Origin of the sequence: Bradyrhizobium denitrificans (genome assembly GCF_013179005.1) — a bacterium.
Lineage (GTDB): Bacteria > Pseudomonadota > Alphaproteobacteria > Rhizobiales > Xanthobacteraceae > Bradyrhizobium > Bradyrhizobium denitrificans.
Genome location: NZ_JABFDP010000026.1, coordinates 1 through 57163, shown reverse-complemented (window position 1 = coordinate 57163; position 57163 = coordinate 1). Strand labels below are relative to the sequence as shown.

Genomic DNA, 57163 nt, shown 5'->3' with positions numbered 1-57163 from the left:
GCTGCGCGTTGCCGACGTGTTCAAGGAGCTGGAAGCGAAGATCGTTCGCTGGAACATCCTGGACACCGGCCGCCGCATCGACGGCCGCGACGTCAAGACCGTCCGCAACATCGTGTGCGAGGTCGGCGTGCTGCCGCGCGCGCACGGCTCGGCGCTGTTCACCCGCGGCGAGACCCAGGCGCTGGTCGTGACCACGCTCGGCACCGGCGAGGACGAGCAGTATATCGACGCGCTGTCGGGAACGTACAAAGAGACGTTCCTGCTGCACTACAACTTCCCTCCCTATTCGGTCGGTGAGACCGGTCGTCTCGGTGGCACCAAGCGCCGCGAGATCGGCCATGGCAAGCTGGCCTGGCGCGCGATCCACCCGGTGCTGCCGCCGCATCACGAGTTCCCCTACACCACCCGCGTGGTGTCGGAGGTGACCGAGTCCAACGGCTCGTCGTCGATGGCCACCGTTTGCGGCTCGTCGCTGGCGCTGATGGATGCCGGCGTGCCGCTGAAGCGGCCGACCGCCGGCATCGCGATGGGTCTGATCCTGGAAGGCAGCCGCTACGCGGTTCTGTCGGACATCCTAGGCGACGAGGATCATCTCGGCGACATGGACTTCAAGGTCGCGGGCACCGAGAGCGGCATCACCTCGCTGCAGATGGACATCAAGATCGAGGGCATCACCGAGGAGATCATGCGGGTTGCGCTGGGCCAGGCCCGCGAAGGCCGCATCCATATCCTGGGTGAAATGTCCAAGGCGCTGACCGCTGCGCGCGCCGAGCTCGGCGAATACGCGCCGCGCATCGAAACCTTCAAGATCCCGACCGACAAGATCCGCGAAGTGATCGGCACCGGCGGCAAGGTGATCCGCGAGATCGTCGAGAAGACCGGCGCCAAGGTCAACATCGAGGACGACGGCACCGTCAAGGTCGCCTCGAGCGATGGCGAGGCGATGAAGGCCGCCATCAAGTGGATCAAGTCGATCGCCTCCGATCCGGAGATCGGCCAGATCTATGACGGCACCGTCGTCAAGGTGATGGAGTTCGGCGCCTTCGTGAACTTCTTCGGCACCCGCGACGGCCTCGTCCATATCTCGCAGCTCGCCGACAAGCGCGTGCAGAAGACCACCGACGTCGTCAAGGAAGGCGACAAGGTCAAGGTCAAGCTGCTCGGCTTCGACGATCGCGGCAAGACCCGCCTGTCGATGAAGGCGGTCGACCAGACCACCGGCGAAGACCTTGAAGCCAAGCAGAAGGCCGAAGGCGGCGCCGAGGCACCGCGTGAGGCCGCTGGCGAGTAAAGCCGGCAGGGCATCGCAGGAGATACGAAGGGCGGCTTTCGGGCCGCCCTTTTTTGTGATCGATTGCCGGCTGGTCCGCGTCATTGCGCGCGTCAGCGCAGCAATCCAGGGCTGCGCGAGGATCCTGGATTGCATCGTCGGTTCGCTCCTCGCAATGACGGGTGAGAGGGCTTACGTCAGCTTCAGAGCTCATCAGAGGTTACAGCCATGGACCACCAGCCGGTCATCCGCCCTGCCCGCGCTGACGAATACAACGCCGTCGCCAGGCTCTGGATGGCGAGCTGGTGCTCGACCGGGCTGGATGTCCCGAGCGAGAAGCTGCTCGCTGCTCTCCAGGAACGGGTGCCACGCGAAGTCCACAATGGCTGGAGTCTCTACGTGGCCGATGACGGCGGCCAGCTTGTGGCGATGCTCGCGATCAACATCCCGCAGCTCTATCTCGACCAGCTGATGATCGCGCCGTCGCATCAGGGCCGCTCGCTCGGCCGCCGCCTGCTCGCCTTCACGCGTGAGCTGCTGCCCGACGAAGTCTGGCTGCGCTGCGCCGAAGGCAATGCGAAAGCCTGGCGCTGGTACGAGCGCGAAGGCTTCGTGCTGGAGAAGGCGGAAGCCGATCCAGTCCATGGCCGCATCATGAAATATTATCGTTGGAAGCGGGGCCGTCAGGCGGCGGCGCCCTGATCACAGAGCGTGCAGGCATCGAATATTGCGCGCGCCGATGGGAAAGCATTGCGTCCGCGTTCGCAAGCGATCAAAGTTCGGGTTCCCGACATCTGCGCCATTCCCGAAATACACCATGCCCGTGCCGCTCTTGCTGATCCGCCGCCTTGCGCCCATCGCCTTCGCCGCCGCTTTCACGACCGCGGCTTGGGCCCAGGCTCCCTCGACGCCGGCATCGCCGGCGAAGGCCCCGCCCGCAGCCAAGAAGGCGGCCAAAGCCAAGTCGGCCGCGAAACCGAGCGCCGTCGAGAGCGGTCCGTGCCGGCTCGGCGTCATTTCGGCGCTCGGCGACCAGCTCGCGGTCAGCAAGTTTGGTCTGACAGTGTTCGAAACCGAAGAGGACGACGTCACCTTGCCGGGCTGGGGACTGGACGACCTCGCAGTGGCGCGCGTGCGTGCAGCCACGGGCGGCGACCCGACTGTCCACAGGATCAGCTATCCGACGGGCGCGTTCGAACCCTACTACCACCCGACATCGCGCTTCCTGCCCGATCCGAAGGAGGGCCTGAGCTCGATCGTGCGCAATGTCACCACGAATGCGAACTGCGCCCGCTATCTCGTGGTCACGAAGTTCGAGACGACCATTCCCAACACCACCCTGAGGCTCAGAGGCATCGGCGCCTATAATCAGGGTCTCGGATCACTCCTCCGGCACTCGCATCTGTTTGCGAATGTCAACATCACGCTGATCGACGGCCAGTCCTACGAGAAAATCGGCTCGTTCTCAGCCGACACAGGCGCCAGGCTTGCCGAGACCATGAGGCTCACCGAAGATCCTCTCAACAAGCTCGACAATGCAGACTTTCCCGAGCCGCTGGCGGCCGCGGCCAAGAGCGCTATCCTGCGTGAGCGACTGCGCACCTTGGTCGCCGCGAAGCTCGATCGCGACCTGCCGAGCTACCTGAAGATCGAGTGATGCAGGCGCCCATGTCTGACGGCGCGCCCCACCCGTTTGCCCTCTCCCGCTGCAACGAGCTCTCCCTGTGACCTTCTTTCGCCGATCAGTGCCGCTGCTCATCGCCATGCTCTGGTCCTGCACCAATGCCCTGGCACAATCGTCGCCGGCACCACCGAATGCCAGACCTACGCCAAAGGCCGCGGCCAGCCCTGCCAAGGGCGGCAAGTCAGCAACGAACTTCCGCGACAGCGGCCCGTGCGATACCGGCGTGATCGCCGCCCTCGGCGACAGCTTCACGGTGCAGAAGAACGGCCTGACGCGGCTGGGCGACGACTATGCCGAAGTGCCGGTGTCCTGGGGCTTCGACGATCTCGTCTTCGCGCGGGTGAAGGCCGCCGCGGGGGACGCCGGGGTCCACCGCATTGCCGTTCCGAAGGGCACGTTCGATTCGTACTATCAATCCCCGCCGATCAGAGCCGAGAACGGCACGCTCACGGCCATCGTCAGGAAGCTGGCCGGAACGGCGCGCTGCGCGAGCTATCTGGTTGTCACGCGCCGCACCGACAGCGAGCCGTCCACCAATGACGAGGTCACGGGAATCGGCGTCATCAACCGCGGCGAGGGCCTCGGACGATACACGCATGTTTTCACCATGATGGATATCCGGCTCTACGACGGCACGACGTTCGAGACGCGCGAGCCTGCGACGAGCTCGAAATCGTTCCTCTCCCGCCTGACGTCCGGCGTCGGACCGCCGTCACGCGCAGGCGATGTCGACAACGCCAATTTTCCGGCGTCCCCGCCCGACGCGGCCAACAACACCGTGCTGCGCGACATGGCACGCTCGATGCTCAAATTCCGGCTCGATCAGCGACTGCCGGCCTATTTCGGACACGAGTGAGACGGGGACGCGCTGCGCGCCGTGATATCGACTGGGCATCGCCAGCGCCAGACACGACTGCTGAACGAGGCCGAAATGGCGGCGCGCAGCCGACGATCCGCCTATGCCGCCAGAGCGAGGCGACTACTCGCCCTTGAGATCCTCCGGGCGCGGCATCGAGATCACGTTGTAGCCGGAATCCACGTAGTGGATCTCGCCGGTGACGCCACCCGAGAGCTCGGAGAGCAGATAAAGCGCGGAGCCGCCGAGCTCCTCCAGGGTCACGCCGCGGCCGAGCGGCGAATGCTTCTGCTGGAACGCGAACATGAAACGGGCGTCGCCGATGCCGGAGCCAGCCAGCGTGCGCACAGGTCCTGCCGAGATCGCGTTGACGCGGATGCTGCGGCGACCGTAATCGGCGGCGAGATAGCGCACCGAAGCTTCGAGCGCGGCCTTGGCCACGCCCATGACGTTGTAGTTCGGCATCACGCGGTTGGAGCCGTCGAAGGTCAGCGTGATCATGCTGCCGCCGCTCTCCGGCATCAGGTCGGCGGCGCGCTTGGCGATCTCGGTGAAGGAGAAACAGGAGATCAGCATCGTGCGCGAGAAGTTCTCTCGCGATGTGTCGGCATAGCGGCCCTTCAGCTCGTTCTTGTCGGAGAAGGCCACGGCGTGGACGATGAAGTCGAGCCCGCCCCAGGCCTCGCGCAGCGCCGCGAAGACGCCGTCGACGCTGGCAATGTCTTCCACGTCACAGGACAGCACATGCTTGACGCCGAGCTCCGCGGCCAGTGGCCGCACGCGCTTGCCGAGGGCGTCGCCCTGATAGGTAAAGGCCATTTCGGCGCCATGCGCGGCCAGCGTCTTGGCAATGCCCCAGGCGATCGAATGGTCGTTGGCGATGCCCATGACCAGACCGCGCTTGCCCGCCATTAGACCCTGCATGATGTCTCTCCTTCGTCATGCCGGGACCGGCCCAGCCAAGATGATCGTCAGGCTTCAAATACACCGATAGCCGGACATCGGTGCGAAATCGTTCGCGCTGTTGTCCGGCTTCACGCCGAGGAACACAGGACTATCGGAATTTTAGGCGTCGACGTGCTTGAAGACCAGCGTCGCGTTGGTGCCGCCGAAGCCGAACGAGTTCGACAACACGGTGCCGAGCTTGGCGTTGTCGATGCGCTTGCGCACGATCGGCATGTCGGCGAACATGGGATCGAGCTCGGTGATGTGCGCGCTCTCGCAGATGAAGCCGTTCTTCATCATCAAGAGCGAATAGATCGCCTCATGCACGCCGGTGGCGCCGAGCGAGTGACCGGTCAGCGCCTTGGTCGCCGCGATCGGCGGGCACTTCTCGCCGGATCCGAACACCTTGCGGATCGCCTCGATCTCCGGCGGGTCACCGGCCGGCGTCGAGGTCGCGTGCGGATTGATGTAGTCGACCTTGGTGCGCACCGTGGACAGCGCCATCTGCATGCAGCGCTCGGCGCCCTCGCCCGACGGCGCGACCATGTCGTAGCCGTCGGAGGTCGCGCCATAGCCGACGATCTCGCCATAGATCTTGGCGCCGCGCGCCTTGGCGTGCTCGAGCTCCTCGAGCACGAGGACACCGGCTCCTCCGGCGATCACGAAACCGTCGCGCGTTACGTCATAGGGACGCGATGCGGTCGCGGGCGTGTCATTGTGCTTCGACGACATCGCACCCATCGCATCGAACAGCACCGACAGCGTCCAGTCGAGTTCCTCGCAGCCGCCGGCGAACATCATGTCCTGCTTGCCGTACTGGATCATCTCGTAGGCGTTGCCGATGCAATGATTGGAGGTCGCGCAGGCCGACGAGATCGAGTAGTTGACGCCCTTGATCTTGAACCAGGTCGCAAGCGTCGCGGAGGCCGTCGACGACATGCATTTCGGCACGGCAAAGGGGCCGACCCGCTTCGGTCCCTTGGTGCGGGTGATGTCGGCGGCTTCGACCTGCGTGCGCGTCGACGGGCCGCCGGAGCCCATGATGATGCCGGTGCGCACGTTGGAGACGTCGCTGGGCTCCAGCCCGGCATCCAGGATCGCCTGCTCCATCGCGACGTGATTCCACGCCGCCCCCTCGCCGAGGAAGCGCATCGCGCGACGGTCGACGACATCGGCCGGATTCAGCGTCGGTGCACCTTGCACCTGCGAACGGAAACCGAGTTCGGCATATTTCTCAGCACGGGAGATGCCCGACTTCGCCTCATACAGGCTCGCCAGCACCTCCTGGGTGTTGTTGCCGATCGATGAGACGATGCCCATGCCCGTGATGACAACCCGCCTCATGATGTCCGCCTCGCCTTGCTCATGTGTCTCGTTGCAGTCGCGCCTGCTGCACTGTCGGTGATCGCAGCCCGCGGGTTCAAGATGGCGTGGCGCCCTGCTTGAACAGGCCGACCTTCAGGTCCTTGGCGCGATAGATAATCTCGCCATCCATCGAAAGCCACCCGTCGGCGATGCCGAGCACCAGCTTTGAGCGCATCACGCGCTTGATGTCGACATTGTACACGACCTTGCGGGCGGTCGGCAGGACCTGGCCGGAGAACTTCAGATCGCCGAGCCCAAGTGCCCGGCCACGGCCTTCGCCGCCGCTCCAGCCGAGGAAGAAGCCGACCATCTGCCACATGGCATCGAGGCCCAGACAGCCAGGCATCACCGGATCATTCTTGAAGTGGCAGGCAAAGAACCAGAGATCCGGTTTGACATCGAGTTCGGCGCGCACGACGCCCTTACCGAACTCGCCGCCGGTCTCGGTGATCTCGACAATGCGATCGAACATCAGCATCGGCGGCAGCGGCAGCTGCGCATTGCCAGGGCCGAACAATTCCCCTCGGCCGCAGGCGAGCAGATCCTCATATTCGTAAACGCTGCGCCGATCCGGCATGCTTGATGGCCCTTCTCAACGATCCCTGGGTGGAAATTTTGCCGCGCGACATGGATCCCTCCCGCGCGTCGCCCCGTTCGCGCCACCCTGGCTGCTCAGCCATCGCATCGGGACGAGGGCTGGGCCATCGCGCCAGACGAAGATGACCGCTGTCAGCGGGCCGGCGGACCGACATATGTATCCGCGAATGCGGCCACCAGAGCCCGCCACGCTCGCCAGCGCAGGCAAATCGGGTCCGGGCGCTCTCTAACATAGGGGTTTGCGGCGTCAATGCGGGTGTCCCGCTAAATCGCTGCAGAATCCCGGTCCGCAACCGGGCCGGGCGCCAGACGCAGTTTAGGGGCGTTCTAGATCGGTCAGTTGCGATAAGCTTGCATCTGACCGACTTCGTCCCTATATCAGTTGTGGATGAGAGCGAATTCTGTGGTGCTTGAAGTGGATGCGAGCAACAACGCCTCGATGAGTGGCCATGACCGGGGTACCCCGGAAGGTCTTGGGAGCGGACGTCAGCCGGCTCTTAACGGCTGTCCGTGGCACGACGTCAACGAGATGCTGCAGGCGGCCGGGCTACGCCCGACGCGCCAGCGCATGGCGCTGGGCTGGCTGCTGTTCGGCAAGGGTGCGCGGCACCTGACGGCCGAAATGCTCTACGAGGAAGCGACCCTGGCGAAGGTGCCGGTCTCGCTCGCCACGGTCTATAATACGCTGAACCAGCTGACGGACGCAGGACTGCTGCGCCAGGTCAGCGTTGACGGCACCAAGACCTATTTCGATACCAACGTCACCGCCCATCACCATTTCTACCTCGAGAACAACCACGAGCTGGTCGATATTCCGGATCAGCATCTCGCGCTGTCGAAGCTGCCCGAGGCTCCGGACGGCTACGAGATCGCCCGGATCGACATGGTGGTCCGGCTGCGCAAAAAGCGCTGAGCAGACCGGTCCGGAGCGCAGCGTTTCGCTATGCCCGCCTTGATGGCGGGCATTTTGTTGTCTGCACAGCAGCGGAATTGCGTCACGCGGCATGCAACACGCCGGACCGGCCTGTGGCGGGCGTCAGTTCACCTGCTCGTCGGCGTAGACGCCCCATAGCCGCTGCTGCTCGATCCAGCCGTCGAAGCCGTTGCCGAGCACGCGGCACCAGCCATTGCTGCACTTCTTGACCTGGGCGATGACGCCGGCCTGCAGTCGTGCCGTCACCGCGCCGGACGCGCTCGGGCTGTCATAGACCGCGGCCAGATCATCCTTGTTCTTCATGGTCACGACGGCCGTGCGGCGGCCGGACAGCAGGGAATGATACACCCAGCCTTCCGAGCCTTCTGAATCGCGCACGCGCCGCCAGTTCTCATATTCGGCGGTGATTTCGACCGGCAGGCCGGACCGCGTGTAGACCCAGGCCACGTCATTGTCCTTGGTCGGACCCGCGCGGACATTCACATGATCCGATTTCAGACTGACATAACGCGGCACAGGCAGGCCGCTGGTGGAGAGAGTCACATCCTTTGCCGCAGCGCCGCTGCCGACTGCCCCGTCAAACAGACAGAGCATGAGCACCGCGACCATCCCGAAACGCCCCAACGCCATCGAACTCAACTCACTCTCCCTCGCAAGGATCGCCGCGCGCCGATCTGGTCGCCTGCAATCCCTCGCCCGATCCCCATCGAACCGCTCGGCTGCCCCCCTTCGTGCACAGAGAGGGCTTGCCGCAGCGCAGGTCCCGGCCTGCCGTTGGCTTCTTGTCTTGGCCCGGCCTTCTGCTAGACAGGACCGAACACAAGCGGCCAGGAAGCGCCTGAGAATCGCTCGCGAAACCCTGTCAGGGACGGATCGGCCCACCTGCGAGATCCGACACGACCAGTCCAGGGAAACGCCGTTCTCAGACGACGACGGTAGTTTCGGCGAACCCGGTTAATGAGGTCTGAAGGATCTCATGAGAGCAGCACATGTCAGCTAGGAAAAAGCCCCTCGTCGTCGTGACACGCAAGCTGCCGGACTCGGTCGAGACGCGCATGCGCGAACTGTTCGACGCGCGGCTCAATCTCGACGACGAGCCGATGAGCCAGGACCAGCTCGCCGACGCGGTGCGCACGGCCGAGGTGCTGGTTCCGACCGTCACCGACCACATCAGCGCTGACATTCTGAATCAGCCCGATTGCAAGCTGCGGATGATCGCCAATTTCGGCAATGGCGTCGACAATATCGACGTCGCGGCGGCCGTCGCGCGCGGCATCACCGTCACCAATACGCCGAAGGTCCTGACCGAGGACACCGCCGACATGACGATGGCGCTGATCCTCGCCGTGCCGCGCCGGCTGATCGAGGGCGCCTCGATCCTCACCGAAGGCAAGAACTGGGCAGGCTGGTCGCCGACCTGGATGCTCGGCCATCGCATCGGCGGAAAAAGGCTCGGCATCATCGGCATGGGCCGCATCGGCCAAGCGGTGGCCCGGCGCGCCCGCGCCTTCGGCCTGCAGATCCACTATCACAACCGCCGCCCTGTCGCGCCCGTCATCGCCGACGAGCTCGGCGCCACCTATTGGGAAAGCCTCGACCAGATGCTGGCCCGGATGGACATCATCTCGGTGAACTGCCCGCACACGCCGGCGACGTTCCACCTGCTGTCGGCGCGCCGGCTGAAGCTGATCCGCAAGGATGCTTACATCGTCAACACCGCGCGCGGCGAGGTGATCGACGAGGAGACGATGACGCGGCTGATCGAGGCCGGCGATATCGCGGGTGCAGGCCTCGACGTGTTCGAGCACGAGCCGGCGGTCAATCCGCGGCTCGTGCGGCTCGCCAAATCCGGCAAGGTGACCTTGCTGCCGCATATGGGCTCGGCCACCATCGAAGGCCGCGTCGAAATGGGCGAGAAGGTCATCATCAACATCAAGACCTTCCTCGACAACCACCGCCCGCCGGACCGCGTGCTGCCGAGCATGCTGTAGGCCCGTTGGCCGGCCACACAATCGGTGTCGTTCCTGCGAACGCAGGAACCCATGCCGCGTGATCTCTGAACAGGCACGCGCGGCGCGTTCCGAGCACCTGATTGAAAGCACGGAGTGGGTCCCCCAGATCAGCGCCCGGCGACGCATTGCGTCGGCGGGCTTGTCCAGGACGACAGCGGAGTGTGAGGTGCGCGCCTGTCGGCTCGGCAGGCACTTACTTCCGATGCGCACTCAGATCCGCGATGACAGGTCCATCGCCATTCAGCGGATTGGCCGGATCTCGCTTATAACGCAGCGTCTCGAACCGCATGGTGCGCGCATCGAGCATCAAGAGACGGCCGACGAGACCCTCACCGAACCCGACGATCTCGCGGATCGCCTCCAGCGCCATCATTGAGCCCAGCATGCCGGCGAGCGCGCCCATGACGCCGGCCTCGGCGCAGGCCGGCACCGTGCCGGGCGGCGGCGGCTCCGGAAACAGGCAGCGATAGGTCGGATTGAACTCGCCGTTCTCGTTGCGCTCATGCGCGCGGATCGTCGTCAGCGAGGCATCGAAGGTGCCGAGCGCGCCTGATATCAGCGGCCTTTCGGCCAGGAAGCAGGCATCGGAGGCGAGATAGCGGGTGTCGAAATTGTCGGAGCCGTCGAGCACGAGATCATAGCCGCCGATCAGCGCGAGCGCATTGTCGGCGTTGAGCCAGGTCCGGTGCGCGATGACCGAGACATGCGGGTTCAGCGCGGTGATGCGTTCCGCGGCACTCTCGACCTTGGGCCGACCGATATCGGGCGTCGTGTGAATCACCTGCCGCTGCAGGTTCGACAGTGACACCACGTCGTCATCGACGATACCGATGGTGCCGACACCGGCAGCTGCGAGATACATCAGGGCCGGCGCGCCGAGTCCGCCCGCGCCGATCACCAGCACCGACGCGCGCTTCAGTGCCGCCTGTCCGGGCCCCCCGACATCGCGCAGCACGATATGACGGGCGTAGCGCTCCAATTCCTCGTCGCTCAGCATCTCTGCACAACGTCCTTTCGCTGCCGCATCGCCGTCGGCCGTGATGGAGATCGCGGATCCCCACACTGAACCCTCGCCGGATTGTGACCGACCAAGCAGATGTGCTTATTTATGTCAGCGGCAAGAGCAGCGGGATTTGTCATGAGACGGCTGGCCACGGCAACCTTCATCTGCGCGGGCGCGATCAGCGCATGCGGACCGGCCCTGGCACAGGCGACACCCGCGCCGGCGGCGCAGGGCGTGCTGCCGGGCGCCAAGCCCAAGCCCGTCGCGACCCAGCCGGTCCGGCCCGGCGTACAGGCGCCGGCCGACACCGCCAATGCAATGGGACAGGCCGAACGGCTTGCGCTGCAATCCGATCTCGCCTGGGTCGGCCAGTACAACGGCGCCATCACCGGCGACGTCAGCGAGCGCATGGTCAACGCGATCAAGGAGTATCAGAAGCTCAAGGGCGGCAAGCCGACCGGCGTGCTCAATCCGCAGGAGCGCGCCGTGCTTGCCGACACCGCCCGCCGCAAGCAGGAGAGCGTCGGCTGGAAGCTCGTGACCGAACCGGTCAGCGGCGCGCGCCTGGGCATTCCCACCAGGCTGGTGCCGCAGCAGAGCAGCGACGGCACCGGCTCGAAATGGAGTTCGCCCACCGGCACCGTGCAGGTCGTGCTGTCACGCCGCAAGGAGGCCAGCCCGACCAGTGCGGCGCTGGCCGACCGCGAGAAGAAGGAGCCCGGCCGCACCGTCGACTACAGCGTCGTCAAGCCTGACTTCTTCGTGCTCTCCGGCCTGCAGAACCTGAAGAAATTTTACATCCGCGGCACCTTCAAGGGCGACGAGGTCCGCATCCTGACCATCCTCTACGACCAGGCCACCGAGAACACCGTCGAGCCGGTCGTGATCGCGATGTCGAGCGCCTTCACCCCGTTCCCGGCGACGCAAGCCGCTGCGCCGGCACCGCGGCGGAGCGTCGACTACGGCACCGGAATCATCGCGACCCAGGACGGCGCCATCATCACCGATCGCGAGGTCAGCGATGGCTGCGTGGCGCTCACCATCCCGGGGTTCGGCCATGCCGAGCGCGTGGCCGAGGACAAGGAACGCGGGCTGGCGCTGCTGCGGATCTACGGCGCGCGCGGCCTGAAACCGCTGGCGCTGTCGGGCGGCAGCGCCAGATCATCCATCGACATCGTCGGCATCGCCGATCCGCAGAGCCAGGGCGGCGGCGCTGCGATCAGCACCGTGAAGGCGCAACTCGCCGGCGTTGGCAGCGGCGATGCCGCGCTCGCGCCGGCGCCGGGCCTCGGCTTCTCCGGCGGCGCCGCATTGGATGGCGACGGCCGTTTCGCCGGCATCACGCTGCTGAAGCCCGGCCTGCTCGCCGGCACGGCCATGATCCCGGCGACGCAGGCCGTAATGGTCAGCGCGGAGGCGACGCGCGCCTTTCTGAAGGCGCACGGGGTCACGCCTGACGGCACGTCGCTCGACGCCAAGGCCGCCACTGTGCGGGTCATCTGCGTGCGCAAATAGCGCCATCGTCCAAGCGCGGAGCGGCGACGATGTCAGAGCACGACCACGACGCCCTGCGCCGCGCCTTGCAGCGCAACGCCAGCCTGACGGCCACGAACCTCTCGGAGTTCAGCTTCGATGACGACACGCCCGACTCGGCGCAATTCATGAACTGCAGCGCCGATTCCACCCGCTTTGTCGGCGGTGGACTCGCACTGTCACGATGGACGACGACCCGGTTCAGCCGCTGCGAATTCGCGAACGTGAATTTCTCGGGCGCCCGGTTCGAGGAATGCCGCTTCTTCGACGCCGAACGCGCCCAGGGCTGCACGTTCCGCTTCTGCGACCTTCGCGGCGCGGTCTTTCGCAACTGTGACCTGATGCTCACGACCTTCAATGCCTGCGAGCTATGGGACGTCACGTTTTCCGATTGCCGGATGTCCGGCGTGATGTTCGAGAAGCCGGCCTTTGCCTTTTCGTCGGCGCGCACCAGGTCGAAGAAGCCGGTGCGGCTGGCGGGCACGTTCGAGCGCTGCCGGATGGACAATGCGGTGCTGCGCGAAACCGACCTGTCCTCGCTCCGGATTCTCGACTGCGATCTCTCCGGCGCGGAGCTGCAGGGCACCTCGCTGGTCAACGCCTCGCTGCGCGGCAGCGATCTCAGCCATGCGGCCTTGCGTCTGGCCGACCTCTCGGGAGCCGACCTGCGCGGCGCCGACCTCACGGGTTTCGACCTGCAGGACATCAAGAGCGTCTCGGGCCTGCAGATCTCGGCGAGCCAGCAGCATCATCTGCTGCGCAGTCTCGACATCGACGTTTTCGCCGATGAGGCGTGACGCGTCGCCGCTGCGCTGCGGTGCGTTGACCGCGGCGTTTACGCAAAATTAAGCATGACATTTTAGAAAAAATTAAGGGCCCGACGGCGGCCGGCGAGGATCTGACGTGCAGGATCGCGACTGCACGGGAGGATACTCGACGATGCCGAACCCTTGCCCGCGGCACGCAGCCGCTGACTTCCTAGCACCTTGCTATCAACTCGGAACGGCTCCCGCCGTAGTCAACCGGTCTGTGCAAGCCCAGGCCGCGCGTGAAATAGTTCGAACAGTTTTGTCGGCGTGCTGATTCGGACCACCGCGATCCCTCGTTCTCCGTCGGATCGGGCCGGGACTGTCCTGAGCGAGAATAGCTCTGCACCGCGTTTCCGCGATGCGCTCAGCTTTGGCGTTCTCATTGGTTCCGTCAACATCCGAAGGACTGTCTCCCGATGTACACGATCGTTTTGGCCACGCAGAAGGGCGGCAGCGGCAAGAGCACGCTGGCTATTGGTCTGGCCGTGGCTGCGCAGCAGGCTGGCCATAGAGTGCGCGTGATCGAGACCGATCGCCAGGGCACGCTGTCGAAATGGCAGGCGCGCCGCACGACGGGCGAGCCGATCGTCGAAGCCGTTTATGACGCGAAGATGATCGAGACTCGCCTCGATGCGCTCGCCCGCGACGGCGTGACTGTCTGCGTGATCGATACCGGAGCGGGCATCACTGCGTCGACCACTGCGGCGATCCGTTATTGCGATCTCTGCCTGATCCCTGCGCGCCCGAGCGTCGCTGACATCGAGGCCACCGCGCCGACGCTCAGCGTCGTCAGAGCCTGGCGCAAGCCGTTCGCCTTCGTGCTCAACCAGGCCCCGATCCGCGGCGGCCACCGCATCACCGATGCGACCACGGCGCTCGATGCCGACGCGCCGCGCGACATTGCCGAGGTGCTGGCGCAACCCTTCATCATGATGCGCAACGACCACCAGGATGCGCTCGCCGCCGGCCTCGGCGTCAGCGAGTTCGATCCGAGCGGCAAGTCCGCGCAGGAGATCAAGAGCCTGTGGCGCTGGACCGCCGGCAAGCTCGCCGGCGACCACGTCATGCATGAGGCAGGCGAGTTGAAGGAGGCGAGCGAGCACGCCGAGGTCGAATTCCCGATCCTGCTGACGCCGCCGGCCGAAGAACCCAAGCTGCCGGTGACCCGGGTCTATCCCACCTGGGCCGACAATGGCATCAACTGGAAAGCCGGACTGTAGGCAGCGCTCCCGGCGCTACGCCGCGCTACGCACACGCAAATCATTCGCCGCTTATCCGGCCGCTCGCCAAACGAGCGGCCGGATATTTTGCGCGTCCTCATCCGCAAACGCGATCGGATGATACGACCCACGTCACACAACTATCAACTTTGCGTGGCGCGGCCTGCCGCCGTCTGACATTTACATCCGTCACACAAGTGTCATAGTTGCTGCGGGACGTAAAAGCTTGCGATTCGAGCCATCCCATTCGAGTCGATCCGCTCACAGGCGAGCGATCAGCGGCAATCCTGCCGACGGTTCGAATGGTGCTTCCGTTGCGGGGGTCTGCAACCGGCTTTTGCGGACCAGCGGGGGATCGCATGATGCGCACGATCGTATTGGCCACGCAGAAGGGCGGCAGCGGCAAGAGTACGCTCGCAATGGGATTGGCCGTGGCCGCACAACAGGCCGGCGAAATTGTTCGCCTGATCGAGACCGATCCGCAGGGCACCTTGTCGTATTGGCAGAGCTGCCGCGGACTGGCCGAACCCCTCGTCGAACCCATTCAACAGCCTGCTGATATCGCTCGCCGCCTCGATGCGTTCGCGCGCGGCGGCGTCACGCTCGCCGTCATCGACACGTCGAGCGGCATCAATGAACTGACCCGCGCCGCGATCGAGCAGGCCGATCTGTGCCTGGTGCCGGCGCGCCCCTGTGTCGCGGACATCATTGCATCGGCGCCGACCGTGAAGATCATCCGGGCCAGCCACCGGCGATTCGCCTTTGTGCTCAACCAGGCGCCGCATCGTGGCCCGCGCGCCAGCGAAGCGGCGAACGCGCTGTGTCACAACGATCGCGATCTCGCCGATGTCGTCGCCAAACCACTGGTCACCTTGCGCAACGATCACCAGGATGCGCTGGCTGCCGGATTGGGAGTCACCGAATTCCATGCCAGTGGAAAATCGGCCAGCGAGATCCGGCTGCTGTGGCAGTGGGTCGAGACGCGACTGATCGAAGGTGACGAGTCGCGTATGCGGCTCTCGCCACGGACCGAGCGGCATTCCCTGCGGACCAACGCCGTCGCGACCTCGGCGAACGAGGCGAGTTCATCCTGGGACGCCGGTCTATAGCAGTCCGGCGTCACCGCGGACCGACGGCGATCCCGCCTCCCGCATCTCCAGCGCCTTGATGCGCGCGTCCGCACGACGCAGCCGGCGGCATAGCTCGCGATTGATATTCTGCATCACGATCACATAAGCGTGGATGTCGGCCTTGTAGAATGCATAGAGCTCTCGCGCTGTGAGCTCGTACAGCACGGTCGGCGTTTCCGCGACCACCGTGGCCGACCTGTTCTGCATTTCCAGCAAGGTCATCTCACCGAAGAAGTCGCCGGGCGTGAGGCTCGACATCCTGATGACGCCGCCGGTGTCCAGGCGCTCGCTGACGCCCAGCGTCCCGCTGTGCACGACGAACATCGCGCGTCCCGGCTCGCCCTCAGCGACGATAGTATCTCCGCTCGCAAACCGGCGCTCGACCAGCCGCGCGACCAGCAGATCGAGGCTCGAATCCGACAGGCCGCCGAAGAACGGCGTGGCAAGCAGGAATGCCTTCAATTCGGGCGCGCTGACAGCCATGGCAGCAGTATACGCCGGCCCCCTGCCCCTACAAGCGCACCGCGGTCCGTTCAGGCACGCCAGCCGTCACCTCATCGCTGGCACTTCGGGCACCAGAAGGTCGAGCGGCCGTTCTGCACGAAGCGCTTCACCACGCCGCCGCAGCCGTCGGTCCGGCACGGTTCGCCCTCGCGGTCATAGACCTGGAACGAGTGCTGGAAATAGCCGAGCTCGCCGCTCGTCTGCCGGTGATCACGCAGCGATGAGCCGCCGGCGCGGATCGCCTCGTTGAGCACGGCGTGGATCGCCTCGACCAGCCGCCTGGCGTGATCGGTCGGCTCGCCCTTCCTGGTGGCGAGCGTCGCCGCCAGCCGCCGCGGCGACAGATGCGCGCGGAACAGCGCCTCGCAGACATAGATGTTGCCGAGCCCGGCGACGACGCGCTGGTCGAGCAGCGCCGCCTTCAGGCTCGTCTTCTTGCCGGCGCAAGCCGTTGCCAGCATCGCGGCGTCGAATTCATTGCCGAGCGGCTCCGGCCCGAGATCCTTCAGATGCGGCTCGCGCTCGATCTCGCCGCGGCCGATGATCTTCATGAAGCCGAACCGGCGCGGATCGTTGAACACGATGTCGGCCCCCGAGGACATGTGAAACACGACGTGGTCATGCACGCTGTCCTTGCCGCGCGGATAATGAAACTCGCCCGGCGTCTCCTCGTCGTCCTGCTTGATGACCCGGAACGATCCGGACATGCCGAGATGCATCAGCAGCACGTCGCCTGAGCTGAGGTCCGCCAGCAGATATTTGGCGCGGCGGCCGAGCCCCCTGACGGTCTGGCCCTGCAGGCGCTTCGCAAAATCGGGCTGGAACGGAAACCTCAGATCGCCGCGCCGCGCCTCGGCGGCGACGATCTTGGCCCCCTCCATGACCGGCTGCAGCCCGCGCCGGACGGTCTCGACTTCGGGCAGCTCAGGCATGCCGGTTCATTTCACCTTTTGCGTCCACGACCATTCACCTTGTCCAGCTGACGTGATAGCGCCTTGGCCGCAGCGGCGCTATGGTGCCGTATCGGAGTAAGGGTGATGGATCAGACGGACCAGACCACTCATTTCGGCTTCAGGGACGTGCCGCTGGGCGAGAAGCAGACGCTGGTGAACGATGTGTTTCACAGCGTAGCACAGCGCTATGACCTGATGAACGACCTGATGTCTGCAGGACTGCACCGCGTCTGGAAGGACATCATGATCAACACGCTGAACCCGCCGAAGAGCGCTGCGCCGTTCGCGCTGCTCGACGTCGCGGGCGGCACCGGCGACATCTCCTTCCGTGCCGCCAGGAAGGCTGGCGCAGGCTTCCATGCCACCGTCTGCGACATCAATGGCGACATGCTCGAGGTCGGCCGCCAGCGCGCGCTGAAGCAATATCTCGAGGACAAGGTCTCGTTCGTCGAGGGCAATGCCGAGAAGCTCGCCTTTCCCGACCGGTCCTTCGACGCCTATACGATCGCCTTCGGCATTCGCAACGTGCCGCAGATCGAGCTGGCGCTCGCCGAGGCCTATCGCGTGCTCAAGCATGGCGGCCGCTTTCTGTGCCTGGAATTCTCCACCGTCGAAGTGCCCGGGCTCGACAAGCTCTACGACCTGTTCTCCTTCAACGTGATCCCGCAGCTCGGCCGCGCCGTCACCGGCGATGCCGAGTCCTACCGCTATCTCGTCGAATCGATCCGCCAGTTTCCGCGTCCCAATGCCTTCGCCGAGATGATCTCGGCGGCGGGCTTCTCGCGCGTCTCCTGGCAGACCCTCTCCGGCGGCATCGTCGCGCTTCATTCCGGCTGGCGTTTGTGATCTCCGCACTGACCCATATCACGCGGCTCGCCCGGGCCGCCTTCGTGTTCGCGCGCGAGGGTGTGTTCGGTGCCGTCGACCCGAGCCTGGCGCCGCCGCCCGGCCAACTTGCGCTCAAGCTGGCGCGTCTTGTCGAACGTCCCGGCGCCAAGTCCGGGCCACGGCTGTCGCGCGCGCTGGAGCGGATGGGGCCGGCCTATCTCAAGCTCGGCCAGTTCCTGGCGACCCGGCCCGACGTCGTCGGCGTCGTCATGGCGCGCGATCTCGAATCCTTGCAGGACCGGCTGCCGCCGTTTCCGCAGGCCGAGGCCGAAGCCGTCATCGCGACCGCGCTGGAGCGGCCGATCAGCCAGGTGTTCGTCTCGCTCAGCGCCCCCGTAGCCGCCGCCTCGATCGCCCAGGTGCATCGCGGCGAGGTCGAGCGCGACGGCATCCGCCACGCCGTCGCCGTCAAGGTGCTTCGGCCGAACGTGGCCGCGCGGTTTCGCCGCGACCTCTCGGACTTCTTCTTCGTCGCCGAGAAGGCCGAGGCGCATTCGTCGGAAGCGCGCCGGCTGCGCCTCGTCGAGGTCATCAACACGATGTCGCGCTCGGTCGCGATGGAGATGGATCTGCGGCTCGAGGCCGCCGCGCTGTCGGAGATGGCCGAGAACACGCGCGACGATCCGGACTTCCGCGTGCCGACCGTCGACTGGGACCGCACCGCCAACAACGTCCTGACCATGGAGTGGATCGACGGCATCGCGCTGAACGACCACGCCCGCCTCGCCCAGGCCGACGTCGACCTGCCCGATATCGGCCGCAAGGTGATCCAGAGCTTCCTGCGCCACGCGCTGCGCGACGGCTTCTTCCATGCCGACATGCATCCGGGCAATCTGTTCCTCGACAAGGAGGGACGCCTGGTCGCGGTCGATTTCGGCATCATGGGCCGGCTCGGCATGAAGGAGCGGCGCTTCCTCGCCGAAATCCTGCTCGGCTTCATCACCCGCGACTATCGCCGCGTCGCCGAGGTGCATTTCGAGGCCGGCTACGTGCCGCCACATCATTCGGTGGAGAATTTCGCGCAGGCCATCCGCGCCATCGGCGAGCCGATCCACAACCGCACGGCCGAAGAGATTTCGATGGCCAAGCTGCTGACCCTGCTGCTCGAGGTCACCGGCCTGTTCGACATGCGCACCCGGCCCGAACTGATCCTGCTGCAGAAGACCATGGTGGTGGTCGAGGGTGTCGCGCGCGGCTTCGATCCCAAGCTCGACATCTGGAAGATCGCCGATCCCGTGGTGCGCGAATGGATCGAGCGCAATCTCGGCCCCATCGGCCGCATCGAGGGCGCCGTCACCGGCATCGGCGAGCTCGCCCGGCTGACCGCGACCTTGCCGGTGCTCGCCGCCCGCGCCGCCGCCGTGCTCGAGCACATGGAAACCATGACCCGCGACGGTCTGCGCCTGTCGCCCGAGACCATCGCCGCGATGGGCCGCACCGAAGGCAAGAAGAGCCGCTGGCGCGCCATCGCGCTGTGGGTCATCGCGCTGACCTTCATCGGTATCCTGTTCGCGGTGCTCCGGCTGTGACGCCCTGAGAGCCCAGCTCTCACCGCGAGCACGGCGCAGCTCTGCCCCTCACCCCGACCCTCTCCCCGCAAGAACGGGGAGAGGGAGCAGACCGCCTGCTCGGCCACAGCTCATCTCAGCTTCTCGAAATATGATTGCACTGCCTGCAAGTTTTGCTAGCATTGCTCTCATAACAACAATGCTGGGGAGGCGGTCATGGCCAGCCTGACCATCCGCAAGCTCGACGAGACGCTCAAGACCTATCTGCGGCTGCGCTCGGCGCAGAATGGCCGCTCCGTCGAGGAGGAAGTCCGGGTCATCCTGCGCGGGCTGATCGAGCCGGCAGACCCGTCCGAACCGCCGTCGGCGCCGCCCACGCCGGCCCCCCCGCCCGAGCCGATGGTGCCGCAGCCCGGCGTCGCACGCGAGGCCCGCGTCACCCTGATCATCGGCGGCGGCATCGCCGCGTACAAGTCGCTCGACCTGATCCGGCGGCTGAAGGAGCGCCACATCCAGGTCCGCTGCGTGCTGACCAAGGCGGCGACGCAATTCGTCACCGAGCTGGCCGCATCAGCGCTGTCGGGCGAGCGCGTTTTCACCGACCTGTTCGACGCACGCAGCGAGTTCGATGTCGGCCACATCCGGCTGGCGCGCGACTGCGACCTGATCGTGGTGGCGCCCGCGACCGCCGACCTGATGGCCAAGATGGCGCAGGGCTTGGCCTCCGACCTTGCGAGCGCCGTGCTGCTCGCGGCAACCCGGCCGATCCTGCTGGCGCCGGCGATGAACCCGATGATGTGGAGCAACCCGGCAACGCGCCGCAACGCCGCCACGCTGCAGCGCGACGGCATCCAGATGATCGGGCCGAATGCCGGGGAGATGGCGGAGAAGGGCGAGGCTGGCGTCGGCCGCATGGCCGAGCCGACCGAGATCGCCGACGCCGTGGTGGCGATGCTGAAGCCGCCGACGCCGCGCCCGCTGGCCGGCCGCCGGGTGCTGATCACGGCCGGGCCGACCCATGAGGCGATCGACCCGGTGCGCTACATCGCCAACCGTTCCTCCGGCAAGCAAGGCTTCGCGATCGCCGCGGCCGCCCAGGCGGCCGGCGCCGACGTGCGGCTGATCGCCGGTCCGGTCGAGCTGAGCGATCCCAAGGGGGTCCGGGTCACGCATGTCGAGTCGGCGCGGCAGATGCTCGACGCGGTCGAGGCCGAGCTGCCCGCCGATGTCGCGATCTTCGCCGCGGCGGTCGCCGACTGGCGCGTCGCCAATGAGGGCGACCAGAAGCTGAAGAAGACCGACACGGCGATCCCGCCGCTCACGCTGGTCGAGAACCCGGACATCCTCGCGACCATCTCCAATCTGAAGGAGAGGCGGCCGGGGCTGGTGATCGGCTTCGCCGCAGAGACCGAGCATCTGATCGACAACGCCAAGGCCAAATTCGCGCGCAAGGGCTGCGACTGGATCGTCGCCAACGACGTCTCGCCCGCGACCGGGGTGATGGGCGGCGACCGCAACACCGTGCATCTCTTGACGAAGGATACCGAGGGCGTCCATGTCGCGTCCTGGCCGATCATGACCAAGGACGAGGTCGCGACCGCTCTGGTCGCCGAGATCGCCCGAACGATAGGACCCGCCGCGTGACCGAGACGATTGCGATCGACGTTCAGATCCTGCCGCATGGCGAGGGCCTGCCGCTGCCGGCCTATCAGACCGCGCATGCCGCCGGCATGGATCTGCTCGCCGCGGTGGCCGCCGATGCGCCGCTGGTGCTCGACCCCGGCAGTCACGCGATGGTTCCGACCGGCTTGTCGCTCGCGCTGCCGGACGGCTACGAGGCGCAGGTGCGGCCCCGCTCCGGTCTGGCGGCGCGGCACGGCGTCACCGTGCTGAATGCACCCGGCACGGTCGACGCGGACTATCGCGGCGAGATCTGCGTGCTCTTGATCAATCACGGCAAGGAACCGTTTACGATCCGCCGCGGCGAACGCATCGCGCAGATGGTGATCACAACGGTGGCGCGCGCCGCGCTTTCGATCACCACGACATTGTCGGCGACGGCGCGCGGCAGCGGAGGCTTCGGTTCGACGGGCCGTTGAAACACGGACCGCCACCATTTGGACTCGAAAGCGCCGATCGATAGACGCATTTTCCTCACACGCAACCACCGTTCACGGTCTGGACTCTTACCGCTGGAGTCCCGAAGCGGGTATTGTTGATTGATTCGTGAAACGGCGCGGTCGACGCGATCGGCGCCGCGCGGAACTTCGTGCGGTTTGGGGCAAAAATGTCGGGCGTGATCGTGGTGATGCGTCAGACGCTGCTGTCGTGCACGTCACTCGCGCGCAAGGGCCTGTTGGGGCTCGCAGCGACCGCGCTTGCTCCGGCGACACCGGGTTTTGCAGGCAATGGCGTGCCGGCGGATGCAGTCACGACGCTGTTCGAATTGAGCCGTCAGGACGTCGCCGAGGTGACGGCGATGCTGGCGCTGCTCGGCTTCTCGGTGGTCGCAGCCGTGGCGCTGGTGCGCACGCGGCTGGCAGCCGCACGCAAGGAAGCGCGGCTGCGCGCCGATGTCGCCGCACTGCAGCTGCAAGCCGATCGCTACCGCGCGCTGCTGTTTGCCGAGCCGCAGATCCTGATCGCCTGGCCGGCCGGCGGCCATCGCCCGCAGATCTCCGGCGACACCGCGATGCTGGTGCCGCAGGATCAGCCGCAACGCATCCTCGCCTTTGGCAGCTGGCTGCCGCCGGAGCCGGCGCTGCAGCTCGATCGCGCGGTCGATGCGCTGCGCGAGGCCGGCGAAGGTTTCCTGCTGCATCTCACCAGCTCGCATGGCCATGCCATCGAAGCGATGGGCCGGGCCATTGGCGGCCAGGCCATCGTGCGCATCCGCGAATTATCGGGCCTGCGCCGCGAGCTCGCCGAGACCCAGCTGAGGTTCAAGGCGCTCGGCGAGGAGACCGAGTCGCTGCGCGCGCTCGCCGCTGCCCTGCCCTGGCCAGTCTGGGCGAGACAGGCCAATGGCGCGCTCACTTATGTCAACCCCGCCTATGCGCGCGCCGCCGACGCCCGTGACGTCCCCGACGCGATCAGCCGCAATCTCGAACTGCTCGATTCCGCCGACCGCACCGACCTGCAGCGCGCGCTTGGCGCCGCCGGCCGCTTCGAGGGCCGGCTGCCGATCGTGACCGGCGGCGAGCGCCGCATGCACGATGTGCACGCCTTCACGCTGAGTAATGGCAGCGCCGGCGTCGCCATCGATGCCAGCGAGGCTGCAGCGCTGCGCACCGCCCTGGTGCGCATGGCCGAGGCGCATCGCCGCACGCTCGACCAGCTGTCATCCGGCGTCGCCGTGTTCGACGGCCAACGCCGGCTCTCGTTCTACAATGACTCCTATCGCCGCCTGTGGGATCTCGATTCCGCCTTCCTCGACAGCCAACCGGACGATTCCTCGGTGCTCGACCGCCTGCGCGCCGCACGCAAATTGCCCGAGCAGGCTGACTTCCGCGCCTGGAAGGCCAAGCTGCACGAGGCCTATCGCGCCGTCGAGGCCGCCAAGGACACCTGGTTCCTGCCGGATGGCCGCGCGCTCTCCGTCGTCACCACGCCCAATCCGGAAGGCGGGGTGACCTATCTGTTCGACGACGTCACCGAGAGCTTCGCGCTCGCCCGCCGCTTCGACGGACTGATCCGGGTCCAGCGCGAGACGCTCGACAGCCTGGCCGAAGGCGTCGCGGTGTTCGGCTCCAATGGCCGCGTCGAGCTGTTCAATCCCGCTTTCGCCAAGATGTGGCGGCTGTCGCCGGATCAGCTGCGCGAGCATCCGCATATCGACACCGTCGAGTCGTGGTGCCGCTCGCTGTACGACGACGCCGTTGCCTGGCGCACCATTCGCGAGGCCATCACCTCGATCGAGAACCGTCTCGACATCGCGCTGAAACTCGAGCGCAAGGACGGCAGCGTCCTCGATTGCATGAGCCGCCCCTTGCCCGACGGCGCGACCATGCTGACCTTCCAGGACATCACCGACACTGAGAATGTCGAGCGCGCGCTGCGCGAGAGCAACGAGGCGCTGGAAGCCGCCGGCCAGATGAAGATCGACTTCGTCCACCACGTCTCGTACGAGCTGCGCGCGCCGCTGACCACCATCATCGGCTTCGCGCATTTCCTGTCCGACCCATCGACCGGGCCGCTGACGCCAAAGCAGGCCGAATATCTCGACTACGTCACCAAATCGACCAACGCGCTGCTGGCCCTCACCAACAACATTCTCGACCTCGCCACCATCGACGCCGGCGCGATGAAGCTCGAGCTCGGGCCGGTCGACGCCGCCAAGGCGATCGAGGCTGCGGCGGAAGGCGTGCAGGACCGGCTGGCCACCGACCGCATCCGCCTCAAGGTCCAGGTCGATCCGAATGTCGGCACCTTCGTCGGCGACGAGCGCCGCGTCGTGCAGGTGCTCTATAATCTGCTTGCCAATGCGGTGGGCTTCTCGCCGCAGGATTCGACCGTCCTGGTCAGCGCCCGCCGAACCGACCACAGCGTCGCGTTCTCGGTCACCGATTCCGGACCCGGCATTCCGCCCGATCTCAAGGACCAGATGTTCGACTGGTTCGTCAGCCGCTCGCAGGGCTCGCGCCATCGCGGCGCCGGACTCGGCCTGTCGCTGGTGCGCTCCTTCGTCGAGCTGCATGGCGGCAAGGTGCGGATGGATTCGGTGGTGGGCAAGGGCACCACGGTCACCTGTGACTTCCCGACCGACCACATCGCGCAACGCAACGCCGCGGAATGACGGACCGACTGACATTCACCACCGCGCTGGCGGATGAGACCGCGACCGCCGCCTTGATGGCCGACCTCGCTTTGCTGATCGGCCCGGGCGTGCTGATCACGCTCACGGGCGATCTCGGTGCCGGCAAGACCGCCGCGGCACGGGCGATGATCCGCTACCTCGCCGATGATGCCGAGCTCGAAGTGCCGAGCCCGACCTTCACCTTGGCGCAAAGCTACGAGCTGCCGAGCTTCGCGCTGGTGCATGCCGATCTCTACCGCATCAGCGATGCGTCGGAGCTGGAGGAGATCGGCCTGTCACCGCTGCCCGAAGCCACGGTGGTGCTGATCGAATGGCCGGAACGCGCCGGCGACGAGCTGCCGCATGATCGCATCGACATCGCGCTGCGCCACGATGCATCCCAGGGCGAGACCGCGCGCAGCGCCGAGATCACCGGTACCGGCAAGGCCGCCGCGATCGTCGCGCGTCTCAAGGTCCTGCGCGAATTCCTCACCGAGGCCGGCCACGCCAAATCCCGCCGTGAACGGATGGCCGGCGATGCCTCGACCCGGTCCTATGCGCGGCTCTATAAGGGCGAGCGCGTCTTCATCCTGATGAACTCGCCGAGGCGGCCCGATGGGCCGGCGATCTACAACGGCAAATCCTATAGCGGCGCCGTGCATCTCGCCGAGGACGTCCGCCCCTTCGTGGCCATTGCCGGCGCGCTGCGCGGCCGCGGCATCTCGGCGCCGAAGATCAACGACGCCGATCTCGACCATGGCTTTCTCATCACCGAGGATCTCGGGCGCGAGGGCGTGATCGAAGGCGATCCGCCGCGACCGATCGTGGAGTGCTACGAAGTGGCGACCGACCTGCTGGCCGCGCTGCATGCGCAGGACGTGCCATCGGTGCTGCCGCTGGCGCCGCAGGTCACCTACACCGTCCCGACCTTCGACGCCGACGCCATGCTGATCGAGATCGGCCTGATGCTCGAATGGTACCTGCCGGACCGCGGCGTCGCGCCGTCGCAGGTGCTGCGCGCCGAATTCCTGGAGCTCTGGCGCGACCTGCTCGACGCGCCGTTGGCGGCAAGGCCGACCTGGGTGATCCGCGACTATCACTCGCCGAACCTGCTGTGGCTGCCGGCCCGCGAGGGCATCGCCCGGGTCGGCGTGATCGACTTCCAGGACGCCGTGATGGGCCCGCCGGCCTATGACGTGGTGTCGCTGGCGCAGGACGCGCGCATCGACGTGCCGGCGGACATCGAGCAGGCACTGCGCACGCGCTACATCGCCGCGCGCCAGGCGGCGTCCACCGCGTTCGACGCGGAGGAATTCGCCGCGCACTACGCGATCATGTCCGCCCAGCGCAACACCCGCCTGCTCGGCACCTTCGCCCGCCTCAACCGCCGCGACGGCAAGCCGCAATACCTCAAGCACCAGCCCCGCATCTGGGACTATCTGCACCGCTCATTGTGCCATCCGGTCCTGGATCCGCTGCGCGACTGGTACGCGGCGAACGTGCCGCCGCCGGTGGGCGTGGCGTGAGCGCGACCGTTTTCTGAAGACTGACAATCAACGCTCACTGTCACCCTCCCCTGGAGGGGGAGAGTCGACGCACTCGCGGCAGCGAGGGCAGCGGGGCGGGGTGATCTCTCCACATCCGCCGTCGCCCTTGGCTTCACCCCAACCCCGCTCGCCCGCTTCGCGTGCGATCGCCCCTGTCTGGAGGGGGAGGGTGGCCGAGCCACACGCTTCCCGGCATCCCCCGTAGCTTTACCGGTTCTTAGCCGTCTCCCTTTACCCTGCCGCCGCGGTGTCCGGCTGCGCCGCGTGGATGGAGGTTGCGATGGCAGAGCGAATGAAGGGCGAGCGCGTCGTCTTCGAGCGCGGCATCCCGGCTTTCATGATGGGCATCGACGGCACCTGGCGGCGCAACTGCACCATCGAGGATGTCTCCGAGACCGGCGCCAAGCTGACCGTCGAGGGCTCCGTCGAGGGACTGCATCTGAAGGAATTCTTCCTGCTGCTGTCGTCGACCGGCCTCGCCTACCGGCGCTGCGAGCTGGCCTGGGTCAATGGCGACCAGATCGGCGTCACCTTCCTGAAACAGGGCAAGAAGAAGGCCAACAAGCGCGCGGCCGCCGAGGCCTGACGCGGACCGCTGCGGCATCTTGCGTCACGACGACGCGGCCGTCGTCGCACATTCGTCATCCCCTCAGGCTATCGCAACCGACCGAGACGATAGATGAATTTGCGTGGTATGATTCGCGTCGACCACCTTTGATCGAGATGCTTCGAAGATGCCCGTCCAGCCGCACAAAGCCATGGTCCTCGCCGCCGGTCTTGGATTGCGCATGCGCCCGCTGACGGAGACTCAGCCCAAACCGCTGGTGCGCGTCGCGGGCCGTCCGCTGCTCGACCACGTGCTCGACCGCCTCGCCGAGGCCGGCGTCACCGAGGCCGTCGTCAACGTCCATTATCTCGCCGACCAGATCATCGCGCACACGGCGACGCGCACCGCGCCGCGCGTGATGATCTCCGACGAGCGCGACCAGGTGCTCGGCACCGGCGGCGGCGTGGTCAAGGCGCTGCCGCTGCTCGGCCATCAGCCGTTCTTTCACGTCAACTCCGACACGATGTGGATCGAGGGCGTGCGCCACAATCTGTCGCGCCTCGCCGACGCCTTCGATCCGGAGCTCATGGACATCATGCTGCTGATGGCCCCGACCGCGACCTCGATCGGCTATTCGGGCCTCGGCGACTACGCCATGCTTGCCGACGGCACCTTGCGCAAACGCCGGGAGCACCAGGTTGTCCCGTTCGTCTATGCCGGTGCCGCCATCATCTCCCCCGCAATCTTCGACGGCGCGCCGAAGGGCGAATTCTCGCTGACCAAGATGTTCGACAAGGCCAACGAGCAGGACCGCCTGTTCGGCCTGCGCCTCGAAGGCGTCTGGATGCATGTCGGCACGCCGGCCGCGGTCGCCGAAGCCGAAGAAGCGCTGATGGAGAGCGCGGCGTAGCCGGGCGAATCCGCCAGCTCACATTCGGCACCGCCCCGAAACGTGGCGACTATTCACGCCCAAGGAGTCTCCAGCACCGGGAGAAGGTCACGCACCTATCAACATCCATCCACACCCCGGGTATGACCTTCGAGCCACCGCTCCCTATATAGACGCCCTGAGCAACCGCGAATCGCAGGCCATGCGCGTCTTCACTGTTCCGATCTCGGCCCCGTTCCTGCGCAGCGTGATCGCGGCGCTGGTGGACGGCCGGCTGGTCGACGGTTTTGAGGCGCGTAGCGATCCTGCGCGGCTCGCGACTGCGACCCTGTATCTGCCGACGCGCCGCTCGCTCCGTGTCGCGCGCGAAATGTTCCTGGACGAGCTGAAGACCGACGCCGCGGTGCTGCCGCGCCTCGTCGCGCTCGGCGACATCGACGAGGACGAGCTGGCCTTCGCCGAGGATCGCGACGCATTCCTCGGCCCGGCGCCGCTGGAGATCCCGGAGCGGCTCGACGATCTGCAGCGGCGGCTCACTCTGGCGCGGCTGGTGGCGGCCTGGGCCAAGACGCCGGTGTCGGCGCCGCTGGTGATCGGCGGCCCCGCCTCGACCTTGGCGCTGGCCGGCGACCTCGCGCGGCTGATCGACGACATGGTGACGCGCGGCGTGTCGTGGGAGGCGCTGGACGCGCTGGTGCCGGACCAGCTCGACAAATACTGGCAATATTCGCTGGAGTTCCTGCGCATCGCGCGCACGGCATGGCCGGCCTATCTGCAGGAGATCGAGCGCATCGAGCCGGCGGCGCGGCGCGACCTGCTGATCGCCGCCGAAGCCGCGCGGCTCTCGGCGCATCCCGATGGACCCGTCATTGCCGCGGGCTCGACCGGCTCGATGCCGGCGACGGCAAAATTCCTGCTGGCGGTGGCGAAGCTGCCGCACGGTGCCGTGGTGCTGCCCGGGCTCGACACCGATCTCGATGAAGCCGCATGGAATTCGATCGGCGGCGCCAAGGATCGCGCCGGCCGCGTGATCACGCCGCCCGCCGTCAACCATCCGCAATATGCGATGCACCTGCTGCTCAAGCGCTTCGGCCTGGAGCGGCGCGACGTGATCCGGCTCGCGCATCCCGGCCGCGGCGGCCGCGAGGTGCTGATCTCCGAAGCGATGCGGCCGTCGGAAGCGACCGCGGTCTGGCACGAGCGGCTGCGCCAGCTCGACGTCGCCGCCAACATCGCCGAGGCAATGGACAATCTCGCTGTCGTCGCCGCGCCCAATCCGGAGATGGAGGCCCTGGCGATTGCCATCGCCATGCGCGAGGCCCGCCATCTCGGCAAATCGGCCGCGCTGGTGACGCCGGACCGCACGCTGGCGCGCCGCGTGATGGCAGCGCTGACGCGCTGGCACCTGACCTTCGACGATTCCGGCGGCGATGCGCTGTTGGAAACGCCGGCCGGCATCTTTGCGCGCCTCGCTGCCGAGGCTGCCGCGCGCAGCCTGGAGCCGCCGACCCTGCTGGCGCTGCTCAAGCACCCGCTGTGCCGCCTCGGCCGGGCCGCCAAGGGCTGGACAAGCGCGATCGAGACGCTCGAGCTCGCGATGCTTCGCGGGACGCGGCCGCAAGCCGGCACCAGCGGGCTCGCGCGCGACTTCGCCCGCTTCCGCGACGAGCATACCAGGCTGCATCAGGGCGAAGCCTCATCGCTGCACCGGGCCGAGCCGCGCGCGCGGCTGAGCCCTGAGCAACTCGACCGCGCCGGCGCGCTGATCGCGCAATTGCAGACCGCGCTGGCGCCGCTGGAAAATCTTGCCTCGCCGCGCCCGCAGGATTTCGCCGAGCTCGCGGCGCGGCATCGCGAGGTGCTGATCGCGCTGTCGACCGATGATGTCGGTCTCAGCACCGCCTTCACCGACCGCGACGGCGCGGCGCTGGCGCGCTGCTTCGACGATCTCCTCGCCTCAGGCGAGCGCTGCGGCCTGATGGCGCCGCTGTCAGACTATCCGGACCTGTTCCACACCGCCTTCTCCGATCGCGCGGTGCGCCGCCCCGAGCGCCATGGCGCGCAGCTGCAGATCTACGGCCCGCTCGAAGCGCGGCTGATGCAGGCCGATCGCATGATCATCGGCGGTCTCATCGAGGGCGTGTGGCCGCCGGCGCCGCGCATCGATCCCTGGCTCAGCCGCCCGATGCGGCATCAGCTCGGCCTTGATCTGCCCGAGCGCCGCATCGGCCTGTCGGCGCATGACTTCGCGCAGCTGCTGGGCGCCCCCGAGGTCATCTTGACCCACGCGGCGAAATCCGGCGGCGCGCCGGCTGTCGCGTCGCGCTTCCTGCATCGGCTCGAAGCCGTCGCCGGGGCCGACCGCTGGAAGGCGGCGACCGCACGTGGCGAGACCTACGTCCGCTATGCCGAGGTGCTCGACCAGCCCCCCGAGGTGAAGCCGGTCGAACAGCCGGCGCCGAAGCCGCCGCTGGCGGCGCGTCCGCTGCGCATGTCGGTCACCGCCATCGAGGACTGGCTGCGCGATCCCTACACCATCTTCGCGCGCTACATCCTCAAGCTTGATCCGCTCGACCCGGTCGACATGCCGCTGTCGGCGGCGGATCGCGGCTCGGCGATCCACGAGGCGATCGGCGAGTTCACGCAAACCTATGCCGATGCGCTGCCGCCGGATCCCGCGCCTGTGCTGCGGCAGATCGGCGAGAAGCACTTTGCGCCGCTGATGGAGCGCCCCGAGGCGCGGGCGCTGTGGTGGCCGCGCTTCCAGCGCATCGCGGGCTGGTTCGCGGCCTGGGAGAGCGCACGCCGCGAGCAGATCGGCGCCATCACTGCGGAGATCCGCGGCGAGATCGGCATTCCCTTGAGTCCTGACCGGACCTTCATCCTGTCGGCGCGCGCCGACCGCATCGAGCGCCGCGCCGAAGGCACCTACGCCATTCTCGACTACAAGACCGGCCAGCCGCCGACGGCCAAGCAGGTGCGCATGGGCCTGTCGCCGCAGCTCACCTTGGAAGCGGCGATCCTGCGCGAAGGTGGGTTCGACGGCATCCCCGCCGGCAGCCTGATCAGCCAGCTCGTCTATATCAGGTTGTCCGGCAACAACCCGCCGGGCGAGGAGCGCATTCTCGAATTGAAGATCAACAAGAGCGACCCGCCGCAGCATCCGGACCAGGCCGCGCAGGAGGCGCGCGCCAAGCTCGAAGCGCTGATCCGCAGCTTCGAGGACATCAATCAGGGCTACACCTCACTGAACCTGTCGATGTGGGCCAACCGCTACGGCGCCTATGACGACCTCGCCCGCATCAAGGAATGGTCGGCGGCCGGTGGTCTGGGAGTGGAGGAATGGTGAAGGCGCCGCGTCCGATCCCGCAGGCCGTGCGCGACGCGCAGACGCGCGCGTCGAACCCGGCCGCGTCGGCCTTCGTCTCGGCCAATGCCGGCTCGGGCAAGACGCATGTGCTGGTGCAGCGGGTGATCCGGCTGCTGCTCGACGGCGTGCCGCCGGAGAAGATTCTCTGCATCACCTTCACCAAGGCCGCCGCGGCCAACATGGCCGAGCGCGTGTTCTCGACGCTCGGTCATTGGGTGACGCTCGACGATGAGGCGCTCGACAGCGCGATCAAATCCACCGGCATTCCCACGCCCGACAAGAAGCTGCGCGCCTCGGCGCGCAAGCTGTTTGCGAGCGCGCTGGAGACGCCGGGCGGGCTGAAGGTGCAGACCATCCACGCGCTATGCACCCGGCTGCTGCAGCAATTCCCGTTCGAGGCCAATGTGCCGGCGCGGTTCTCGGTGCTCGACGAGCGCGACCAGACCGAGATGATGGAGCGCGCCAATCTCAAGGTGCTGCTGGACGCGGCGCGCACGCCGGACAGCGCGGTCGGCCGCGCGCTGCAGGTCGCGATGGCCAACGCGGCCGATTCGACCTTCAAGGAGGTGGTGCGCGAGGCCTGTCTCAGCCGTGATCATTTCATAGCCTGGACGGACGGCGCGGGTCGCGTCGAGGTTGCCGCGCAGCAGCTTGGGCAGGTGCTCGGCATCGCGCCGGACGAGACGCTGGAAGCAATCGAGCAGGACATTCTCGATGGTCCCAACCTGCCGCGCGCGGACTGGACCGAGATCGCCGCCCGGCTCGATGGTGGCGCCAAGACGGACCAGAAGCAGGCCGACCAGCTCCGCGCCGCGCTGGCGTTCTCGGGCAGCGATCAGGTCGACGAATATCTCCGCGTGTTCCTCACCGAGGACAAGGAGCCGCGCAAATCGCTGCTGACCAAGAAATTCGCCGACAGCAATCCCGGGCTTGCTGGCTTGTTCGAGTCGGAGGCGCGCCGGCTCGACCGCCTGATCGAGAAGCGCCGCGCCGCGGTCGTGCGCGACCGCACCGAGGCGCTGCTGCAAATCGCGACCGCGGCCGCCGCGAACTATCGCCGCGAGAAAGAGGAGCGCGGGCTGCTCGACTATGACGACCTGATCGACAAGACGCTGGTCATGCTCAACCGCGTCTCCGCCGGCTGGGTGCACTACAAACTCGACCGTGGCGTCGATCACGTGCTGATCGACGAGGCACAGGATACGAGTCCCAGGCAATGGGACATCGTCGCCCACATCATCGAGGAGTTCACCGCCGGCGCCGGCGCGCGCGAGGGCCTGACGCGCACGATCTTCGCGGTCGGCGACGAGAAGCAGTCGATCTTCTCGTTCCAGGGCGCGGATCCGCATGAATTCGATGCCCGCAGGCGGCAGCTGCAGAAGCGCTTCACCGATGCCGGCCTGCTGTTCGATCCGGTGTCCTTCACCTATTCGTTCCGCTCCGGCTCGACCGTGCTGCACGCGGTCGACCACGTGTTCCGCGAGCGCGAGGTCTACAGCAGCATCCATTCGCCCGATATTGGCTATCCCGTCCACAACTCGCTGACCGATGCCGGGCCAAGCCTGATCGAGCTGTGGAGCCTGTGCGAGCGCGACGACCGCAAGGAGATCGAGGGCTGGCGCGCGCCGTTCGACGGCGTCTCGGTGACGAGTCCCGAGGTGAAGCTGGCGCGGCGCATCCAGGCCGAGATCAAGCGGCTGATCCGCGCGGGCACCATGACCGGCCATGACGGAGCGAGGCGGCGGCTGAGCTATGGCGACATGCTGATCCTGGTGCGCCGGCGCGGCACCGCATTCGATGCCGTGATCCAGGCGTTGAAGCATGCCGGCATTCCCGTCGCGGGCGCCGACCGGCTGAAGCTGACCGAGCACATCGCGATCATCGATTTGATGAACCTCGCCGACGCGCTGCTGCTGCCGCAGGACGACCTCGCACTGGCCATCGCGCTGAAGAGCCCGCTATTCGGGCTCGACGATGACGACCTGTTCAAGCTGGCGTGGCAGCGTCGCGGCTCTTTGCGCGACGCGCTGACGGCGCAGGCGGCCGATGACCCGCGGCTGCAGGCGGTGCTGCGCCGGCTGCAGCAATGCGAGCGCCGCGCCGCCGAGGATACGCCGTTCGCCTTCTACGCCTGGCTGCTCGGCGGCGATGGCGGCCGGCGCCGCATCCTGGCGCGGCTCGGCCATGAGGCCAATGACGCGCTCGACGAATTCCTCGAACTGGCGCTGTCCTACGAGCGCAAGGCGCCGGCCTCGCTGCAGGGCTTTGTCGCCTGGCTGCGCGCCGCCGATACCGAGGTGAAGCGCGACATGGAGATCTCGCGCGACGAGATCCGGGTGATGACCGTGCACGGCGCCAAGGGCCTCGAAGCGTCGGTGGTGTTCCTGGTCGACACGACGTCGTCGCCGGCGGATTCGCAGCGGCTGCGGCTGATTCATGTGCCGCACGGCGACCAGGAGATCGTGGTCTGGGCCGGGCGCAAGTCGGATGATCCGCAGCCTGTCGCCACGGCGCGCGCGGCGATGCTCAAGGAGACCGAGGATGAGTATCGCCGGCTGCTGTATGTCGCGATGACGCGCGCCGCGGATCGGCTGGTCATCGGCGGCTGCATGCCCGGCAACATGACCAACGTCCGCGGCGGCAGCTGGTACGACCTGATGGCGCGCGGACTGGACGCGGCGGGCCTCCAGGTCGAGGTGATCGAGACCGAGGACGGGCCGATCAAGCGCTACGCGCGGGCGGAGGATATCGCGGAGACCGCCAAGGATGAGGCGCGACGCATGGTGGAGATGCCCGTGGAGCTGCCGGCGTGGCTGCGCACGGTCGCCGCCGAGACGCCCGGCGAGGTCGCCGTGCTCAGGCCGTCCGATCCCTCCGCCGACGAACGGCCGGTACGCTCCGGCGAATCGCTAGCGGCGCGCAGCCTTGCGATGCAGCGCGGCACCTTGGTCCACCGCCTGCTGCAGTCCTTGCCGGAGGTCCTGCCGGAGCGGCGACGCGACGCCGCCCTGCGCTACCTGCTGCGCAATGCCGCCGACTGGCCCGAGGAGCAGCGCACAGGGCTCGCCGAGCGCGTGCTTGCCGTGATCCAGGACCCGCGTTTTGCCGCAGTGTTTGCGCCCGGCAGCCGGGCCGAAGTGTCGATCGTCGGCCGCCTCGCTTTGCCCGGACAACCGCGCGCGCTGGTGTCCGGCCAGATTGACCGTCTCGTCGTGACCGGCTCCGAAGTGCTGATCGTCGACTTCAAGACCAACCAGCAGCCGCCATCGGACCTCGCCGAGGTACCCCCGGCCTATATCCGCCAGCTCGCGCTCTACCGGGCCGTGCTTGGCGAGCTGTATCCCAAGAGGGCCGTCCTGGCCGCCCTGCTCTGGACCGAAGCCCCTGAATTCATGGAGATTCCGGCCTCCGCGCTGGACGCCATGCTGCCATCCGATCCCGTCTGAGTGAGCGCGCTTGACCCGGCATCGCCCCATTCATACTTTCACCCCCACGCTGCGGCGGCGCCACATCAGCGCCGCTCCCTCCAACCGAACGAGGTAATCCCATGGCCGTTGGCAAGGTTTCCGACGCCGATTTCGAAAGCGAAGTGCTGCAGGCGGACGGCCCGGTCGTCGTCGATTTCTGGGCCGAATGGTGCGGCCCCTGCCGCATGATCGCCCCTGCCCTCGACGAGATTTCGAGCGCGATGGGCGACAAGGTCAAGATCGTGAAGCTGAACGTCGACGAGAGCCCCAAGACGGCCTCGAAATATGGCGTGATGTCGATCCCGACCCTGATGGTGTTCAAGGGCGGCGAGATGGCCTCCCGCCAGGTCGGCGCTGCGCCCAAGGCGAAGCTGCAGCAGTGGATCTCGTCCGCGGTCTGACGCGCCCGCAACATCATTTTTGTCGAACGGCCGGCGGAATCGCCGGCCGTTTGCGTTGAGAGGGGTGTTTTCAGCGATTTCCGGATGTCGCCATGCCCTCCCGCCTCAGCCGCTCCCCCTCTCGCAAATCCGGCCTCTTGGCGATGGAGGCGCGGTCGGTGGATGCGATCCCGCGCGGGCACGAGTGGCAGTATGAGCCGAAATGGGACGGCTTCCGCTGTCTTCTGGCGCGCCACGGGGCTGACGTGACGATGCAGTCCAAGGCGGGCGAAGATCTCGCACGCTACTTTCCCGAGGTGGCCGCCGCCGCGCGGGCACTGAAGGCCACGCGCTTCACGCTTGATGGCGAGCTGGTCGTGCCGCAGGCGAAGTCGTTCTCGTTCGACGCGCTGCTGCGGCGGATCCATCCGGCCGCGAGCCGCGTGAAGAAGCTATCGGTGGAGACGCCGGCGCTGTTCCTCGCCTTCGACTTGCTGGCGACGGCAAAGGATGCAGAGCTGATGGCCCGGCCGCTGCACGCAAGGCGGCTCGCGCTGGAGGCGTTCGCGAAGGCGAATTTCACGGATCATCCGACCTTCCGGCTGTCGCCGGCCACCACCCGCTTTGCGACCGCGCAGGACTGGTTGGCGCAGTCGGGCGGCGGCTCGGACGGCGTGATCGCCAAGCGCATCGACCTGCCCTACCAGGCCGGCAATCGCGACGGCATGCAGAAGATCAAGCGCCATCGCTCGGCCGATTGCGTCATCGGCGGCTTCCGCTACGCCACCAACAAGGGCGCCCAGGGCCGCAAGCTGGTCGGCTCGCTGCTGCTCGGGCTCTACGATGATGACGGCCTGCTGCATCACGTCGGCTTCACCTCCGCGCTCAAGAAGGAGGAGAAGCCCGCATTGACAGACAAATTAGAACCGCTGATTGCGCCGCCCGGCTTCACCGGCAATGCGCCGGGCGGGCCGAGCCGCTGGTCGACCGCGCGCTCGACAGAATGGTGCCCGCTCAAGCCGAAGCTGGTGATCGAGGTCTGCTACGACCATTTCTCCGGCGATCGCTTCCGCCACGGCACCTCGATCCTGCGCTGGCGTCCCGACAAATCGCCCAGGCAATGTACGTTCGAGCAGCTCAAGCAGACCATCGCCGATCCCTTGAAGCTGCTCGCGTGAGCTCAGCGGATCCAGCCGGTCGCGAGCGCCGACGCGAATTCGGTATCGCCATTGGCACGCGCCAGCGTAGCCATCGCGCGATGATCATAGGGCACGTGGCGGAAGCTGACGCTCCAGCCGGCCGGCGTGAGTTCGACGATCGCGTATCGCGCGTCGGGCGTGCCGGCCTGCACGACATGCGGATGCGGCACGTTGTAGGAATAGCCGGGGCTGCCGACGCTGCCGGGATTGACGATCAGCCGCCCGTCACGGAGGCGCACGGCGCGTGCAGTGTGCGTGTGGCCACACAGGATCAACGACTGCGAAATGCCGGCGGCCAGTCGTTCGATGTCATCAAGCGACGCGCAGGTGATGGCGCCGTCCGGCGCCACGCTCTCGAGCCAGTAGACGTTGTCGTCCTCGGGCGTGGCGTGACACAGAAACACCTGCTCGCGATACACGGCGGTCGCCGGGATCGTGCGCAGCCAGTCAAGATGGCCGGCGTCGAGCTGCGGATAGGCCGGACGCTCCCAGCCGCCCATCTTCTCGAACGGCCGATCGATCAGCCAGCGATCGTGATTGCCACGTACATGCACCGCGTCGAGCGCCATCAGCATGTCCATCGTGCGCCGCGCATCGAGCGGACCGCTCGCCATGTCGCCGAGGTCGACGATGTCCGTCACGCCTTGAGCACGGATATCCGCGAGCACGGCCTCCAGCGCGAGATGGTTGCCGTGGATATCGGCGATCGCGGCGAAGCGCATGTATCATTTCCCTCAGGTCGGCGGCGTGCCGTTGAGGTCGAGCACGTGGCCCGCCAGATAGAGCGACCCCGTGATCAGAATACGCGGCGGCACCTCATAGGCAAGCCGCGCGATGCCGGCGAGCGCTGACGCCACGCCATCGGCGATCTCGACGCGCATGCCGAGCGTGCGCGCCGCCGCGGCGAGATCGGCCGGCGCCATCGCCTTGCTCTCGTTCGGAATCGGCACGACGATGATATGGCGCGTCAGCCCGGCAAAATTGGCCAGGAAAGCCGCCGCATCCTTGTTGCCCATCATGCCGACGATCACGACGAGCTGCCGCGAGACGCGTTCTTCGAGATCGCCGAGCGCAGCGGCGACGACGCGACCGCCTTCGGCATTATGCCCGCCGTCGAGCCAGATCTCGGCCCCTTGCGGTCCGAGCGTGGTGAGGGCACCGCTCGACAGCCGCTGCATGCGCGCCGGCCATTCGGCGTTGACGATGCCGTCCTCGAATGCCTTGGTGGTGAGCCTGAACTGATCGATCGCGCGCAAGGTCGCGATGGCCAGCCCCGCATTGTCGAACTGGTGGCGACCGAACAATCTCGGCGCCGGCAGATCGAGCAGACCGCGATCATCCTGATAAACGAGCCGATTGCGCTCGACGCTCACATGCCAGCTCTCACCGGCTGCGAACAGCGGCGCGCGCTGCCGTTTGGCCTCGCGCTCAATCACGGCCATTGCATCCGACTCCTGCGCCGCCGAGATCACCGGACAGCCGCGCTTGATGATGGCGGCTTTTTCGGCGGCGATCAGTGCGCGCGTGTCGCCAAGGAATTCCATATGGTCCATGCTGATCGGCGTCAGCACGGAGCCCGCGACCTGATCGATCACGTTGGTCGAATCGAGCCGGCCGCCAAGGCCGACTTCGAGCAGAACGACATCGGCAGGATGCTGCGCGAACAGCAGGAAGGCCGCGACGGTCTTGACCTCGAAGAAGGTGATCGGCGCGCCAGCATTGACCCGCTCGCATTCCAGCAGCGCGGAGATCAGTTCGTCATCATCGACCAGGACGCCGCCGCCGACCTTGCCGAGCCGATAGCTCTCGTTGATACGCACCAGCCAGGGCGAGGTGAAAACGTGGACGCGCAGGCCGGCGGCTTCGAGCATCGCGCGCAGATAGGCGACCGTCGAGCCCTTGCCATTGGTGCCGGCGACATGGATCACCGGCGGCAGCTTGCGCTCGGGATGGTCGAGCTGCGCGAGCAGCCGGTGCATGCGCTCAAGCCCGAGCGAGATCCTGCTCGGGTGCAGCGCGGAGAGCCGCGCGATCAGCTCGTCGAGCGAAGGGCGTGGCTGGGCGGCGAGATCGTTCACGCGGTCGGCGCAACCGTCGGCGCATCGGCCGCCTCGACCGTCTTGGCCGGCGGCGGCAGCTGCGGAGCCGGCTTGGGGTGTTCGACAGCCGGCGATTTGGTCAGCAGGCGGCAGAGCCGCGCCAGGGTCGGGCGCAGGTCATGACGATGCACGACCATGTCGACCATGCCGTGGTCGAGCAGATATTCAGCGCGCTGGAAGCCTTCAGGCAGCTTCTCGCGAATGGTCTGCTCGATGACGCGGGCGCCGGCGAAACCGATCAGCGCGCCGGGCTCGGCAATGTGGACGTCGCCGAGCATCGCGTAGGACGCGGTGACGCCGCCGGTGGTCGGGTTGGTCTGCACGACGATATAGGGCAGCTTGGCCTCGCGCAGCATCTGCACGGCCACGGTCGTGCGCGGCATCTGCATCAGCGACAGAATGCCCTCCTGCATGCGCGCCCCACCGGACGCCGCGAACACGATGAATGGCGATGTCTTCTCGACCGCGAGCTCGAGCCCGCGCACGATCGCTTCGCCGGCCGCCATGCCGAGCGAGCCGCCCATGAAGTCGAAATCCTGCACGGCGATGACAACGCCCATGCCTTCGAGCTTGCCGAACCCGACCTTGACGGCATCGTTCATGCCGGTCCGCGCCCGCGCATCCTTGATGCGGTCGGCGTAGCGGCGCTCGTCACGGAACTTCAGCGGATCGGGCGTCACTTCGGGCAACGCGACGTCGAACCAGGTTTCGTTGTCGAACATCGATTTCAGCCGGGCGGTTGCGCCCATGCGCATGTGATAGTTCGAACCGGGAATGACGAACTGGTTGGCCTCGACGTCCTTGTAGAACACGAGCTGTCCGGAATCCGGGCACTTGATCCAGAGGTTTTCCGGCGTCTCGCGGCGCAGGATGTTGCGGATCTTCGGCCGGACCACATTGGTAAGCCAGTTCATGAGAAGCTCCGTGTTGCGGTCGCCGGGATATATGGCGGGACAGCGGCGTCACGGCAAGCCGGCCGGGACGCCCCGTCATAGGGTGGTTGACGGACTATTCCGCGGCCTGTTGCGCGCCGCGCACGCCCTGGGCCAAGGCTGCAACCAGATCGGCGACGGCGCTCACGGTCTTCGGCGTCGCCCGGCCCTCGGCATCAAGGCTGGCGCGGAGCGCGTCGACCAAAGCGGTGCCCACCACGGCGCCATCGGCATTCGCCGCGATGGCGCGGGCGGTCTCCGGTGTGCGGATGCCGAAGCCGACGCAGACGGGCAGCGCCGTATGCCGCTTGATCCGCGCCACCGCGGCGCCCACGGCGGACGAATCCGCCGCCGCCGCGCCGGTGATGCCGGTGATCGAGACATAGTAGACGAAGCCGGAGGTGTTCGCGAGCACGGCCGGCAGACGCTTGTCATCGGTCGTGGGCGTTGCCAGCCGGATGAAGTTGAGCCCGGCCTTCAGCGCGGGAATGCACAGCTCGGTGTCTTCCTCCGGGGGCAGATCGACGATGATCAGGCCGTCGACGCCGGCCGCCTTGGCGTCGTCGAGGAACTTGTCGACGCCGTAAATATAGATCGGGTTGTAGTAGCCCATCAGCACGATCGGCGTCGCTGCGTCACCCTCACGGAAGCTGCGCACCAGTTGCAGCGTCTTCTTCAAGGTCATGCCGGCCTTGAGCGCGCGCAGGCCGGCGGCCTGGATCGACGGACCGTCGGCCATCGGATCGGTGAACGGCATGCCGATCTCGATGATGTCGGCGCCCGCCTGCGGCAGCGCCTTGACGATCGCGAGCGAGGTTTCAGGGTCGGGGTCGCCACCCATCACGAAGGTGACGAACGCCGAGCGGCCTTCCTTCTTCAACTGCGCGAAGCGCGCATCCATTCGGCTGGTCACGACTCTTTCGCCCTCTTTCGCAGGATCTCACCGACCTGCGGCACGTCCTTGTCGCCGCGGCCGCACAGATTGACGACCATCAGGTGGTCCTTCGGCTTCTTCGGCGCGAGCTCCATCACCTTGGCGATGGCATGCGCCGGTTCGAGCGCCGGGATGATGCCTTCCAGCCGCGACAGCAGCTGGAACGCCGCCAGCGCCTCGTCATCGGTGGCCGAGAGATAGGTCACGCGCTTGGCTTCGAACAGCCAGGAATGCTCAGGGCCGATGCCGGGATAATCGAGGCCGGCCGAGATCGAATGCGCCTCGGCGATCTGGCCGTCCTCGTCCATCAGCAGATAGGTGCGGTTGCCGTGCAGCACGCCGGGACGGCCGCCGGCGATCGACGCGGCATGCAGCTGCGTCAGGCCATGGCCTGCGGCTTCGACGCCGAAGATCTCGACGGAGGGATCGTCGAGGAAGGGATGAAACAGGCCCATCGCATTGGAGCCGCCGCCGATGCAGGCGACCAGGGAATCCGGCAGCCGGCCTTCGGCCTCCTGCATCTGCACCCGCGTCTCGTCGCCGATCACCGACTGGAAGTCGCGCACCATCATCGGATAAGGGTGCGGACCGGCGACCGTGCCGATGCAGTAGAACGTGTCGTGGACGTTGGTGACCCAGTCGCGCAGCGCCTCGTTCATCGCGTCCTTCAGCGTGCGCGCACCCGACTGCACCGGCACCACCTTGGCGCCGAGCATCTCCATGCGGAGCACGTTGGGCTGCTGACGTTCGACGTCGACCGCGCCCATATAGACCACGCAATCCAGCCCGAAGCGGGCGCACAGCGTGGCGGTGGCGACGCCATGCTGGCCGGCACCCGTCTCCGCGATGATGCGCCGCTTGCCCATGCGGCGCGCCAGCATGATCTGGCCAAGCACGTTGTTGACCTTGTGCGAGCCGGTATGATTGAGCTCATCGCGCTTGAAATAGATCTTGGCGCCGCCGAGATGCTGGGTCAGACGTTCGGCGTAGTACAGCGGCGACGGACGGCCGACATAATGCGTCCGATAGCTGTTCATCTCGGCCTGGAACGCCGGATCGGCCTTGGCGTCGGCATAGGCCTTTTCCAGATCCAGGATCAGCGGCATCAGGGTTTCGGCCACGAAGCGGCCGCCGAAGATGCCGAAATGCCCGCGCTCGTCAGGACCGCTGCGGTAGGAATTTGGACGTGCTGTCGTCATTGAACGCTCAACTCTTCAGCGGCGCGCGCCGCGCGGATGAAATTCCGAATCATGTCGCAATCCTTCACGCCCGGCGCCCGCTCGACGCCGGATGATACGTCGACGCCGCCGGCGCGCGTGATCCGCACGGCCTCAGCGACGTTGTCGGCGCTCAGGCCACCGGAGACCATGAACGGGCGATCCAGCGCGAGGGCGTCGAGGACATGCCAGTCGAACGTGGCGCCCAGTCCGCCCGGACGGGTGGCATCCTTCGGTGCACGGGCATCGAACAGGATACGGTCGCAGACATCGGCGTAGCCGGCCAGCGGCACGAGATCTGCTGTCGTCGCGACAGCAATCGCCTTCATGACCGGCAAGCCGAAGCGCTGCTTGAGATCGCGGATGCGCGCAACGCTCTCGCGACCATGCAGCTGCAGCAGATCCGGACGCAGGGTCTCGACGATGTTCTCAAAGGTCGCATCATCGGCATCGACCGTCAGCGCGACCTTCAGCGCGCGCCCTTTCGCCTGTTGTCCGAGCTCTCGCGCGGCCGTCAGGCCGACGTGACGAGGTGACGGCGGAAAGAACACGAAGCCGACCATCTCGGCCCCCGCGTCGAGCGCGGCACCGAGGGTCTCGGGCGTGGTCAGGCCGCAGATTTTGACGAGCAGGGACATCTGTGAAGAACGCGCGTCCGGACGGAAAAGATTACCTGGACCGACGGATTCCGATCGCCGTCCGGCCTCGGCCGCCTTCTACAACGCGGCGCCCTGCTTGTCTCGCCCATAAGGGGCGAAAAGCCGGGCCGGCGCGGCAGGAACCAGGGATTGTGACGGGCCCTGGTTGGCACGCACCGCGGCGCTCAGCTGCGCGACTTGGGCCCGTGCCGCTTCGGCATCGGCCAAGTGCCGGCGGGCGGCACGCCGCCATCGACGCTGGCCGATCCAGGTGGCGCAGCCACCGGCAATGACGCCCAGGATCGCAACGGCGATGATCAGGGCGAAGAGCGGAATCGAGACCGATAAAGCGGGGTCGACCGCGTTGAAGGGGTCGAACGAGACGGTAACGAAATGCCGGTTCGCGACGGCAAAGACGACGAACAACACCAGCAAGGGAACGACGATCACGACGGTGAGGAATCTTCGCATGCGTTCGCTCGTATCAATCAGGCTGGGTTCGCCGTGAAATCATCCGCAAACGACGCGCAGGTCGGCCGCGAGACGGGATCAATCGTCGGTGTCGGCTGCGCCGGCGGGATTGTCCCGGTTCAGCCGCTCGCGCATTTCCTTGCCCGTCTTGAAGAACGGGACGCTCTTCTGGTCCACGGGTACATGGGCGCCGGTGCGCGGGTTGCGCCCGGCGCGTGCGGGCCGATGCTTGACCGAGAAGGCACCGAAGCCGCGCAGCTCGACGCGATCACCACGCGCCAGCGCAGCCACGATCTCATCAAGGATCGCATTGACGATGTTCTCGACATCCCGCTGGTAGAGGTGCGGGTTGTGCTCGGCGATACGCTGAACAAGCTCGGATTTGATCATCGAGAAAATGTACCCGGGGAGACAGCTCCCATTTCCGTGAAAATATGCTGGACTGTCAAGACGCTAAATCATTCGCCGAGGCCGTGAATCGGGCGCGCGACCCGATCCCCGACCCTCCTCGCAGCACACGCAGGACGTGATCTTTGTGACCATGAAGGTCTTGGCGGGTTCAATTTCCCGCGGCCGGCGTCCACAATGCGAGCATGCCGTCAAGTCCCAGCCGGTCGACCGCCTGCACGACCCCGGCCTGCTCGATCTGATGCGCGATCCCGGACAGGCCGACGGCATTGAGCACCAGTGAGGTCGCGGTGCGCAGGAAGGTCAAGTCACCGAACCGCGGCACGAGCTTGTAGTCGCGCACCGGCAGATCCTTCTTGACGTTCTTGTTGGCCACGAGCCAGGCCACCGCCGTCTTCTCGTCGCCGAGCTCGTCGATCAGCTTGAGTTCGATCGCCTGCCGGCCGGTGAAGACGCGGCCGTCCGCCACCTTCTCGAGCAGCGCGTCATCCATCCCGCGGCGATCCTTCACGAGGCCGCGGAACCAGGCGTAGGAATCCTTGACCAGGGCGTCGAGCGCGGCGCGCGCTTCCGGGCTGGTCGGTTCATAGCCGTTCGGCGCCGCCTTCAGCGGCGAGGACTTCACCTCTTCGACCTTGACGCCGATCGTCTTCAACAATTCGCTGACATTCGGATATTGGAACAGCACGCCGATCGAGCCGACCAGCGAGCTCTGCTGCGCGACGATGTGGTCCGCGGCGATCGCGCCGATATAGCCGCCGGACGCGGCGAGCCCTTCGACGACCACGACCAGCGGCTTCTTCGCCTTCAGCCGCACCAGGGAATCGTAGAGCTGTTCGGAGCCGGCAGTGGTTCCGCCCGGCGAATTGATGTGAACGATCACGGCCTCGGCCGATGAGTTCTCCAGCCGCTCCAGCGCCTCGACGCGCTCGTGGTCGCTGCGGATCAGGCCTTCGATGTTGACGCGGGCGATCGAGCCTGACGTCGAGAGCGCGGTGCGGCCGCGCGGCGACATCGCAAGACCGATGGCGGACAGCGCTGCGATCGCGATCAGCACCGCGACGACGCGCCAGAAGGTCAGTTTGCGGCGCAGCCTGCGGCGATCGACGATCACATCCGAATCAAGCGACATGGACAGCTCCTGGAAATCTGGGCGCGTTTTGCAGCCGCAGCCTGAATATCTCGTTATCCGATTACATCAATCACGGCGCATTTTGAAGAAAGGAAGGCCCGCCAAGAGACCGCCACAGGCCCGCCAAGACACGGCCAGCACATCGCCAGCCGGCGGAGAGAGCCGGAGGGGCGGATAAAAAAAGCCCCGGCCGAAGCCGGGGCTTTGATCTGATGACGGCGATCGAAGGCTTACTTCGCGTCGCGGTTCTTGAGCGCGGTGCCCAGGATGTCGCCCAGCGTGGCGCCCGAATCGGACGAGCCGTACTGCGCGATGGCTTCCTTCTCTTCCGCGACTTCCAGCGCCTTGATCGACACCTGGACCTTGCGGGCCTTCTTGTCGAACTGGATCACGCGGGCATCGACCTTCTCACCGACGGCGAACCGCTCGGAGCGCTGGTCATTGCGATCGCGCGCCAGCTCGGAGCGCTTGATGAAGGTCGAGAACTCGGTGCCGACGATCTTGACGTCGATGCCGCCGTCCTTGACGTCGAGCACTTCGCAGGTGACGACTGCACCCTTCTTGACATCGCCCGGCTCGGCGAAGGGATCGCCTTCGAGCTGCTTGATGCCGAGCGAGATGCGCTCCTTCTCCACATCGACGTCGAGCACCACGGCCTTGACCATGTCGCCCTTCTTGTAGTTGTCGATGACCTGCTCGCCCGGCAGCTTCCAGTCGAGATCCGACAGGTGGACCATGCCGTCGACGTCGCCTTCGAGACCCAGGAACAGGCCGAACTCGGTCTTGTTCTTGACCTCGCCCTCGACCACCGAACCCGTCGGGTGCTTCTCGACGAAGACCTCCCACGGATTGCGCATGGTCTGCTTGAGGCCGAGCGAGATGCGGCGCTTGACGCTATCGACCTCGAGCACCTGCACTTCGACCTCCTGCGAGGTCGAGACGATCTTGCCGGGGTGCATGTTCTTCTTGGTCCACGACATCTCGGAAACGTGGATCAGGCCTTCGATGCCCGGCTCGAGCTCGACGAACGCGCCGTAGTCGGTGATGTTGGTGACACGGCCGTGGAAGCGGGCCTGCAGCGGGTACTTCGCCTCGATGCCCTGCCACGGATCGTCCAGCAGCTGCTTCATGCCCAGCGAGATGCGGTGCGTCTCGTGGTTGATCTTGATGATCTTGACCTTGACGGTCTGACCGATCGAAAGCACCTCGGTCGGGTGGTTGACACGGCGCCAGGCAATGTCGGTGACGTGCAGCAGGCCATCGATGCCGCCGAGGTCGACGAACGCACCGTAATCGGTGATGTTCTTGACGACGCCGTCGATCACCTGACCCTCTTCGAGGTTCTGCACCAGCTCCTGGCGCTGCTCGGCGCGGGTCTCTTCCAGCACGGTCCGGCGCGACACGACGATGTTGCCGCGGCGACGGTCCATCTTGAGGATCTGGAACGGCTGCGAATTGTTCATCAGCGGCGCGACGTCGCGGATCGGACGGATGTCGACCTGCGAGCGCGGCAGGAACGCCACGGCGCCGTCCAGGTCGACGGTGAAGCCGCCCTTGACCTGGTTGAAGATGACCCCGTTGACCTTCTCGTTGTTCTGGAACGCCTTCTCGAGCTTGCCCCAGCTCTCTTCGCGGCGGGCCTTGTCGCGCGACAGCACGGCTTCGCCGAGCGCGTTCTCGATGCGGTCGAGGAACACTTCGACCTCGTCGCCGACCTTCAGCTCGCTGTCGCGGCCGGGACCGGAAAATTCACGCAGCGCCACGCGGCCTTCGGTCTTCAGGCCGACGTCGATGACGGCCATGTCCTTCTCGATCGCAACGACCTTGCCCTTGACGACGGAGCTTTCCTGAAGGTTGCCCTTCGTGAAGGACTCATCCAGCATCGCGGCAAAATCATCGCGGCTGGGATTGTAGGAATTAGCAGAGATACTCGAAGCCATTGGTTCTCCAGATGCGGACATTCTCGCCAGCTTGGGGTTGATCGGCGCATCGGATGGACAGTGCCTGGAGGTCCACAAATCCCCAGACGTCCGCGCGGTGCGCTGAGAGCGCCTCGACGCGGGCCGGCAATGCCTGCACATGCGATACGTATGAAGCTTCGTCCGGATGATCGGGCTCGATTGAACCGCAATCGAGCTATCGATGGTCAAGGGCGGGAGCGGGCGGTTCCTCCAATGACGCCGACGGAAATCAGACCCGCTGGCGGCCCGCTCGAACGGCCTCGACGATATCGATGGCGGCCCGGACGCCGCCTTCTATATCCAAATGGGAGTTATCAAGCAAGTAAGCATCCGGGGCTTGTTTCAAAGGGGCGACGGCCCGGTTCTGGTCGCGTTCGTCGCGCGCCAGGATGTCGGCCAGAATGGCCGCCTCGTCCGCCGGCTCGCCGCGGGACCGCGCCTCGAGGGTACGCCGATGCGCCCGGATGCGCGGATCGGCCACCACGTAGATCTTCACCTCGGCGTCCGGGCAGATCACGGTTCCAATGTCACGGCCGTCGAGCACGGCGCCCGGCGGCGCGCTGGCGAACTGGCGCTGGAAAGCCACCAGCGCCTCGCGCACCCGCGGCAGCGCCGACACCACGGAGGCGGCGGACCCGACGTCGTGGGACCGGAGCGCCGGATTGTCGAAGGTCGACGGGTCCAGGGTCATCGCGACCTCCGCCGCCCGGGCCTCATCCTTCAGGTCGATGCCGGCGGCCAGCATTGCATGCGCAACGGCGCGATAGATCACGCCCGTATCCAGATGCCTGAGGCCGTAATGCGCTGCGAGGCGCTTGGCCATGGTGCCCTTACCCGAGGCCGCCGGGCCGTCGATGGCGATGATCATACGAAATCCGCCCCTGCCTTGCACATCAGCGGAACAAAGTCCGGAAAGCTGGTGGCGATGAAGGCGGTGTCGTCGACCTTGACCGGCTTGTCCGACGCGAGCCCCATCACCAGAGCGGACATCGCGATGCGGTGGTCCATATGGGTCGCGACCAGCCCGCCGCCCGGCACGTGGCCGCGGCCCTCGACGATCAGATCGTCATCGGAGATCTCGACCTTGACGCCGTTGACGCGCAGCATGGCTGCAGTGGCCTCGAGCCGGTCGGATTCCTTGACGCGAAGCTCGTGCAGGCCGCGCATGATGGTCGTGCCCTCGGCATAAGCAGCGGCCACCGCCAGGACGAGATATTCGTCGATCATCGACGGCGCCCGCTCCGGCGGAACCTCGACGCCGCGCAGCTTCGAGGCCCGCACGCGCAAGCGGGCCATCGGCTCGCCGGCATCGCCGCGGACATCGTCCTCTTCGATCGAGGCGCCCATCTCGCGCAAGGTCGCGAACAGGCCGGTGCGCAGCGGATTGGTCATGACATCCGACAGCACGAGATCCGAGCCGTTGACGATCAGGGCGGCGACCAGCGGGAACGCGGCCGAGGACGGATCGGCCGGGACGATGACCGGCGCGCCGTGCAGCTCCGGCTGTCCGGTGAGCGCGATGCGGCGGCCATGGGTCCCTTCCGGGGTGGTGACGATCTCGGCGCCGAAATGCTTCAGCATCAGCTCGGTATGGTCGCGGCTGGCCTCCTGCTCGATCACGGTGGTGACGCCGGGCGCCGCCAGGCCAGCCAGCAGCACGGCCGATTTGATCTGGGCCGAGGCCACCGGCGTCCGATACACGACCGGCACCGGGTTGCTGGCGCCCTGCAGGGTTAACGGAAGCTTGCCGCCCTCGGCGCTGGCGGTCACCTTGGCGCCGATCAGCTCCAGCGGATCGAGGATGCGACGCATCGGGCGGCTGCGCAGCGAGGCATCGCCGTCGAACACCGCGGTGATCGGGCAGCCGGCCACGGCGCCCATGACCAGCCGGCAGCCGGTGCCGGAGTTGCCGAAATCGAGCGTCGCCGCCGGCTGGGCAAAGCCGCCGACGCCGACGCCGTGCACCGTCCAGGCGAAGTCGCCGTGACGTTCGACTTTCGCGCCGAGCGCCCGCATCGCTTGCGCGGTGTTGAGGACATCCTCGCCCTCGAGCAGCCCGGAAATCCGCGTCTCGCCCACCGACAGCGCCCCCAGGATCAGCGCCCGGTGCGAGATCGATTTGTCGCCGGGCACGCGCAAGGTGCCCGAGAGCGGCCCTGAGGCGCGAGATTCGAGGGGGATCGGGGCGGCTGGCGCGCTCACGGCGGGGTCCTTCTGGTTCGAAGCCGGCAGGTATCACAGGGGCCCGCGCCCGTCACGGGCCGTGATTTCCGGTTGAAAGCGCTATTGACAGCGGCGCGGCAACTAGCCAAGTGAGACACCGCTTTTCAGACATTGCCAGGACGCCTGCACGTGGCCAAATCCGAGCTCGGAACCAAACGCATTTGCCCGACGACGGGCAAAAAGTTCTATGACCTCAACAAGAACCCGGTGATTTCGCCCTACACCGGCGAGGTCGTGCCGATCGCGCCGGTGGCGCCGACCCGGGCCATGCGCGGCGAGGCTGCTCGCGCTGCCGCGGCCGCCGACGTGGTTGAGCCCGCCGAGGCCGAGGAGTTGGTGCCGCTCGAGGAGGCCGATGCCGAGGAGAACACCGGCAAGGTCAAGGCCGTCGTGCCCGAGACCGAGGACGACATCGAGATCGACGAGACCCTCGACGACGACGAGGATGATGATTCCACCTTCATCGCCGACGAGGAAGAAGGCGACGAGGATGTCACCGACATCATCGGCGATGTGGGCGGCGACGAAGAATAATCGATCAAGACACTTGAGATCGTCCGCGAACTGTGGTTCACGGTGCTCCCCGGCGGTCGCCCAGACCGCCGGTTCGGTTCAGGGGCCATAGCTCAGCTGGGAGAGCGCTTGCATGGCATGCAAGAGGTCGGCGGTTCGATCCCGCCTGGCTCCACCACGCTTCGCCCTTCGGGCTACGCGTGGCGCAGCCACGACGGAGCCCGAAGGGCGAAGCTTGGTGCCCGGCGAAGCCTCTTGGCGAAGCCGGGCTTCAACAGGCTCGCTACCTTTTCCAGGTTCGTTATCTCCCAAATCGCGCTATCCCTTTGGCTACGCCCTGATTCCGTGCGAACGCAGCCGGGCTGACAGACTTGATGACCACATGCAAAATGCCCACTCGAGGTCCTTCGCGGCGAGCACCTTCGCATGTGGTACGTCTACATCATCCGTAGCGTAACCTTTCCCGACCAGGAATATGTCGGCGCAACCGCCGACCTGAGGCAGCGCCTCAAAGATCACAACGCCGGCCGCTCGGCCCACACGTCCAAATTCATGCCGTGGACATTGGTCTGGTATTGTTTGCCAACGGCCGCGTCCGATTTTCGGAGCCTTGCCGATTGCGGTGACGATGTCCTGCGGGATTGCCTTTGCAACGGCGATCAGTTTTGACGCCTCCGCCCGATCGATGGCGAGCGCATCTTGAACCACTGATCGCTTATGACCGGCATCTTCGATGTGCATAGCGAACATCGCGCGCTCGATAAAACTCAAATCCTCGCGCGGGCCATTCTCGAGGCCCTGCGCGATTACGAGCTCTTCGTCCGAAAGCGGTTTGAGGATCGCTTTGACGAGAATGCCGAGCTCCCGGGTGATGCGAACGCGGCGATGGCCATAGGCGCTTTGAAACCGCCCGGGCTTGATTGGATTCTCGCGCATGAGGATCGGGACTTCCTGTCCTCTTTGAGCGATCGATTGCTTGAGAACCTCGTCGGCGTTGGCGTCATCGTCGCGAAAGCGATCAGCCACCGGGGACGGATCGACCAGCCACGGGTCGACCTCGATGATCGTCACGCCGGCGGCGAGCTTGTCACGCAGCGCCTGGTTTTCCTTTTCAACCTCCGAGAAGGAATCCTTCAGGGACCGTACGGCGCCGGCCGAGACGCGCGCCGGCGGGGGCGCATTGTTGTCAGCGGACAACGGCGCCGTATGAGGGGCGGTGAACAGGCTCTTGATCGTGTCAGTGCGTTTGCTCATCGCTCCCACACCTTGTTCATCAGTTGCGTGATCTCGGCGTTGACGGCATCGACCGACTCGAGCGCGCGGTCATAAGCTCCTCGCCCGACGGATCCGCGATCGAGTTCGTAGAGCGATTGTTTGGTCAGGCCGGCGTTGGCGATCGCGGTCGATTTCCACACCGTCGCCTGCAGCACATCCGATCCGAACAGGTTCCGCAGCAACGCGACGATCTGCGCCTCCGGAACGTCGTTCGGATCGTGGCGCGTGATGACATAGCGAATGAAGTCATGGTCGAGGCGTCCGCCCGCCTCCTCAATCACGGACATGAGGTCCGACGTCATAAGGAGGAATTGGCTCATGGACGCGACGTCGACCATTTGGGGATGGATCGTCACGAGCATGGCGGTAGCGGCGTTGAGCGCTCCCATGGTGAGGTAGCCAAGTTGCGGCGGACAGTCGATTACGACGACGTCGTAATCGTCGGCGACTTGGTCGATCGCCGTCGCCAAGCGACGAAAGAAAAGGTCATGGCCGCGCTCGCGACGCTCGATCATGGCTCGCGGCGTGTGGTGCTCGAACTCCATCAGTTCGAGATTGCCCGGCACTAGGCCAATTCCATCGAAATAGGTCGGGCGAACGATCTCTCGCATCGGCCGACGCTGGTCGTCGTAGCGTATGGCCCCGTAAATCGTTTCGTTCTGCCCGATATCGAATTCCGGCTGATAGCCGTACATGGCGGAAAGTGACGCCTGGGGATCGAGATCGAGGGCGAGCACCCGAAATCCGGCAAGCGCGAGATACTGGGAGAGATAGAGAGCGGTCGTCGTCTTGGCTGACCCGCCCTTGAAGTTGGCGACGGTGATCACCTGGAGTTTCTCGCCCTGCCGCCGCCGCGGGAAGAACTCCAGCCGCTCCCTGGGACGCGCTTCGGCGAGGTATGCCCGAAGCTCATTGATCTGCGCCAAGGTGTAGGAACGGCGCCCCCCATGACCGATCGAAGGAATCGGGCCAAGGCCATCTAGCGAGAGCTGCCTGAGATACCCGTCTGACACGCGCACGATCTTTGCGACTTCGCCGGAGGTGAAAGAGCGGAGTGATTTGTTCGCCGCCGGAGGAAAGAGCGTTGTGCCAAGGGACCGGAGCTGGCCCGATAGAACCCCCGCATGCCGAGTGATTCGGGCGCTTGCCGTCTCATGTTCTACTTCAGCGATACTCATTTTCCGGGCTCAAAACGGTTTCTCTGCGTCAGACGGCTATTGTCCGTCTCAAGAGAAGACACGATTCCCGAGTCGCTGCAAGAATTTAAGGGTTAACGAGAAGTTGACGCCCGCTTTCAGCGATGAAGCAGGCTGATTTGTTGTCAGCAGACAACATCCGAACCGAGATACGCCATGTTGTCCGCAGACAACATTTTTCGGCATCCGAACGTCCGCGCTCACCCCAGCAGAAGGCGCGCAGCCCTACCCTGCGCACGGTCCACCTCGTTGTAATAGCCGGCCGCCTGCTGAACAGATCGATGCTGCGACTGCTGCATCGCCTCTTGGAGCGCCACGCCCTGCCGGGCAGCCTCGGTCAGATACCCTGACCGCAGGCCATGCGCAGCGAACTCGCTGGGGTCGAGCTCGGCCATCGCGCACCGCCGTTTGACGATCAGGTTGATCGACTGCGGCGTTAGCGCGCATTCTTCGAGCGCCTCCCATCGATCGATCGCGCGAAACACCGGCCCCTTCTGGATGGCGGATCGCTCCAGCCACTCGCGGAGCGACTCAACCGGCGGGCCGACCAGGAACACCCTACCCTCGTCGTCGGCGTCGCCGGTCTTGGTGCGCCCAAGCTGGATCGAGACACAAGGCAGGATCGGAGAGTTCGGGTCACGGGGATCAAGCGGAACGCCTGGCTCGTCGGTTAACTGCTCGACCCGAAGTCGAGCGACCTCGCTCCTGCGGCGACCGCCGGAGGCGAACGCCAGCAGCAGAATCGCCAGATCGCGGGTGTCAGCGAGTCGGTCCGACGAGCAGGTTTGCAGCAGGCGATCCAAGACATCGCGGGTGACCGCGCGCTTGCTCTTCCGTTTGCGCGGACGGCCGGAGGCGCGGACCGCCAGCCTCAACGCCGACCGAAGACTCGGCGAGGCGAACGGACCCTCCTGCCCTTTCCAACGATGCAACGCCCCCCAGCTCGCTAGTCGGCGCTTGACGGTTGACGGCGCATGCGGCCCCGCGGCTCGCAGCACGTCGGCCGCCCGAAGTGCCGCCGTCACGTCAGCCGGCATGCCGTGCCGTGAATCGGCCTCGCGCCTGGCTGGATCCCACAAATGGTGCGCCACGAATTTCAGGGCCAAACTCTCCGATGCCGGCCAGGGTAGGGGCTCGCCGGTCGCCGCCATCGCCCAGGTTTCGAGGTAGGCCAGGTCGGACGCCAATGCGCGTAGCGTATTCTCGCCCATGCCTTCCCGGGCGAGATGCTTCAGGGTGGCCACATCCTCGTCAGTCAGGAGTTCGGCAAGCCGGTCGCGCCGCTCCATCGGCAGGATCGAGGCAAGTGCATCGAGCTGGAGAGCACGGCGAGTTTCGGGGTCGGAGACCAGCGCGCGGGCGGTGATGTCGTCCATCGCCCTACCGTCAAAAGCCATACGTTCGGTCGGCCCAGCGGAGCAGCACGGCGGCGTCACGATCGGGTAGACGAACCCGCTGCGCCTTGAGACCCTCCGCGATCGCGAGACCGACATCGGGCTCGACCCAATGGCCGTGGGTCATCAGGAAGAACCAGCCGAACGACAAGTCAATTTCCCGGTCGACAGTCTCAATCCGGTCCATGAGCTGGTGGACTGAGGTCTCCGGCGTCATCAACAGACGCTCTTGCGGCGGGCGCAGCGGCCGGGGAATGAAGCCGACCTCACGCTCGTCCTTATAGGTATAATCCCGCGCATCGAGCGCCCAGTGCACGAAGACGCGCTGCGATCCGGCGCTTGATTCTTCCCAGTCCCGGAAAAAGCGCAGCTCGCGCGGCACGAACTCGAAATAGTCCGGGACCAATTCAAGGAACGGGGTTTCGCGCGTCGCCCCGCGCGGCCCGGTCTCCCGGACGACGCGCCGCTCCATCTCGGGGCGCTTGGCCTCGCGCTTCTCGCGCTCGATGCGACCGCAGCGATCGAGGAAGCTGCGGACATGAATAAACGCGCCGCCGGCTCGGTCGAGGAGGCGGTAGATGGGGCCGACGAGTCGGTCCGTGTCGGGCAGGGGATCCCGGCGGGGCCAGCTCGGGTCGAGCAATTCCTGCTCACCCCAGGGCCGGTAGTCCGGGTTGACGATCGGGCCCGCGCGCCACTCGATCTCGCGACCGAGCGCGATCTGGATGTAGTCGGCCGCGCCGGCTCCAGTCGGCGCGAAGACGAACGCGCTATTTCCGCGCCACTCGGTGATCTGCAGATCGGTTTCCTTGAGGCGCGCCCAGACTGCCTTGACGTCGCCGCCGTCTTTGGCGAGCTCGGCCGTCATCCATGGTTTCAACTCGCCGACGCGTGTCCCGTCTGGGCGAATCACCGTGCGGGTGTCACGCCAGTTGTCGTCGTCGATGCGGGCTAGGCTGAAATCGAAGCCCACAAAGGCCGCGGCGAGGGCAGAGACCAGCTCCTGGTCGACCGAGGCCGGGTCGAGGCGGTCGAGAACTGCAAGGGAGGCGGCGTCGGGAAGACGCGTAGCTGAAGACGTCATCGGAGATCCTGGCTGCCGCTAAGGGCTCGCGTAGTCGGTTCTTGAAATAAATCCCGAAAATCGCTATTTTGGCGGAAACGGAGATTTCTCATGGCCACAGTCACGATCAGCGCCAGCGAATTCCAGGACCGCGTCGGCGAGGCGCTCGACCGCTCCCTCAGCCAGCCCGTCCTGATCACCAAGCACGGCCGGCCGCGCAATGTGGTCCTGTCGTATGACGAATACGAGCGGCTCAGCGCCCGCGATCGGCGCGCCGTCAAGGCCGAGGACCTGACCGAAGAGGACATCGCCGCCCTCGAGGCGAGCGAGATGGCGCCGGGATATGAGCACCTGAACGCCGAGCTCGAGGCGAAGTGAGCCTTGAGCCGAAGGTCGGCTGGCTCCTCAGCTACAGTTACCTGTGGGCCGACGAACACCGGCGCGGCGCGGAGGAGGGGATCAAGAACCGGCCCTGCGCGCTGGTCGCCGCGACCCGCCGCGACGGCGACCGCATTGTCGCGATCGTGGTGCCGGTGACGCACAGCCCGCCGGCCGACCCGGCGACCGCGATCGAGATCCCGGCCGTGACCAAGGCCCGTCTCGGCCTCGATGCGCAGCGATCCTGGATCGTCTGCAACGAGGCCAACGTCTTCGCCTGGCCGGGCCCGGACCTGCGCGCCGCCGGCCGCCAGACACCGCCGAGCATCTGGTACGGGCCGCTGCCGCCGAAGCTGGCGACGGCGGCGCGGGAGAAGCTGCGGGATTTCGCCAAGGCCGGCCGTCTGCGCCGGGTGCCGCGCACCAAGTAACGGCCGCCGGGGGCGGCCGAAGGCGTCCGGAAGAGGGCAGGGGGCTGGCAGCGGCGGCGTCCTCGCGTCGATCTGAGGCCCGGCGGGCGTGATTTGCCGGGCTGAGGACGCTGAGAATCGCTGATTTGCGATTCGGTGTCCAACACTATCGATAAGGGGTGGTTATCGATAGTGACACACGTCGTGGGCCGGACCTTGCTATGACGGAAGCAAACGCCGTGTTAGCTTCCGTTTGACCGATTCCTGTTAAGGTTATCAAGCCCTTGTCATCCGGCTACCAGATCCCCGATCCGCTGCCCTGGGCCCAGCTCGCCGGCCCGCTCGCCGCGGCCGAAGATGCCCTCGCCCGCCTCGACGAGCGTCTGGCAAAGAGCCCGATCCGCGATGGCTGGGTCGCGCGCACCCACTTCACCGATGCCTGCGCCAGTCTGTGGCTCGAAGGTGAGCTCGTCCACCTCGAAGATCTGGTTCTCCACGACGCCAGCATGGATATCCGCAGCCCCACCCACGAGCTGACCCGGGCTCGGGCCGTGCTGCGCACACGGCGCCGCATCGCTGGTGCCAAACCGGATTGGGCGCTGTCGCCGGCTGGCCTCGATAGCCTGCGCGGCCGTGGCGGGGAGGCCAACCGGAAAAGGAATGGATCTATCGCTGGCGAGAGTAGCGAACTCGCCGACGATGAAGAGTTCGTCGACACGGCTCCGGACGATGCTCCCGACGCGCTGTTCGCGGATGCTTTCGCCGCCATCGACGCGGCCGTGGCACGAACCGAGCGCAGCCTCGCGGGAGAAACCCTGCGCCAGGGCGAGCGCGATCCGCTGGTCTACGATCTCGACTGGGATGAGGACGCCAGGATCGAGGATTGGCAGCGTGTCGTCGATCAGACTCGCGAATTGCCGCCGGCGCTGGCGGCGGCGATCACAGCCGATGCCTGGGACCGGGTCGAACCGTTGCAGCACACGCCGTGGCTCGGCCGCCTGCTCGCCAGCGCGGTGCTGCGTGCACGCGGCAAGACCCGGACACATCTGGCCTGCCTGCATGCCGGGCTGAAGACCATCCCGCGCGAACGGCGGCGGCCACTCGACCCGGCGGCACGGCTGGTGATCCAGTTGGAGGCTATCACGGCGGCCGCCACGGCCGGCCTCAAGGATCATGATCGCTGGCTTAACCAGCGCACGCTGCTCGCCCGCAAGCTTGTCGGTCGCCGCACCACCTCAAAACTGCCGGCATTACTCGACTACGTGCTGACGCGGCCCATTGCCTCGGCCGGCATGATCGCGGCGGAGCTGAAGATCACACCGCGCGCGGCCCAGGACCTGGTGGCCGAGCTCGGCTTGCGCGAGGCGACGGGGCGGGGTCGCTATCGGGCGTGGGGAATTCTCTGAAAAGCCGCGCCCTGGTTGGATCAAATTTGTCCGAAATTTGTATATGTATTTCGGACATCCGATTTGCAATCTGTCCGAAACAAGTATACAAGTTTCGGACATGAATAACGCCCACCTCGATCTGAAGACAGCCATGCTCGACCGCATCCGTGCGGACGCACCGCGTAAGGTCTGGACGCCCAGTGATTTCGTGGATCTCGGCTCGCGGGACGCCGTCGATAAGGCATTGCAGCGCCTGACGAAGGCCGAAACCCTCAGGCGAATCGATCGCGGGCTCTACGATCAGCCTGGCTTCAACAAGCTCACCCAAAAACCCAACCCGCCCGATCCGCGCTCGGTCATCGACGCCGTTGGACGACGCGACCAAACGCGGATGCTTGTCGACGGAATGACCGCGGCGAACGATCTGGGCCTGACTGACGCCGTCCCGGCCAAAATCGTGGTGCATACCGACGCCCGTCGCCGCGCGATCCGACTGGGTAACGTAACGATCACTTTTCGTCCGACCGCGGCCAGCAAGCTGTTCTGGGCCGGGCGACCGGGAATGCGCCTCGTCCAGGCGCTTCACTGGCTGCGCGATCTCTTGGTTCGTGAAGGCGAGAGCGATCAGGTCAAACGCAAGCTCGCCAAGCTTTTCGAGGATCCCACGGCGGGGCCGTCGCTCAGAGCCGATCTCACTGCCGGTATGTCAGCTCTTCCGACATGGATGCGGGTGTTTCTCAAGTCGCTCATCGAAAGCGATCACGACGTTCGTCGGCACATCGACGACGATCATGCTGATGATGCTGATCATGTGGGTGCAGATCATGATCGTCTTCGACAAAGAAGGAGGGACGGTGACGATGATCAGCATCACGCGGCCATCGCCAGACTGAAGCCGAAACCGCTCTCCACCCAGAAGAAACGAGCCGCCAAGCGCGGCGCAACCCGGAGGGCGAAGGCATGAACCCGGCTTTCGATGAGGTTCTCGCCGCCGGGTCGGACACGATGTTGAGCGCCTTCGATACGACGGCGCTACGCCTCGGCACGACATCACAGAATATCGAGAAGGACTTCTGGGTCTGCTGGACGCTGGATGCCTTGTTCAATGGCCTGAAAGAGGGAGGACCGCGCCTACTTTTCAAGGGCGGAACCTCCTTGTCCAAGGGGTTCGGTCTGATCAACCGCTTCTCCGAAGACATCGATGTGACGGTGTTTCGGGACGACATCGGCGAGCCGGCTACGATCGAGGAGCTTAACGCGCTGAGCGGGAACAAGCGTCGCGCGCGCCTCGATGCGATCAAGGACGCCTGCCAAGCCTATATCAACGGCCCGCTGCGCGCTGAGTTGACCCTGATCCTACAGGACCGGCTCCAGGCCAGTGGCCTCGATGTGGGGTCGGCACGGGTTGAAACCGACGACGCCGATCCCGACGGACAGACCCTGCTGATCTGGTATCCCGCAGCGACGCCGCGATCGGATTACGTGCGGGCGGCGATTAAGATCGAGTCTGGCGCGAAATCCGCGCTCGACCCGAACAGCGAAGTGCCGATCAAACCCTATGTTGACGATGATCTACCGGCGCTCGATTTGACCGTCCCGGCCGTGCGCACGGTCGATCCCGAACGCACCTTCTGGGACAAGGTTGTCATCCTCCACGGGTTGCGACGCTGGTTCGACAAGCGCGGCGAGCTGCGCGGGGGCGGCCAACGCGTGTCCCGTCATTACTATGACTTGCACCTGCTCGCCGGGGACCCGGTCGGCGAAGCCGCCATCGCCGAGACGGCGCTCGGCGCGGACTGCGTCGCGCACGCCCGGATGTTCTTCAATCGACCGGACTTCGATCTCGCGAGTGCTGCGCCGGGCTCGTTCGCGCTCGCCCCCCATGACGCGATGATCGAGCAGTTGCGCCTCGACTACAGGGCCATGCAAGGCATGATCTTCGGCGACCCGCCGGATTTCGAGGCCGTGCTCGACAGCATCAGCTCGCTCGAGACGCGTCTAAACGAGAACGGCGCGAGCGAAAGCGGGGCGGCGCGATGAAGCAGTTGGAGGGAGCCAGCCTTCGGTGCGTCCATCTCGGCTCACGCAGAAACGGCCCCGCCTTTCGGCGGGACCGTTGCCGTGGA

General features: G+C 66.2%; 51 protein-coding genes and 1 tRNA gene (1 of these 52 cut by a window edge). 29 read left to right on the top strand and 23 right to left on the bottom strand.

The window, feature by feature from the left end:
* The 4 genes from pnp to HL671_RS27310 all read left to right on the top strand — a co-directional run.
* Nucleotides 1-1291: the 3' portion of a polyribonucleotide nucleotidyltransferase gene (gene pnp, locus HL671_RS27325; protein WP_172240485.1), read on the top strand. The gene continues 872 nt to the left of window position 1, outside the view; the window shows 1291 of its 2163 coding nt (coding positions 873-2163); the start codon falls outside the window, past its left edge; the stop codon is at nt 1289-1291.
* A 207-nt stretch (nt 1292-1498) separates the two neighbouring features.
* Nucleotides 1499-1972 carry a GNAT family N-acetyltransferase gene (locus HL671_RS27320; RefSeq protein ID WP_172240482.1) on the top strand — a complete coding sequence of 158 codons (474 nt, stop codon included), beginning with the start codon at nt 1499-1501 and terminating at the stop codon, nt 1970-1972.
* Nucleotides 1973-2087: 115 nt separating this feature from the next.
* Nucleotides 2088-2927: a hypothetical protein gene (locus HL671_RS27315; protein ID WP_172240479.1), complete on the top strand. Its 840-nt coding sequence runs from the start codon at nt 2088-2090 to the stop codon at nt 2925-2927.
* A 67-nt stretch (nt 2928-2994) separates the two neighbouring features.
* Nucleotides 2995-3810, top strand: a complete 816-nt coding sequence (locus tag HL671_RS27310; RefSeq protein WP_172240476.1) for a hypothetical protein — start codon at nt 2995-2997, stop codon at nt 3808-3810.
* A 123-nt stretch (nt 3811-3933) separates the two neighbouring features.
* Here HL671_RS27310 and fabI read toward each other — a convergent pair whose 3' ends face one another.
* From fabI to fabA, 3 genes are all read right to left on the bottom strand, one after another.
* Nucleotides 3934-4734, bottom strand: coding sequence for an enoyl-ACP reductase FabI (gene fabI, locus HL671_RS27305; RefSeq protein ID WP_172240473.1), 801 nt, complete (start codon nt 4732-4734; stop codon nt 3934-3936).
* Between the two features lie 141 nt (nt 4735-4875).
* Nucleotides 4876-6099 carry a beta-ketoacyl-ACP synthase I gene (gene fabB, locus HL671_RS27300; RefSeq protein WP_041750237.1) on the bottom strand — a complete coding sequence of 408 codons (1224 nt, stop codon included), beginning with the start codon at nt 6097-6099 and terminating at the stop codon, nt 4876-4878.
* A gap of 76 nt (nt 6100-6175) precedes the next feature.
* Complete coding sequence (gene fabA, locus HL671_RS27295; RefSeq protein ID WP_011942594.1) at nt 6176-6697, bottom strand: 3-hydroxyacyl-[acyl-carrier-protein] dehydratase FabA; 522 nt, start codon at nt 6695-6697, stop codon at nt 6176-6178.
* Between the two features lie 459 nt (nt 6698-7156).
* On the opposite strand from fabA, the gene irrA reads away from it, so the two are divergent.
* Nucleotides 7157-7630, top strand: coding sequence for an iron response transcriptional regulator IrrA (irrA, locus tag HL671_RS27290; RefSeq protein WP_083780749.1), 474 nt, complete (start codon nt 7157-7159; stop codon nt 7628-7630).
* A 123-nt stretch (nt 7631-7753) separates the two neighbouring features.
* On the opposite strand, the gene HL671_RS27285 is transcribed toward irrA, so the two are convergent.
* Nucleotides 7754-8281, bottom strand: coding sequence for an SH3 domain-containing protein (locus tag HL671_RS27285; RefSeq protein WP_172240571.1), 528 nt, complete (start codon nt 8279-8281; stop codon nt 7754-7756).
* A gap of 359 nt (nt 8282-8640) precedes the next feature.
* On the opposite strand from HL671_RS27285, the gene HL671_RS27280 reads away from it, so the two are divergent.
* Entirely contained in the window at nt 8641-9642 is a 1002-nt protein-coding gene (locus HL671_RS27280; RefSeq protein WP_011942597.1) for a 2-hydroxyacid dehydrogenase, read from the top strand.
* A 214-nt stretch (nt 9643-9856) separates the two neighbouring features.
* On the opposite strand, the gene HL671_RS27275 is transcribed toward HL671_RS27280, so the two are convergent.
* The gene (locus tag HL671_RS27275) at nt 9857-10660 is read right to left on the bottom strand and encodes a HesA/MoeB/ThiF family protein (RefSeq protein ID WP_011942598.1); all 804 of its coding nucleotides are present in this window, start codon (nt 10658-10660) and stop codon (nt 9857-9859) included.
* A gap of 141 nt (nt 10661-10801) precedes the next feature.
* On the opposite strand from HL671_RS27275, the gene HL671_RS27270 reads away from it, so the two are divergent.
* The 4 genes from HL671_RS27270 to HL671_RS27255 all read left to right on the top strand — a co-directional run bounded on the left by HL671_RS27270 (nt 10802) and on the right by HL671_RS27255 (nt 15337).
* The gene (locus HL671_RS27270) at nt 10802-12181 is read left to right on the top strand and encodes a serine protease (protein WP_172240470.1); all 1380 of its coding nucleotides are present in this window, start codon (nt 10802-10804) and stop codon (nt 12179-12181) included.
* A gap of 29 nt (nt 12182-12210) precedes the next feature.
* Complete coding sequence (locus tag HL671_RS27265; protein WP_172240467.1) at nt 12211-12996, top strand: pentapeptide repeat-containing protein; 786 nt, start codon at nt 12211-12213, stop codon at nt 12994-12996.
* 428 nt (nt 12997-13424) lie between these two features.
* Nucleotides 13425-14228, top strand: coding sequence for a ParA family protein (locus HL671_RS27260; RefSeq protein ID WP_011942601.1), 804 nt, complete (start codon nt 13425-13427; stop codon nt 14226-14228).
* Nucleotides 14229-14590: 362 nt separating this feature from the next.
* Nucleotides 14591-15337 (top strand): nucleotide-binding protein, encoded by a 747-nt coding sequence (locus HL671_RS27255; RefSeq protein ID WP_246579635.1) that lies wholly within the window; start codon nt 14591-14593, stop codon nt 15335-15337.
* Here the strand turns inward: HL671_RS27255 and HL671_RS27250 are convergent.
* On the bottom strand, nt 15332-15841 hold the full coding sequence (locus tag HL671_RS27250) for a Crp/Fnr family transcriptional regulator (protein WP_172240461.1): 510 nt from the start codon (nt 15839-15841) through the stop codon (nt 15332-15334). The genes HL671_RS27255 and HL671_RS27250 overlap by 6 nt on opposite strands.
* A gap of 71 nt (nt 15842-15912) precedes the next feature.
* Nucleotides 15913-16794 (bottom strand): bifunctional DNA-formamidopyrimidine glycosylase/DNA-(apurinic or apyrimidinic site) lyase, encoded by an 882-nt coding sequence (mutM, locus tag HL671_RS27245; protein ID WP_011942604.1) that lies wholly within the window; start codon nt 16792-16794, stop codon nt 15913-15915.
* A gap of 105 nt (nt 16795-16899) precedes the next feature.
* On the opposite strand from mutM, the gene ubiE reads away from it, so the two are divergent.
* The 12 genes from ubiE to HL671_RS27185 all read left to right on the top strand — a co-directional run bounded on the left by ubiE (nt 16900) and on the right by HL671_RS27185 (nt 35384).
* Entirely contained in the window at nt 16900-17661 is a 762-nt protein-coding gene (ubiE, locus tag HL671_RS27240) for a bifunctional demethylmenaquinone methyltransferase/2-methoxy-6-polyprenyl-1,4-benzoquinol methylase UbiE (RefSeq protein WP_172240458.1), read from the top strand.
* Nucleotides 17658-19232, top strand: coding sequence for a 2-polyprenylphenol 6-hydroxylase (gene ubiB, locus HL671_RS27235; protein WP_011942606.1), 1575 nt, complete (start codon nt 17658-17660; stop codon nt 19230-19232). Before ubiE ends, ubiB begins: the two co-directional genes overlap by 4 nt.
* A 195-nt stretch (nt 19233-19427) precedes the next feature.
* Complete coding sequence (gene coaBC / locus HL671_RS27230) at nt 19428-20855, top strand: bifunctional phosphopantothenoylcysteine decarboxylase/phosphopantothenate--cysteine ligase CoaBC (RefSeq protein ID WP_172240455.1); 1428 nt, start codon at nt 19428-19430, stop codon at nt 20853-20855.
* Entirely contained in the window at nt 20852-21310 is a 459-nt protein-coding gene (gene dut, locus HL671_RS27225) for a dUTP diphosphatase (RefSeq protein WP_172240452.1), read from the top strand. Before coaBC ends, dut begins: the two co-directional genes overlap by 4 nt.
* A 188-nt stretch (nt 21311-21498) precedes the next feature.
* Nucleotides 21499-24006 carry a sensor histidine kinase gene (locus tag HL671_RS27220; protein ID WP_011942609.1) on the top strand — a complete coding sequence of 836 codons (2508 nt, stop codon included), beginning with the start codon at nt 21499-21501 and terminating at the stop codon, nt 24004-24006.
* Nucleotides 24003-25532, top strand: coding sequence for a tRNA (adenosine(37)-N6)-threonylcarbamoyltransferase complex ATPase subunit type 1 TsaE (gene tsaE / locus HL671_RS27215; protein WP_172240449.1), 1530 nt, complete (start codon nt 24003-24005; stop codon nt 25530-25532). Before HL671_RS27220 ends, tsaE begins: the two co-directional genes overlap by 4 nt.
* A gap of 301 nt (nt 25533-25833) precedes the next feature.
* Nucleotides 25834-26139, top strand: a complete 306-nt coding sequence (locus HL671_RS27210; protein ID WP_011942611.1) for a PilZ domain-containing protein — start codon at nt 25834-25836, stop codon at nt 26137-26139.
* Nucleotides 26140-26287: 148 nt separating this feature from the next.
* Nucleotides 26288-27010 (top strand): nucleotidyltransferase family protein, encoded by a 723-nt coding sequence (locus tag HL671_RS27205; protein WP_011942612.1) that lies wholly within the window; start codon nt 26288-26290, stop codon nt 27008-27010.
* 181 nt (nt 27011-27191) lie between these two features.
* Complete coding sequence (addB, locus tag HL671_RS27200) at nt 27192-30338, top strand: double-strand break repair protein AddB (RefSeq protein ID WP_172240446.1); 3147 nt, start codon at nt 27192-27194, stop codon at nt 30336-30338.
* The gene (gene addA, locus HL671_RS27195) at nt 30332-33805 is read left to right on the top strand and encodes a double-strand break repair helicase AddA (protein ID WP_172240443.1); all 3474 of its coding nucleotides are present in this window, start codon (nt 30332-30334) and stop codon (nt 33803-33805) included. The genes addB and addA overlap by 7 nt, the downstream gene beginning before the upstream one ends.
* 101 nt (nt 33806-33906) lie before the next feature.
* Complete coding sequence (gene trxA, locus HL671_RS27190) at nt 33907-34227, top strand: thioredoxin (protein ID WP_011942615.1); 321 nt, start codon at nt 33907-33909, stop codon at nt 34225-34227.
* Nucleotides 34228-34370: 143 nt separating this feature from the next.
* Nucleotides 34371-35384 (top strand): ATP-dependent DNA ligase, encoded by a 1014-nt coding sequence (locus HL671_RS27185; RefSeq protein WP_172240568.1) that lies wholly within the window; start codon nt 34371-34373, stop codon nt 35382-35384.
* A 2-nt stretch (nt 35385-35386) separates the two neighbouring features.
* Here HL671_RS27185 and HL671_RS27180 read toward each other — a convergent pair whose 3' ends face one another.
* From HL671_RS27180 to aroA, 12 genes are all read right to left on the bottom strand, one after another.
* Nucleotides 35387-36127 (bottom strand): metallophosphoesterase family protein, encoded by a 741-nt coding sequence (locus HL671_RS27180; RefSeq protein ID WP_172240440.1) that lies wholly within the window; start codon nt 36125-36127, stop codon nt 35387-35389.
* 12 nt (nt 36128-36139) lie between these two features.
* On the bottom strand, nt 36140-37483 hold the full coding sequence (locus HL671_RS27175; protein ID WP_172240437.1) for a bifunctional folylpolyglutamate synthase/dihydrofolate synthase: 1344 nt from the start codon (nt 37481-37483) through the stop codon (nt 36140-36142).
* The gene (gene accD / locus HL671_RS27170; RefSeq protein WP_172240434.1) at nt 37480-38418 is read right to left on the bottom strand and encodes an acetyl-CoA carboxylase, carboxyltransferase subunit beta; all 939 of its coding nucleotides are present in this window, start codon (nt 38416-38418) and stop codon (nt 37480-37482) included. The genes HL671_RS27175 and accD overlap by 4 nt, the downstream gene beginning before the upstream one ends.
* 94 nt (nt 38419-38512) lie before the next feature.
* The gene (gene trpA / locus HL671_RS27165) at nt 38513-39349 is read right to left on the bottom strand and encodes a tryptophan synthase subunit alpha (RefSeq protein WP_011942620.1); all 837 of its coding nucleotides are present in this window, start codon (nt 39347-39349) and stop codon (nt 38513-38515) included.
* Nucleotides 39346-40569, bottom strand: coding sequence for a tryptophan synthase subunit beta (gene trpB / locus HL671_RS27160; RefSeq protein ID WP_172240431.1), 1224 nt, complete (start codon nt 40567-40569; stop codon nt 39346-39348). The genes trpA and trpB overlap by 4 nt, the downstream gene beginning before the upstream one ends.
* Complete coding sequence (locus HL671_RS27155; protein ID WP_011942622.1) at nt 40566-41225, bottom strand: phosphoribosylanthranilate isomerase; 660 nt, start codon at nt 41223-41225, stop codon at nt 40566-40568. The genes trpB and HL671_RS27155 overlap by 4 nt, the downstream gene beginning before the upstream one ends.
* A gap of 78 nt (nt 41226-41303) precedes the next feature.
* Nucleotides 41304-41696 carry a lipopolysaccharide assembly protein LapA domain-containing protein gene (locus tag HL671_RS27150; protein WP_011942623.1) on the bottom strand — a complete coding sequence of 131 codons (393 nt, stop codon included), beginning with the start codon at nt 41694-41696 and terminating at the stop codon, nt 41304-41306.
* 78 nt (nt 41697-41774) lie between these two features.
* On the bottom strand, nt 41775-42086 hold the full coding sequence (locus HL671_RS27145; protein ID WP_011942624.1) for an integration host factor subunit beta: 312 nt from the start codon (nt 42084-42086) through the stop codon (nt 41775-41777).
* 169 nt (nt 42087-42255) lie between these two features.
* On the bottom strand, nt 42256-43236 hold the full coding sequence (gene sppA / locus HL671_RS27140; protein ID WP_011942625.1) for a signal peptide peptidase SppA: 981 nt from the start codon (nt 43234-43236) through the stop codon (nt 42256-42258).
* 230 nt (nt 43237-43466) lie between these two features.
* Nucleotides 43467-45176 carry a 30S ribosomal protein S1 gene (gene rpsA / locus HL671_RS27135; protein ID WP_011942626.1) on the bottom strand — a complete coding sequence of 570 codons (1710 nt, stop codon included), beginning with the start codon at nt 45174-45176 and terminating at the stop codon, nt 43467-43469.
* A gap of 250 nt (nt 45177-45426) precedes the next feature.
* The gene (cmk, locus tag HL671_RS27130) at nt 45427-46065 is read right to left on the bottom strand and encodes a (d)CMP kinase (RefSeq protein WP_011942627.1); all 639 of its coding nucleotides are present in this window, start codon (nt 46063-46065) and stop codon (nt 45427-45429) included.
* Entirely contained in the window at nt 46062-47399 is a 1338-nt protein-coding gene (aroA, locus tag HL671_RS27125; RefSeq protein ID WP_172240428.1) for a 3-phosphoshikimate 1-carboxyvinyltransferase, read from the bottom strand. Before aroA ends, cmk begins: the two co-directional genes overlap by 4 nt.
* A 150-nt stretch (nt 47400-47549) precedes the next feature.
* Between aroA and HL671_RS27120 the strand changes: the two genes are divergently transcribed.
* Both HL671_RS27120 and HL671_RS27115 read left to right on the top strand, forming a co-directional pair.
* A complete protein-coding gene (locus tag HL671_RS27120) occupies nt 47550-47954 on the top strand; it encodes a TIGR02300 family protein (RefSeq protein ID WP_011942629.1) in 405 nt (134 codons plus the stop codon).
* Nucleotides 47955-48035: 81 nt separating this feature from the next.
* A tRNA-Ala gene (locus tag HL671_RS27115) sits at nt 48036-48111 on the top strand.
* A gap of 152 nt (nt 48112-48263) precedes the next feature.
* On the opposite strand, the gene repB is transcribed toward HL671_RS27115, so the two are convergent.
* The 4 genes from repB to HL671_RS27090 form a co-directional block, all read right to left on the bottom strand.
* On the bottom strand, nt 48264-49187 hold the full coding sequence (gene repB / locus HL671_RS27105) for a plasmid partitioning protein RepB (protein WP_470287773.1): 924 nt from the start codon (nt 49185-49187) through the stop codon (nt 48264-48266).
* On the bottom strand, nt 49184-50386 hold the full coding sequence (gene repA, locus HL671_RS27100; protein WP_172240425.1) for a plasmid partitioning protein RepA: 1203 nt from the start codon (nt 50384-50386) through the stop codon (nt 49184-49186). The genes repB and repA overlap by 4 nt, the downstream gene beginning before the upstream one ends.
* Before the next feature lie 218 nt (nt 50387-50604).
* Entirely contained in the window at nt 50605-51780 is a 1176-nt protein-coding gene (locus tag HL671_RS27095; RefSeq protein ID WP_172240422.1) for a site-specific integrase, read from the bottom strand.
* Between the two features lie 10 nt (nt 51781-51790).
* Nucleotides 51791-52882, bottom strand: a complete 1092-nt coding sequence (locus HL671_RS27090) for a hypothetical protein (RefSeq protein ID WP_172240419.1) — start codon at nt 52880-52882, stop codon at nt 51791-51793.
* A 90-nt stretch (nt 52883-52972) separates the two neighbouring features.
* Here HL671_RS27090 and HL671_RS27085 point away from each other — a divergent pair, with 90 nt between their 5' ends.
* The 5 genes from HL671_RS27085 to HL671_RS27065 all read left to right on the top strand — a co-directional run bounded on the left by HL671_RS27085 (nt 52973) and on the right by HL671_RS27065 (nt 57077).
* Entirely contained in the window at nt 52973-53239 is a 267-nt protein-coding gene (locus tag HL671_RS27085; protein WP_172240416.1) for a type II toxin-antitoxin system prevent-host-death family antitoxin, read from the top strand.
* Entirely contained in the window at nt 53236-53670 is a 435-nt protein-coding gene (locus HL671_RS27080) for a type II toxin-antitoxin system PemK/MazF family toxin (protein WP_172240413.1), read from the top strand. Before HL671_RS27085 ends, HL671_RS27080 begins: the two co-directional genes overlap by 4 nt.
* 254 nt (nt 53671-53924) lie before the next feature.
* Complete coding sequence (locus tag HL671_RS27075; RefSeq protein ID WP_417903710.1) at nt 53925-55055, top strand: RHE_PE00001 family protein; 1131 nt, start codon at nt 53925-53927, stop codon at nt 55053-55055.
* 100 nt (nt 55056-55155) lie between these two features.
* Nucleotides 55156-56001 carry a DUF6088 family protein gene (locus HL671_RS27070; RefSeq protein WP_172240407.1) on the top strand — a complete coding sequence of 282 codons (846 nt, stop codon included), beginning with the start codon at nt 55156-55158 and terminating at the stop codon, nt 55999-56001.
* Nucleotides 55998-57077 (top strand): nucleotidyl transferase AbiEii/AbiGii toxin family protein, encoded by a 1080-nt coding sequence (locus HL671_RS27065; protein WP_172240404.1) that lies wholly within the window; start codon nt 55998-56000, stop codon nt 57075-57077. The genes HL671_RS27070 and HL671_RS27065 overlap by 4 nt, the downstream gene beginning before the upstream one ends.
* The last annotated feature ends 86 nt before the right edge of the window (nt 57078-57163 follow it).

What these genes read in the sequence shown, in the direction of transcription:
- HL671_RS27090 (WP_172240419.1), bottom strand. Translation starts at nt 52,882, where the DNA reads ATGACGTCTTCAGCTACGCGTCTTCCCGACGCCGCCTCCCTTGCAGTT.
- HL671_RS27155 (WP_011942622.1), bottom strand. Translation starts at nt 41,225, where the DNA reads ATGTCCCTGCTCGTCAAAATCTGCGGCCTGACCACGCCCGAGACCCTC.
- addA (WP_172240443.1), top strand. Translation starts at nt 30,332, where the DNA reads ATGGTGAAGGCGCCGCGTCCGATCCCGCAGGCCGTGCGCGACGCGCAG.
- repB (WP_470287773.1), bottom strand. Translation starts at nt 49,187, where the DNA reads ATGAGCAAACGCACTGACACGATCAAGAGCCTGTTCACCGCCCCTCAT.
- HL671_RS27095 (WP_172240422.1), bottom strand. Translation starts at nt 51,780, where the DNA reads ATGGACGACATCACCGCCCGCGCGCTGGTCTCCGACCCCGAAACTCGC.
- coaBC (WP_172240455.1), top strand. Translation starts at nt 19,428, where the DNA reads ATGGCCAGCCTGACCATCCGCAAGCTCGACGAGACGCTCAAGACCTAT.
- irrA (WP_083780749.1), top strand. Translation starts at nt 7,157, where the DNA reads ATGAGTGGCCATGACCGGGGTACCCCGGAAGGTCTTGGGAGCGGACGT.
- HL671_RS27280 (WP_011942597.1), top strand. Translation starts at nt 8,641, where the DNA reads ATGTCAGCTAGGAAAAAGCCCCTCGTCGTCGTGACACGCAAGCTGCCG.
- fabA (WP_011942594.1), bottom strand. Translation starts at nt 6,697, where the DNA reads ATGCCGGATCGGCGCAGCGTTTACGAATATGAGGATCTGCTCGCCTGC.
- HL671_RS27070 (WP_172240407.1), top strand. Translation starts at nt 55,156, where the DNA reads ATGAATAACGCCCACCTCGATCTGAAGACAGCCATGCTCGACCGCATC.
- fabB (WP_041750237.1), bottom strand. Translation starts at nt 6,099, where the DNA reads ATGAGGCGGGTTGTCATCACGGGCATGGGCATCGTCTCATCGATCGGC.
- HL671_RS27320 (WP_172240482.1), top strand. Translation starts at nt 1,499, where the DNA reads ATGGACCACCAGCCGGTCATCCGCCCTGCCCGCGCTGACGAATACAAC.
- HL671_RS27270 (WP_172240470.1), top strand. Translation starts at nt 10,802, where the DNA reads ATGAGACGGCTGGCCACGGCAACCTTCATCTGCGCGGGCGCGATCAGC.
- fabI (WP_172240473.1), bottom strand. Translation starts at nt 4,734, where the DNA reads ATGCAGGGTCTAATGGCGGGCAAGCGCGGTCTGGTCATGGGCATCGCC.
- HL671_RS27220 (WP_011942609.1), top strand. Translation starts at nt 21,499, where the DNA reads ATGTCGGGCGTGATCGTGGTGATGCGTCAGACGCTGCTGTCGTGCACG.
- cmk (WP_011942627.1), bottom strand. Translation starts at nt 46,065, where the DNA reads ATGATCATCGCCATCGACGGCCCGGCGGCCTCGGGTAAGGGCACCATG.
- trxA (WP_011942615.1), top strand. Translation starts at nt 33,907, where the DNA reads ATGGCCGTTGGCAAGGTTTCCGACGCCGATTTCGAAAGCGAAGTGCTG.
- addB (WP_172240446.1), top strand. Translation starts at nt 27,192, where the DNA reads ATGCGCGTCTTCACTGTTCCGATCTCGGCCCCGTTCCTGCGCAGCGTG.
- HL671_RS27065 (WP_172240404.1), top strand. Translation starts at nt 55,998, where the DNA reads ATGAACCCGGCTTTCGATGAGGTTCTCGCCGCCGGGTCGGACACGATG.
- HL671_RS27260 (WP_011942601.1), top strand. Translation starts at nt 13,425, where the DNA reads ATGTACACGATCGTTTTGGCCACGCAGAAGGGCGGCAGCGGCAAGAGC.
- HL671_RS27315 (WP_172240479.1), top strand. Translation starts at nt 2,088, where the DNA reads ATGCCCGTGCCGCTCTTGCTGATCCGCCGCCTTGCGCCCATCGCCTTC.
- HL671_RS27285 (WP_172240571.1), bottom strand. Translation starts at nt 8,281, where the DNA reads ATGGCGTTGGGGCGTTTCGGGATGGTCGCGGTGCTCATGCTCTGTCTG.
- mutM (WP_011942604.1), bottom strand. Translation starts at nt 16,794, where the DNA reads ATGCCTGAGCTGCCCGAAGTCGAGACCGTCCGGCGCGGGCTGCAGCCG.
- HL671_RS27205 (WP_011942612.1), top strand. Translation starts at nt 26,288, where the DNA reads ATGCCCGTCCAGCCGCACAAAGCCATGGTCCTCGCCGCCGGTCTTGGA.
- HL671_RS27150 (WP_011942623.1), bottom strand. Translation starts at nt 41,696, where the DNA reads ATGCGAAGATTCCTCACCGTCGTGATCGTCGTTCCCTTGCTGGTGTTG.
- HL671_RS27185 (WP_172240568.1), top strand. Translation starts at nt 34,371, where the DNA reads ATGGAGGCGCGGTCGGTGGATGCGATCCCGCGCGGGCACGAGTGGCAG.
- HL671_RS27275 (WP_011942598.1), bottom strand. Translation starts at nt 10,660, where the DNA reads ATGCTGAGCGACGAGGAATTGGAGCGCTACGCCCGTCATATCGTGCTG.
- HL671_RS27265 (WP_172240467.1), top strand. Translation starts at nt 12,211, where the DNA reads ATGTCAGAGCACGACCACGACGCCCTGCGCCGCGCCTTGCAGCGCAAC.
- repA (WP_172240425.1), bottom strand. Translation starts at nt 50,386, where the DNA reads ATGAGTATCGCTGAAGTAGAACATGAGACGGCAAGCGCCCGAATCACT.
- HL671_RS27250 (WP_172240461.1), bottom strand. Translation starts at nt 15,841, where the DNA reads ATGGCTGTCAGCGCGCCCGAATTGAAGGCATTCCTGCTTGCCACGCCG.
- HL671_RS27255 (WP_246579635.1), top strand. Translation starts at nt 14,591, where the DNA reads ATGCGCACGATCGTATTGGCCACGCAGAAGGGCGGCAGCGGCAAGAGT.
- tsaE (WP_172240449.1), top strand. Translation starts at nt 24,003, where the DNA reads ATGACGGACCGACTGACATTCACCACCGCGCTGGCGGATGAGACCGCG.
- sppA (WP_011942625.1), bottom strand. Translation starts at nt 43,236, where the DNA reads ATGTCGCTTGATTCGGATGTGATCGTCGATCGCCGCAGGCTGCGCCGC.
- HL671_RS27180 (WP_172240440.1), bottom strand. Translation starts at nt 36,127, where the DNA reads ATGCGCTTCGCCGCGATCGCCGATATCCACGGCAACCATCTCGCGCTG.
- HL671_RS27085 (WP_172240416.1), top strand. Translation starts at nt 52,973, where the DNA reads ATGGCCACAGTCACGATCAGCGCCAGCGAATTCCAGGACCGCGTCGGC.
- accD (WP_172240434.1), bottom strand. Translation starts at nt 38,418, where the DNA reads ATGAACTGGCTTACCAATGTGGTCCGGCCGAAGATCCGCAACATCCTG.
- ubiE (WP_172240458.1), top strand. Translation starts at nt 16,900, where the DNA reads ATGGATCAGACGGACCAGACCACTCATTTCGGCTTCAGGGACGTGCCG.
- HL671_RS27210 (WP_011942611.1), top strand. Translation starts at nt 25,834, where the DNA reads ATGGCAGAGCGAATGAAGGGCGAGCGCGTCGTCTTCGAGCGCGGCATC.
- HL671_RS27145 (WP_011942624.1), bottom strand. Translation starts at nt 42,086, where the DNA reads ATGATCAAATCCGAGCTTGTTCAGCGTATCGCCGAGCACAACCCGCAC.
- trpB (WP_172240431.1), bottom strand. Translation starts at nt 40,569, where the DNA reads ATGACGACAGCACGTCCAAATTCCTACCGCAGCGGTCCTGACGAGCGC.
- rpsA (WP_011942626.1), bottom strand. Translation starts at nt 45,176, where the DNA reads ATGGCTTCGAGTATCTCTGCTAATTCCTACAATCCCAGCCGCGATGAT.